The organism is Scytonema millei VB511283 (assembly GCF_000817735.3).
Classification (GTDB): Bacteria; Cyanobacteriota; Cyanobacteriia; order Cyanobacteriales; family Chroococcidiopsidaceae; genus Chroococcidiopsis; species Chroococcidiopsis millei_B.
Window position 1 is genome coordinate 1,081,333 of the sequence record NZ_JTJC03000001.1, and the last position, 44,884, is coordinate 1,126,216.

Genomic DNA, 44,884 nt, shown 5'->3' on the forward strand with positions numbered 1-44,884 from the left:
CCCAATATGAATTTCTGAGTGACATGATTCCAGAGCCTAAACTAGGTGGTCGTCCCCGTACAGTCAATATGTGGGAGATTTTCAACGCAATTTTCTATGTGTTGTGCGAAGGGGTACAATGGCGAGCACTACCGAGTGACTTTCCAGCATGGCAGACTGTATACACTTATTTCCGTAACTGGCGCATTGATGGGACATGGTTGAAGCTTCACGACAGCCTGCGAGAGTGGTTCAGAATCGAGCAGCAGCGTCATCCCAGTCCATCAGAAGCGATTATCGATAGCCAAAGTGTGAAAAGCACCGCGATGGTACATGAAGCGGTGGGCTATGATGCGGGCAAACAAATCAAAGGACGCAAGCGGTTTATGAGTGTCGATACTTTGGGGTTAGTATTGCGGGTATTGGTCACAGCCGCCAGTGTTGGAGAACGAGAGGGAGGTAAACAAGTACTCCAGAAGGTAAAACAGATGGGTAAAAAGGTGTCCCGTTTGACAACCATTTGGGTCGATGGCGGCTTTGACGGTACATCGTTCATGATGTGGGTGATGGACTTCTGCCGTTGGATTGTGCAAGTGGTGCTGCGACCAGAACAAACTAAGGGTTTCGTGTTGCTCAAAAAACGTTGGGTGGTGGAGCGCACTTTCGGCTGGCTAATGGGGTGTCGGCGATTAGTCAGAGACTATGAATTATTGCCCCAAACCTCCGAGACTTTTATCTACCTTGCCATGATCCGTATCATGGTTAGGCGGCTGGCATAAAATCTCACCCTTCAAAACTTTTCAAACATCCTCTNNNACCTCCGAGACTTTTATCTACCTTGCCATGATCCGTATCATGGTTAGGCGGCTGGCATAAAATCTCACCCTTCAAAACTTTTCAAACATCCTCTTAGAGGTGTTAAGTACCATAGATACAGATAAGTTACCAACTTCGTTAGGTCTGTTCTTAAGTGTAATCTATAAGATGCTGTTGTAGTACGGAAATCACCCAATGATTTTAGTTGAGGCAATTCTTCATGCGGTCGGGCTTTATAATTCTTCAAGAGTTAAATTTAAGCTTTATTATTTCTGCTTCTTCAGGAAGAAGGTAAAAATTGATAAACCCCTTTGAAAAAGCTTAAAAAGGGGGTTATGGGATCTATTCTTAGTGCGACCGCGCTTTTATTGTCCTCTCATTCTGGCTTTGTATTCTGCATAATAGTTGCTGAATTTCCAGAATTCGACAATTAGATGCCGCACGGAACGATAGCTTTTTTTAGCAAAATTGTAGGCTTGCTGTCTGTGGCTAACAGGTGCGCGATCGGTATTTTGATAAGAAGTTTCTCTCATGTTTTTCTCCTAAAAATAATCACAGTTTCTGACAAAATTAGCGGTAATATCTTTGCTCGATCCAAGAACGCATTTCTGCTTCAGAACCAAAACTTGTTGACTCATTTGTATTTGGATCGAATGCTTGCCACCATGTATTGCCTTGGCGATCGCGGCGTTGCTTTACTTGTAGTTCGTTGCTTTGAAATAACCAAGCAAATAAATGTTGCAAAAATCTGGTAATCTTGGCATAGTCCCTTGGCTTTGCCACAATAAATTTAGTTTGAGATTTACGGTCAGTTGTTTCATTTCCAGGGGAAATTAAGTAATCGCAATTAGCTTTCATAGTTTAAGGTAATTGAAAGTAAAAATAAGTCTTTGCTTTGCGGCACAAATCTAATCTAACAACTGTTAATTCTGATGACAAAGCAATCTATGCATAGTTGTATGAATAAAATCGATAGCTCGAAAATAAGGTAAGTTATGAATGGGTGGCACTAAGCTAAATTCTCAAATCGTTTATTATTGGAGCCATGCTTGAGCTTAACAATAGTCAGATCAAACTCTCCCAACTGCGAGCATTATTGGCAGTAGCCGAATATGGTAATTTTAGTGAAGCCGCTTTACGCTTGGACTTGTCTCAATCAGCAGTCAGCCACGCGATCGCATCATTAGAAGATGAATTAGGAATCTTATTATTCTCTCGCGGTCGGCAAGGCGCAATTCCCACCCCCGTAGGGGAACAGGTAATTGAATACGCTCGGCAAATCTTGCAGCTGTTGGAAGAGATGGTTGCCGCAGCAAAGTCAGAAAAAAGCTTGCAGAGTGGCACTGTCAGAGTTGCTTGTATACGGAGTGCAGCCACCCATATCTTACCGTCTGCGATCGCCCAGTTTCGCCGCCGCAGCCCAGGAATTGCGATCGACATCTTAGAACATTTCGACCACTTAGATGTAGAGCAAGCTATACGCGAAGGTCAGGCTGACGTTGGTTTTACCCACCTTCCCACCAGTGCAGAATTTGAGGCTTGGGAAATTTTGCGGGATGAATATGTCGCTCTACTACCACCGTCTGCTCATCTTAAGCAAAATCAGTGTACGTGGGAAGAACTATTTGCTTATCCATTAATTGTTCCTAGTACCAATAATGCGTGTTTTACCACGCTCCGCAACCACCTACTGAGCGCAGGTATTCGGATCGATAATCAGGTTGCTTACCAAGTTAACGAAGACTCTACATCTGTCAGTATGGTATTACAAGGTCTAGGCGCAACAATTATGCCACGGCTAGCAGCAGAACCAATCCCGTCAGCCTTACGGGTGTGTAGCTTACCAGTCCCCTTAGAAAGAGTCATTGGGGTCGCTGTATTAGCAAATACGCTGCTAACTCCAGCCGTGTTTTCCTTTTTAGACGTGCTACGCGGTGTCGCATCTCCTCCGGTGAAATGTGCGTAATTCAGTTATCAGTTATCAGTTATCAGTCAACCATTAACCGTCAACTACCAATGACTAATGACCGATAATACTAAAAACTTGTTGCTCTAACTTATCGCACGACTGGCGTACGAGTCTCAGTCCTTCATCTAGAGAAATTTCGCCTGTGGAGGTTTGGAATTCTTGCAGAAGTTCCGCTTCTGTAGTTTCATATTCACCGAGATCGGAGCGCATCTTCGTCAAAAAAGTTATTCCTTCACCGTCTTGAGTCGCAAATTCAAATATGGAGTCGAGATAATCCTTAACCTCCCGATTTTTCACTCCTTCGGTTACGGCTGCATAAAGCAAGTCGTTATCTAAATATTCAAATTCTGGTACGTCTAACCGATCGCCATTTAATTGAAAAGTCTTGACTCCTGCTTTCGGTCTGACGGTTAAATTCTCGCGTCTGACTCTCGCACCAGCATTACTCACTAAAGTTGCGATCGCCAATATGCGATCGGGATAGTTACTATCCGTACCGCGCAATTCGATCGTCCCAATCTTGTTAAGCCGGACGCGGTTCCATGCTGTTTTTAACAAGCTACCTCCCGCCTCAAAAAACAGGTGGCGTTCTACCCCAGCGCGATCCATTGCTGATAACCAAGCATGGTAGCGTGAAAACTGTAACTCGACTAATTCTTCCACATTGTGAACGTAAGGCTGAAGTCCTCCCACTGCTTGGAGATGGGTGTAAACTCCTTCCCAGCCGAAAATATCTCGTCCTCGGTAATGTACGGTATGCGCTGACACATTCATTCCCCGTCCTTCGTAAAACGGACAAGCGCGGGAAAGTGCGATGAGTGCAGCGTCTAAAGCTGTAGCTAGATTGAAGAGATTCAGGATTTCCGCTTGGGCTGCTGGCGTAGCGTCGTAAGATATCCCTATACGCGGATCGATCGCCCCTGGCGAGACTTCTAAATGTATGTGCGTACCCGTACACCTACCTGCGTGTAAGAAGCGATCGTAACCCACGGTACGCAGTTGAACGTGATACCATAGCTTATTACGAATTATCGGCATGACATGCAAGGGATAAGTAGACAAGGGATAGAGTCTCAAATCCAATTCTTGCCCCGCCTGAATTGCTATTTGCAGGTTACTTAAATACTCTTGAGCGAGTTGAGTTACCGAAGTGACAGGATTTGTATTAATTTCAACAATATGCTTAACCCATTCCGGTGCAAAACAATCTGGATTGCTGCCTTTTTCAGTTGCGATCGCCTGACAGCGCGATAAAAACTCATCGGCACGATGAGCAATTGCCCCAGTTTTATCGACGAGGAAAAACTCTTGTTCAAATCCGAGTCGCCGTATTGCTTCTGTCATGGCTAAAATCTCTGCAATTTAGTTTTCCACCTCTACTGCAATGATTTCACGATCGCTGATAATTTAAAGTATCTAAGAGATAGACTTTGGCTACCGAGCTAAAATATCTCTCTTACGGCGTAAATTTAACGCGCTCAATGATGTTAAGCCTAAGATATTAAGCCCAATATTCCGGCTGGCAAAGATCGATCGCTAGTGCGATTAAATTGGCAAAATCAATCTTGACAACTAACAACCAAAAACGTGTTTGTTCTCGCTGTCTTTGGCTACCCCCAAAAAAGGCAATTCGCCAAACTGTAGCAGCTAGAGGTAGCCAGGGATAAGTTTTTCTCAGCAGTCGGAACCACAGAGGACAAAATTGGTTTGGCATCGGTGTTATGAAGAAGGCAGAAGTACGGAGGCAGAGAGCAGAAGGGCATGGTATTATCACATCCAGATTCGCATAATATCGAACGTTCGTTATTCAAAAAGTCAGACAAAAGCGATCGCCTGTACGTTTAATTCCTGTCGCCACTGCGATACAGGTTTTTCCCAAGCCTCTTCCCATTTTTGAGCAATAAAGGGTTTTGCAGACATACCCATTTTCCAACCTTGAGCGATGGCTTGGAGTAGTTGGGGTAGTTCCTCTGGATGCATCAGCGTGGTACTAACTAAAGCATTAGCAATCAACATACCAGCCAAAGGCAACCGAAATTGTGCCAAGTAAAATGCTTGCAAACCAATTTCAGCAATTTCTGACGTACCAAAACCTGTAACAACGTGCCAAATATCGTGAGTCTGCTGCCAACGATATTCAATGTAGCTGGTATCGGCATCTATTTGTACTTCGGGATCGATGCGATCGAATCCTTGTTGTTTCAAACTAGAAGCGTAAGCGTAGCCAAGAGAATCTTGAGGATATCGCAACAGCGCGTCAAGATCGTGAGCTGGAGCAATGTAGCGTTCTTTTAACATTGCTGCTACTTCTGGATTTGCCTTCATTGCCTCTGCTGCTAACTCAAAAGCACGACTGTGTATCAAGCAGTGGCTTAATTCATCAACAGTATCTAAATTTTCTGGCTCGAAAAGTAGGAAGAAGAAGGCTTTCATTGCCTTGAGAAATCGAAGGTGATGCGAAATGCTTTTCCAGGTTTGAGAACTGAGGGATTGCATAGTTGTATCTCCTTGTGGAGACGTTAGCTGTAACGCCTCTACGATAGAATATGAATAATGTTCATATTTATAAAATACGAACATCGTTCATGTTTTGTCAAGTATAGATGGCAATAAATTCTCAAAAAAATGCTCGAATGCGGCGAAAACCCCAGCAGGCGCGGAGTCAAGAGCGAGTCGATCGCATATTGCATGTAGCAGAGCAGATGTTTATTGAATCAGGGTATCAGGATACAACCACAAGAGCGATCGCTTCCCGTGCTGAAATTCCTGTAGGTTCGCTGTATCAGTTCTTTCCCGACAAAGCTGCAATTTTGAAAGCATTAGCAGCAAAATACATAGAACAGGAACGACAGATATTTGCCGACTTGCATACTGAAGAGGCGATCGCATTACCATTATCTGTATATGTAGAAAGAGTTCTCGACACATACGATCGCTTTTATAGTAACAATCCTGGTTATCGAATTGTCTTCGAGCAGTTATTGAAGGCAATGCCAGAAGTTCCACTTTCGATGTATGAAGAGATGGAAATACCCCTTACCGCTGAGTTGCAAAAATTTCTAGCGCGGAGAAAACCAAGTTTAGATCCGGCGCAGTGCGAGTTAATTGCCACTATTTCTGTAGAAGTTGTTGGGACTTTGCAGTGGCTATCTTTGCATCGAAATGAGGCATTCCGTAGTAAGGTTATAGGCGAGACCAAGAAATTGATCTTGAGCTATTTAAAGTTATATTTAGATGAATAAAATAATAAATAGCTTAAGATTGTTTCCTCGTCATTTCAAATAAATGTTGAGCATTTTGTCCCAAAAAAGCATCAAATAACACTTTCTTTCCTGATGCTTCTACTGGGTAGCGTTCGGCAATTTCGTAATAAGCATAAGTCCAAGGAATTTGAATCAATTTCCCAGTCACATCATCTATGACTGTCACCATCTCTTTCACTGCATGGGTTGCAGTCTGACGCAAACCAACTTCTAAGCTACCTTCAATTTGGGCTTTCATCGGCACTCCCAAAGTAGCTAAGCCGTTAGCTGTAGTCTCTATATCTGGATATTGTAGAGCGTGCTGGCGGTTGACGTAGCCAGTGAAATGATTGACTGCATATCCATGTAATAATACCCAAGCTCCATATTGGGTAACTCGATTAACTGCTTCTACCACAGATTGTTTGGGAGGCGACCAAGGACGGGTGAATACGCCTTGGAGTCGATCTATAATCAGCTCTATGTCGATTGGTTTCGTTGGATTAGTAGGCATTGCCAACCCTACAGAGGCATCGCTGACAGATTGGTAAATGAGAGATGCGATCGCCTCTGGTAATTCTTCTACAATCAATTCACTGATGAATAGTTTGGGTAGATCGAACTGTTCCTGCTCTGGGTGTTGATAGTGGCGAGCATATAAATTCTGTGCGGGAAAAACATATTCTCCCGCTACCTTATATCCTAAAGTCTCGGCAACACTTGCTAAATACTCAATGCCTAAATTCTGCGTTCCTTCAGGTGTATCAATATTTAACCGCAGCGAACGAAAGGCAATATGGTCGTTAGCAACCGTACCACCTGCTTGTAAAATCATTTGTTCGTAAACTTGAGCGTAGCTGACTCTAGCACGGTATTGTTGCCAGAGTCGATCCCAAAGATGAAGGGCAATTTCAGTTTGCATAGCGCGATGTAAGTCGTAAGTCGTAAGTCGTAAGTTGAGATTCACTGATAACTGATAACTGATAACTGACAACTGATAACTGTCAACCGTTTCCTCACAAGTTCCTCAAATTCTATTTCTATATTAAATATCAAGTCATCTGAGTCATCTGTGAATGACGGTAGTGTGACTGGTAGATGCTACGCCTTTGCGCTGATAGAGTTCCGCACGTTCTATGGTGGTGAGTGCGGAACTTTTTTATAATTTGTCATTAGTCATTAGTCATTAGTCATTTGTTATGGTGATAGTAAGAGCCAAATTTTGGCTTTTGACTTTTGACTTTTGACTTTTAACTTTGTACATATTTGTTCAACTAACTTCATTCGGTTGAAACAAACTCACAAGATTCTCAACTTTTCTACTTAGTGTAAAAGTAGACATATTCCGGGGAGAGTCTGATATGGAAAGCTTCGATTTTGTCATTATGGGAGCTGGACTAGGAGGACTGTCAGCTGCCGCTTGTTTGACTCGACAAGGATATCGAGTAGCAGTTTTAGAGCAGCATTACTTAGCGGGAGGATGCTGTCATACATTTGATTATGGGGAATATAGATTTTGTGCGGACGTTCACTATATTTCTCAGTGTGGATCGGGTCAGGCGATCGCGCAATTTCTCAATTACATCGAGCGGGATGTCCCCTTTGTTTCCCTCAACCCTGATTGCATCGATCGCGTCATTGCTCCAGAAATTGACTTTAAAATTCCTCTAGGTTGGGAAAATTTGCGTCAGCGTTTGCTCTCAACTTTTCTAGAGCAAGCCACGCCAATTAATCGCTATTGTGACGAGATTAAGCAAGTACACCAAGAGATTCGCAGCCTAGTTCAAGAAGTCCGCTGGTACAATCGCCATCTCTCAGATTGGCTGAAGTTACCCAAGTATTGGAATTTATTTGTGAGGCGAAATTGGACGCTACAAGATCTCTACAATCATGTTGGTTTGTCACCTGCACTGCAAACGATATTAGCAGGACAGAGCGGAGACTATGCTTTGCCACCCGAGGAAATTGCGCTGTTTACTCATACTTCTTTAGTATGGGATTACTCGGAAGGAGCCTATTACCCTCAGCATCACTTCAAACACTTGGTTGATGAGATTGTTGCAGCCATTACCTCTGGTGGTAGCGTCGTGCAATTTTCAACTCCCGTAGAATATATCGAAGTTGAAGACCGTCAAGTCCAAAAAGTCATTGCTGGAGGTAGAACTTATCAGGCTACTCGTGCTTATATCAGCGACCTAGACCCCAAGTTAACTTTACAGTTAATGCGGGAAACTGTCGAAGAATTAAGTAACCGGGAGCGTCAACGCCTGACTGGTTACGAATATTCTGCTAGTGCTTTTAATATTTATTTAGGTTTAGATAGCCGCTTCGAGCCAGAAAAATATGGGATTGGCAATTGGAATATTTGGTATTATCCCAATGGCGATTTAAATCAAGCCTATCGCCAACAATTGCTGGGTGACTTACACCATCCTTGGATTTTTCTTTCTTGTCCTACGATGAAATCTCCAGCAGGTGGTATGGCTCCGCTAGGACATCACGTATTAGAAATTGCTACTGTGTGTCCCTACGAACCGTTTAAACAGTTGCACTCAACAGATCTTAAAGCTTATAAGGCGAAAAAACGGCAATTTTATCAAGAAATGATGACAAGCGTGCGAGATTTAATTCCTGATGTAAATGCTTATACTCGGATGAAGATTTCTGGAACTCCCACTACCAGCGAATACTATCTCGGACAACCACAGGGAAACATTTACGGTGCGAAGTTAATCCCCAAGCAAGTCGGTTTAAATCGTTTGGGATATACAACTGAATTGCCAAATCTTTTCTTCGTCGGTGCTAGTGCTGGATATCCCAGTGTCCCAGGTGTCATTGGCAATGGTATGGATGTGGTTGAATTAATTACAGGTCAATCGGTCTGGAATCGAGCTAACGCTTCTGAACTATTAATTAAAAGATAGTTTATCTCTCCTGGGTTGTTAGCTGTTAGCAGGGAGAATGGACACAGTGACCAGTTGTCAGTTATCAGTGACTAGTTGTCAGATACTAGTTACCAAGGTTTTTAGTTGCGATCGCCAGTTATTGTCGAACTGGTCGCTGTCCTAACCTCTAACCCCTAAACCCGATATATGAGCATCAGTAAGCAAGGAAAAATAATTGCTCTTTGGATAGTATTTCTATTCGGAACAGTTTTTCACACGCAGTTGGCTTTAATGCCGCTGCTGTATGGTGAAAATGTAGTGATGCTTAATACTCAGGGAAAAATGCCTGTATTCGAGTCATGGTTAATGTTAGGCATGTTTATCTTACCAGCGATCGCAATTGTAGTGACTGCATTTAATAATTCGAGACGATACAGACTCATACATTTTTGCATGACAGTTCTGTTCACTGTCATAAATTTTATTCACATTGTCTTCGATCTATCAGTGCAACCGATCGTTTGGCATCAAATTGTTTCGATCGTCTTGTTATTTGTGAATGGGCTATTGTTAAATATTGTTTCTTTGCAATGGTTGCGAGAGCGAGATAAAAGTCCTAAACTTCGCAAGAAAGTGACTGTTAAAGCAGTCAAAAATCCCTAGTTGTAAAATTTGAAAATCAAAGCCTAAAAAGCTACTTGTTTTTGTGAGTATAGACGATCGCAATAGAGCATCCAACCCAATCCAAATAAACTCGATAGAGAACCTGCGATCGCAGCTTTGACACCCCATCCCACGGGTCCCAGCCAATCATTAATTTCGTTTAAAATCGCCGTACTAACTTTAGCAACGACATAGGCTGTCCCCACCGCGCCAATAGTAACCATACCTAACTCAGCCAAAATTTCTAATAGATTTTTCTGTGATAGATCTTCCTCAAAATAGATTTTCCAAATTAAGGTGTACATGCCAATATCAGCAGCAGTTAAGACAAACTGTTTTGGCATTTCTGCGCCTGGAGAAGGGAGAGCTGACACAGCGCCACCACTAGCAGCATAACCCGCGATCGCTAAAACAGCTTCGATTCTCTTTTTACCTTGTAGATCCATGATTATCTCCTTGATGATTGGTAATTGGTCAGAGATCGGATTGTGTCCTCATCCCATCCTAAATTGCTTTCATTACTGTTTAATATTAGCTAGAGCGATCCGATCGCATTCCTGCTTGTATGGGGTCAAATCCTGGGGGAAAGTGAGTGGTATCGGGGTCGTAATCTGCTTCGCGTAAGTCTGCTGTTTCTAGTTTGGCGTGACGTAAATCTGTACCAATCAAAATTGCTCCGCGCAAATTGGCTCCGCTGAGATTAGCTTCGTTGAGGTTAGCATAGCTGAGGTCTACTCCTCTTAAGTTAGCGCCGCTTAAGTCGGCTCCACTTAGTTCGGCATAACTTAAGTCTGCACCCTTCAAATCGGCAGCTTTAAGGTCAACTGCGCTTAGTTCTATACTTGTAAAGTCGCGTTTTCCAGCCGCATATTGGTTTAAAAGTTCGGCTGTATTGACAATTGGGTTGGGGATGACTTCAGACATGGACTAATCTCACAGTTGTATAGTTAAAGGTTTTATTTCTATTTTAAAGGCAAAAAGAATAGTTGGTAATTTTGTAGTTCGGTATAATTTTGTCACGCAAAGACGCAGAGGCGCAAAGGGTAATTAGTGCTTTTGCAATTTGACAGGGAAATGCAAGCCAATCGATTTATATTATGTGTTGTTTAAATAGAACTTATGATGATAATTCGTGCTGAAGCTGTTGAAGATTATACTAATATTTTTAAGGCAAATAAACTTGCATTTGGGCGAGAAGATGAAGCAAGATTGGTTGATAATGTTCGTCAATTAGCTAATTTTAACCCCAAGTTATCTTTAGTAGCAATTGCAGGCGATCGCCTTGTCGGGCATATTTTATTTAGCGAAATTGCGATCGCCAGTCCTCAAGGTGAGTTTACAGCATTGGCTTTGGCTCCATTAGCGGTTCTGCCTCAGTTTCAAAATCAAGGTGTCGGTTCTCAACTGGTGAGAGCAGGATTGAAACAGTGTCAGATTTTAGGATACAAAATTGTGATAGTTCTGGGTCATCCAATCTTCTACAGTCGCTTTGGTTTTGTACCTGCGATAAATAAAGGATTGCGATCGCCTTTTTCAGTTCCAGATGAGGTATTTATGGTACTGGAACTCGTACCTGAGGCATTAACTGGAATTAGCGGTATGGTGAAGTATTCATCTCCATTCGACCATGTTTAAAACGATAGCAGCAAACGTGAAATATAGATTTTGCCTAGTTTCTAGACTTGCTTAAATTCCGTGGCTTTTGCCGATGACCCAATGACGGCGGAAAAAACGCGATAAAGTCGATTCTTCTAAGGATAAATAAATCGGACGACCGTGGGGACAGGTGCGGGGGTTACGGGTGCGCTGCCACTGGTTGAGTAGCGTTTGCATTTCTTCTAAACTCAAAGGCGTACCGTTACGGATGGCACAGCGACAAGCAGTCGCTACTTGAGCCGCTTGTAAGTCTCCACCCAAGCTTAATTCTACTAAAGCATCGGCGCAGTCATCGCGCTGTACTAGCATTGCCGGGGCGCTGCGGACTGCCCACAAGCGATCGCCAAACGGTTCGACTTCTAAGTTCAACCGTTGCAATTGAGCTATTTGAGCCAGCGACAGATGATTCAGAATTACTGGCGGTTCTAGGGGGATGAGTTGCCAGCGATCGCAGAGTTGCTCGTACAAGACTCGCTCGTGGGCGATGTGCTGTTCTACCAACCACATACCACCAGGATGTTCTACCAAAATATACATATTGTGTACCTGGGCGATCGCTTTGAGATAATGGTAATTGGTAGTTGGTAGTTGGTAGTTGGTAGTTGCTCCCTCAGCTCCCTCAGCTCCCTCAGCCTCCTCAGCTCTCTTTTCCCGACTCCCGTTTTCTGCGATCGCCCGACTCGTACCATATACGCCTTTTTCTTCCGCGACTTTAATCAGTTGAGTGACTCGTGTATGATGAGCCGAGTCAGACACGCTGTTACTATTGAGGCGCAGTATTTGTTCTATAGCGCCTGTCGTGTGTTCTTGCCAATGACTCAGATGATGTAGGTAAATTTCGGTTTTCGCTGGCTGACGGTTCCAATCGATCTGCCACGGCGCAACTCGCAAATGGAGAAAACAAACTGGATAGCGATCGCGGGGTAAAGTCCGTGCCATCGCTGAAAAGATCGTTTGTTCCAATTCTGCAAACTTCACCATTCTACCGTTCACCGCCACCCTCACCCAATCTGAACGATGACGATGACAGCGATCCGGTAAACCCAAAACCAATTGAAGAAATGAGTGGTGAGAATTCGGAATTCGGAATGCAGAATTCAGAATGAATTTTGAATTTTGAGTTGTTTCCTCAGCTCTCTTCCCCCCTGCTCCCTGCACCGAAGCGCTCCCTGCTCCCTCAAAAGGAGTCGGCACTTCAACCTTAAGATACTGCAAATCGTTCAAACTGACTTGGCGCAGCATTTGTGGTATTAAGTGCTGGGTAGTAGCTCCAGGGGAGAGGGTAAACCACTCGCGATCGTCTTGCCAGACTTGCCAGGTGACGTGAGGATGACACAGGGCAATTTGCTGAATTGTATTTTGGATCGCTCTGATTTGTTGACTGAGAGAAGGCATTCCCTGACGGCGTTCTGCCCAAGTTGCGAATAAATTGGAGACGGTGACGACTGTACCAGGAGCGATCGCCACTGTTTCTGTCTCTATCGCTTCGCCGCGATCGCAGTATTTCACGCGCCATCCCTCGCCAGCCTCGGCAGCACGGCTGAAAATTTCTAATTCAGCAAGTTGAGCCAGACTATGCAACGCCTCGCCACGAAACCCCAAACTTGTAACCTGCCACAAATCTTCACAATTGCGTATTTTGCTGGTGCTATGGGCAGTAGCACACGCTTGTAAATTCTCCAAATCCATGCCACAACCATTATCGGCAATGCGAACGCGCCACTGTTGCGGATAAAGGTAAATAACTATTCGCGTTGCTCCAGCATCCAAGGAGTTTTCTGCCAGTTCCCGCACGACAGCAGCCAGAGAATCAATGACTTCTCCAGCAGCAATGAGATGCACGACTTCAGTAGGTAAAGGTAAAATCCCAGGTGTCATAAGATCTAGTCTAATGGAGCGCTTGGTGACAGCGAGCAGTTGTCAGTTATCAGTTATCAGTGGCGATGAGAGCTAGTGGCGAGATTCTTTATCTAGTTACCAGTCACCAGTCACTACTGACTTTTTATAAACATTTTCTAGGATTTACGATTGATGGTGACGAAATGTGGTTCCATTACTGTAGATAAGTGTTGCAACAGAGATTGCAACAAATTTTACCTGCAAATACTTACAAATATTTAAACAATTGAGAGTGGTAAGCCTATGGCTGAGTGTCACTTTTTGAGTCTGCTAGTCTATCTTTCGTAGGATATTTTGAACGTTCTTTCTAGAGAAAGATCGTTTCAAGTTGTGTTTGTTGGTAAATTACAAAACAATGCAATTTGGAAGGAATTTATTATGAGTAACAATCCTTTAGGGGGTGTGATTCCGCCACAACCACCTATTGATGCTCAATCAAATGCTCACGCGCTAAAATCTCGTTTAGAATGGGGCGAACCTGCTTTCACAGTTATTGACGTGCGTAACCGCGAGGCTTTCAACGACGGTCATATCATGGGTGCTATGACAATGCCAATAGAACAATTGGTAGAGCGAGCAAAGCCTGCTTTGGCTACAACTAGAGACATATATCTATATGGCGAAACCGACGAGCAAACGGCTGAGGCAGCTCAACAACTTCGCAACGCAGGGTTCGAGCATGTGTCAGAACTCAAAGGTGGATTACCAGCATGGAAGGCGATTGGTGGTCCAACAGAAGGTATAGTCGAATCGCAAACCCCTCCTGGTGCTGATGATTATAATGTTGTTGCCCGCGTGCAAAATCATCTAGAAACTCAACAAAAAGACGTGTAATTTATTTGCTTGCCGAGCGATCGCGTTAAGCAATCTAGGGAATAAAAACACTCCCACTCCAAAATTGTTCTGGGGTGGGATATTTATCTTCAGGTTGGCAACCGTTTACCAGCGAGAACGCAGTCTCCTTAGACGATCGATCGCGTGGTACAAAATTGGCGATCGCGGCTCTTAAAATGCTCTACAGTAAAATGCATTGATGCAATTGATACTAGGAGTCGCGATCGTGCCAGCAGCAGTAGGAGTCATTGAAACTTTGGGTTTTCCAGCAGTGCTAGCCGCAGCAGATGCAATGGTGAAAGCAGGCGAAGTCACCCTCGTTTACTATGGGATTGCCGAAAAAGGAGAGTTTTTAGTCGCGGTTCGCGGTAAAGTAGCAGAGGTAAATCGATCTGTAGAAGCAGGAATTGCAGCTGCAAAAGAAGTGTTTGGCGCTCAAGTCATCGCTCACTACATCATTCCTAACCCGACAGAAAACATAGAAACGGTATTACCAATTCAATACACTCAAAAAGTGGAGCAGTTCCGAACGTTTTAAGGCGACTGGCGATGAAAGTAAGGATGCGATCGCCTGTCAGAGCTTATTGTCAAAATTAGGAATAAATATCTATTGACAAATGAGAACTGACACAAAGTGCTTTCGCTCTGTCAAAATATAGGATGAGCATTTATAGAATGTATTTCTTAAGCTCTATACTTTAAATTCTTGCCACGATCTATATTGGGGAGATAGCAGTGCCACAGGCAGTTGGATCGATTGAAACGAAAGGTTTTCCTGCTGTGCTAGCCGCAGCAGATGCGATGGTTAAAGCCGGAAGAGTAACTTTAGTTGGTTATATTCGAGTTGGTAGCGCTCGTTTCAATGTTAACGTGCGGGGTGATGTCCAAGAGGTCAAAACCGCTGTTGCCGCAGGAATTGAGGCAATAGAAAATGTATACGGAGGCACGCTTGAATCTTGGGTGATCATTCCGCGCCCGCACGAAAACGTAGAAGTTGTACTACCCATCGGCTTTACAGATGAAGTCCAGCGCTTCCGCGACTCAGTGGAACGACCGATAATTCAAAGATAGGGAGCAGGGAGCAGGGAGCAGGGGGAAGAGAGCGATCGGGAGCTGAGGGAGCGATCGGGAGCTGAGGGAGCGATCGGGAGCTGAGGGAGAAAGAAATTTAAAATCTCCACACCCCACACCCCACACCCCACACCCCACACCCCACACCCCACACCCCACACCCTTTCTTGATTGATAACTGTTCCCTACTCCCTCTTTTTGTGACTCGGATTTCAATTATTATTCCCACGTTGAATGAAGCAGGCTGTATTGGACGTACTCTGCGACAGCTAAGCATACTCGATCCTCCAGCGTGGGAGGTGTTAGTTGTCGATGCTGGTAGTGAAGATGGTACGGTTGCGATCGCTCAAGCTGCGGGAGTGCAAGTTTTATTCTGTACCGATCGAGGGCGTGCAATTCAAATGAACCAGGGGGCAAAAGCTGCCACTGGAGAAATTCTTTGTTTCATCCATGCCGATACTTGGGTTCCAGACGATCTCGTCGAGATAATCGAGCAGACTTTGGCAGATCCTGGAGTTGCAGGTGGGGGTTTTGTTTCCCTCATGGCAGGTTCCTCCAAAACTCGTTGGTTGATGTCTCTGCACAATTTTCTCAAAACTTATTACGCGCCGTTACTATTTCGTCCCCACTTATTTTTTCAGGGTTTGAGGTTACTATTTGGCGATCAGGCGATTTTCTGTCGTCGAACTGATTTTTGGCAATGTAGTGGCTTCGATCGCACTCTGACAATTATGGAAGAAGCCGATTTCTGCTTGAAATTAGTGCGGCAAGGGCGCATCCGGCAAGTCAATCGCATCGTTCAAAGTAGCGATCGCCGTGTTGCCCGTTGGGGATTCTGGAAAGCAACAGCAATATATCTATATATTGGTTTTTTGTGGGGGTTTGGTATTTCCCCCACATATTTAAAGCGACTGTATCGGGATATTCGGTAAGTGGTCATTTGTCATACCCTTCGGGAAGGGCTTCGCCCTATGTCATTTTTCATTTGTTGTTAGTTGACATCTGACAGTTGACTGCTTCACTAATAGTTAGTAGTTAATGAATTCTTACCTGTATACTGTGATCTCTTCTCTCCCTCAGCTTCCTCAGCTCCCTCAGCTCCCTCAGCTCTCTTCCTCCGTCCAGTCATAACCATTTCTACTCTAGTAGGGGCTGAGACTAAACCTCGCCGCATGGGACGTACGGGGCGGTTGTTGGCTAGCGAGAGTTCTAAGTTAGATAAGATGGTAGCCAAGACGAGTTTCATCTCAAACAGAGCAAAAGCTGCACCAATACAGCGCCGCACGCCGCCACCGAAGGGTAAGTACTCGTAAGGAGAAAATTGCCGTTCTAGGAAGCGTTCTGGCTTAAATTGCTTTGGTTCGGGGTAAAGGTCTGGGCGATGATGGGCGAGATAAATGCTACCTACTAATACCGTACCTGGTTCTAACTGTTGTCCTAAGAGAGTAACGGGCGATCGCACGACTCTAGGAAAAGTGAGCATTCCGATTGGATAGATCCGCAGGGTTTCGGAACAGACGGCGTTGAGATAGGGTAGTCGCACGATCGCGTTATGGTCTGGTGTATCGCCTAGACTATCGAGTTCTGCCAGCAACTTTTGCCGGACTTCAGGCAGTTTGTGAATCCAATATAATGCCCATGTCAAAGCTGTAGCCGTGGTTTCGTGACCTGCAACTAGCAAAGTTATCAACTCATCGCGTAATTCCTCATCTTTCATTGGTTCTCCGGCTTCATCCCGCGCCGCCATTAGTAAGCTAAGGATATCGGTACGCGCGGGATCGGGGTTGGCGCGACGTGCTTCTATTTCAGTTTGGAGGATTTGGTTGAGGTGCTGTTTTTGACGTAAAAACTTCCGCCACGGACTCCACGCACCAAGATCTCGTTGTAAGAAGGGAAAGAATAGTTGGCTGGCTTTGAGGGGCGAGTTCGTTAACTCCAGCATATCGTAGAGGAGTTTTTCAATCTGTTGATAGGATTCTCCTTCTCTCAAGCCGAAAACAGCCTGCAAAATGACGTTGAAGGAAATGGCTTGCATGGAATCACGCATGGAGAAAGGCTGATTCGGGTTCCATCGGCTGATAACTTGTTGGGTAATCTCGGTAATGATGTCACCGTATGCCTTCATTCGATCGCCATGAAAAGGAGGAACCATCAGTTGGCGATGGCGGCGGTGGCGATCGCCACTTTGCATCATGACTCCAGAATTTCCTAATAATGGAGTCAGAATTTCGTTCATTTCTCCAGGTGCATCGAACTGCTTGTAAGTATCGTTGGTTAATATTTCCTGTAACAGTTGGGGACTGTTGACGTAAACAAGGGGACGATAATTTAAACCTACCTTGAGGGTAAACCAGTCACCATAACGTTGAGCGCAAGACTCCATTAAAGCAAAGGGATTAGCAATCCACTGTATCAGTTGAACGAGCGGTGGAGTTTTTGGACCTTGGGGTAGGAACATAATTTCTGTCTCTAAATCTCTTTCTAAATCTTTTTTATTGTTACGCCAGCCTTAAGTAGTCAAAATATAGATACTGCATTACTGAAAATAATCTACCGCAAGCAGATGTAGAGTCAACCGCGATCGCCTTAAACTTTCCTAGCGTTTTCTCGTTGGCGATCGCTATGGTGGATATTTATATTCTCGATTTGTTTGTCATTGGGGTACTACTGCTAGCAGTCACCCTTGGTTCGGGTTGGATTTCCCGCTTACCTTTTTCTTTTGCCCTCATTTACTTAGTTGTAGGAATTATTCTCGGTCCCTACGGCTTCAAACTCATTCAAGTACAACCAAATACAGAGTTTTTGCAACGGCTGACCGAATTTGTCGTGATTGTCTCGGTGTTCAGTTGCGGCTTAAAAATGAACCGTCCCTTACAATTGCGAGCATGGCAAATTACAGCCAGATTGATCGGGTTGCTCATGCCCATTTCAATTGTAGCGCTGGCAGCAGTAGGACATTGGTTATTGGGGATGAATTGGGGTGCAGCCGTGTTACTGGGTGCAATTCTCGCCCCTACCGATCCCGTATTAGCTTCAGAAGTACAGCTAGCAGACATTGACGATGAGGATGAATTACGTTTTGGTCTGACTTCCGAAGGAGGTTTGAATGACGCACTGGCATTTCCCTTTGTCTATTTTGGCTTGCATTTATTCAAAGACCCCAATTTAGATAACTGGTTTAAACAATGGGTAGCCGTAGATTTAATTTGGGCGATCGCATCTGGCATTGTGATGGGAATTGCCGTAGCTAAAGCTATTACTTGGCTCGATCGCAAGCTACAAAAACGTCGTCCTGCTGATGTTTTGATGGAGGATTTTGTTGCTCTAGGAACGATCTTGATTACCTATTCCTTGACAGAAATTGTTAATGGTTATGGATTTATTGCTGTATTTGTAGCGGGGTTAGTCGTCCAGCGAAATTACGCAGACGATCCAGAAAAACGCGAATCCGAACTAGAATTCGTCGAACGAATTGAAAAGTTAATGGAAGTCGGAACAATTCTGTTACTGGGGTCGCTGTTGAGAATGCAACCCTTGTGGCAATATCTCGGAAATTCACTGATTGTGGCAGGTTTATTACTCTTTGTCATCCGTCCCGTAGGAGCATGGATTAGCACGATTGCAACAAATCCTCCGGTAGAATGCGATCGCCGTCGCTTGCATCCTGCCAGTCGGTGGTTATTTGGTTGGTTTGGTATTCGCGGTGTTGGTTCTTTGTACTATCTCTTCTACGCTTTTGGTGAAGGTTTAAAAGACAGTGCGGCAGAACAAATTGCCTGGATTACTTTCACGACAATCGTTATTTCTGTCGTTTTACATGGAATTAGTGCCACACCTTTAATGAATTGGTACGAGCGTAGAATCAGAGGGAAAAGCAGACGAGCAAAACACGCAACTCTACCCGAACAAAGCGAGTAAATACTGCGTAGAGACGGATCGCGGTCCGTCTCTACATCCGTGCTATTTTGCAATTTTTTCCAGTAAACCTTTTGTCTTATCTTTGAGACTAGTTTTCCCTTCTTGGGCTTGAGCATCAATATTTTTGATATTAGCTTTCAGGTTAGGATCGAAATTTCGATTAGAGTTAGTAGTCCTTGCTTGTTTTGCCTCTTCCATTCTTCCCGTGGCTTCGCTATATTCATATGCCCGCTCGATCTTTTCTTCTGGAGTAGGTTTATACTCTGGAGGGATGAGTTTTGTCTCTTCTAAAGTGGCTGCATAAACTGGCGAATAGTTCGCGATCGCCATGCCAAAAAAGCCAAGTAAACTCACGAGAAATAACAGTAAAAGCTTTTGCAAAAGTGCTTGTTTTAGATTGGATAAAATCCCACGCATAACAGTCTCTCAAAAATTTTGACGATGAGAGCAGCTTACATTTTTTGCTATATCTATTCCTTCTATCAAAGGAAGCATAATATTACCATTTCCCATTCAATGTAGGTAGGGGCGCACAGCTGCGCGCCCCTACTTCATTCACAACCATTGCTGCTGAATGTGAATATTACGACTTGCCATAGTTTGTTCAAATAAATCTGTGGGTAAGGCTTGTTCTACAGTCGAAACGCCGGGGTGCTTGAGCTTACCTGATAATAAAAGTTGGGCAATACTACCAGTACCGCAGCCAGCAGCGATCGCGGTGTTATCGTGAATCAACGTCGAACAATAACTCGCCTGCTGTCCGTCTTTTAACCCAGTGACTTCGGAACGAATTGCCACTCCAATTCCGCTAAAACGATTGGTCACATCAGTCATAAAGTGGCTGACATGGGATAAAAATTCGATCGCGCTGCGCCGTTGCATCCAGGATTTGGGGAAGACATGGGCAGCAATCCAAGTGAGATGATTGTAAAAATCGGGAACGGAACCAAATTTGGTAATTACGGTTTTGACGGGGAAGGCTTCCGGTAAGGTAAAAGCTTCTGGCATATCAAACCAGTAAACGCCAGATTTACCATAAGGTGCGGGAAAATCTACGACTTCGCGATCGCTATATGGCTTAATTTCCACCCACTGACCGTCAATCCAAGCGGTGAAAGGCTTCTGCAACCCCAAAAATGTCGTTCGCATCACCGTTACGCCAGCACCTCCAGAACCTGCTACTAAGTAACTGAGGTGGATGCGTTCTGGCTGGTCTAATTTTTCTACTCCCTGACGTACCATGCTGTTTGAGATTCCAGGGAAAACGCCTGTATTGACGATTGCTGTCACCCCAGCAGCTGAAGCCGCTGGAGATAAATCTAAAGCTTTGCGGGTAAAAGACCGATGATCGCTGACATCGAGATAATCTATACCCGTTTCGATACAAGTTTTCAGAACGCTAGCGTCACGGAAATGAAACGGTCCGGCACAATGGATGACGAGATTGGAAGAAGCGATCGCTTCTCTTAATTTGGCTTTGTCTGCTATATCTAATGCTAGCGATCGAACCTGAGAACCCAGCTGCTTGCTGACTGAGGTTGCTGTATCGGGGTTACGGCTAGTGATGGTAATTTCTGCTGATGTATAACTGGCAATGTCTTGGGCTACACTGCTGCCGATTCTTCCCCTGCCACCAAGAATTAAAACTCGATCTGTCATCAATCCAGAGTTATTACACCTTTTCTATTTGAACAGATTTTATGCCCGCTCTGCCTCGGTAGTAGGTATGAGTTTGGTTTTACCTCTATCACTGTCTGCCAAACCAGTTTTTTATCTTTGTCAAAAAACCAGAACGGCGGCGAGGACGGATACGCGGTGAATTTTGAGGATCTACAGATGGTAGTCGGTTAGCAGCAACAGAAACAGCATGTTTTGTTGGCACAATTTCAGAACCATATTTACGGGCATAAACTTGCGTAAATTCAGCCCCTAAAAAGAAAACTTGGGCAGAATAATAAATCCACACTAAAAGAACGGCAAGGGAACTAGCTGCACCAAAAGTCGAACTGACGGCTGCACTACCGAGGTACATACTCAATAATGTTCTGCCAATTGTGAATAAGAAAGCCGTTGTTGCCGCACCAACTAAAACATCTTTCCAAGCTATTTTGACATCGGGCAAGATAACGTAAATCATCGCAAATAATAATGTCATCAAGCTAAAAGAAACGACAAAGTTGAGGATAGATAATCCAGTGGCTAAACCGGGTATCCAACTATTCATAAAGCTGCTAAATGCTGCTAGTGCCGTACTCAACAATAGGGATAATAACAATAAAACGCCAATCCCTAAAACCATGCTAAATGAGATCAGGCGGCGGCGAATTAATACCCAGATTCCTTGTCCTGGTTTTGGTGCAACTTCCCAAATTGTATTGAGTGCGTCTTGCATTTCACCAAATAAACCTGTCGCACCTAACAGAAGTGTAGCAATACCGACAAAAGTTCCAGCAATACCCGTTCTAGTTTGGTTGACATTAGCCAGTGCAGTTTGTACGACTTTTGCCCCCGCTTCTCCTACTAAATCTTGAATCTGGGTGACAATTTCTCCTCTAGCAGCTTCTTCCCCGAATACTGCACCTGCCACGGCGATCGCGATCATCAGCAGTGGTGCGATCGAAAATATCGTGTAATATGCTAAGGCTGCTGCTAGCCGCGATGCTTTATCCTGGTTCCACTCCTGAAATGTCTCTTTTAATAATTCTCCAACAGATCGCAAGTGCATTGTTTGTCTCTTGTTGGTAGTTGGTCAATTATGCCTACACTTGAACTAAACCAGTTGAGATCTCTCAACTCCCTAGTAATTCGTAGGCTGAAGAAAATCGCTTTTGTCGCAGTCAAAAAGCAAAATGGTATGGATTTATTGTAAGCTAGCTAGCCTGAGTTTTTATATCACAAATTTTTCCTATACCCAATCAAGTAGGTATTTTTATTTAAATATTTTTTTATGAATACAATTTAATTTCGGAGTGATTTATTATACAGTAATTGGAGTTTGAGATTCAGTATTGTCAGCTTGAAGAGGAAAAACTAAAAACTTTTCGCGATCGCTCAAACATTTTTGCGAAACCATGTCCGGTAAATTGGGTAAGATAAGTGCTGTTTTTCTGAGAAAGGTACTCGTCCACTTTCTAATCCAATAGTGCTGCATTTGATTGATAATCTCTGCATCGTTGCCCGTAAAAATGAATTCAGCATTCTCATTCATCTGAAAGTATGCCAAACACTCAATCTGTTTGGGACGAGTAGAATCCCAATATTTTATTGTCGATTTTCTTCCCATATAAGTACTTGTAAATTTACTTAAATGGTTGAGAGCATTCAATAATTCTAAAACTATAATTTTTTCTTTTTGTTTGATCGACACGCTCTGAGTGCCATCGCATACTTGAGAAACTGTCTGTGAAATTGGCTGCGCGATCGCGCGAACGAGAGGAAATTCTTTAGCTAATTGCTGAAATATAGTAATTGTTTGTTCGACATCTTTTTTGAGTACAGTTTTTAATTGTAGGTTAGCGATCGTTTTAATTGCCGCTAGTCCCATACTAGTCAAAACTAACAAGGTAACTTGCGAACTCACTTTATATGTATAAACGTAATTTGTGTGAATCGGAAATTCAAAAACATCAAATGCATCGGGATTTTTGATGATGTTACGGATAAAATTATGATTGAGAAATTCTTTGACTTGCCATTGTACAGTTTGCTCTTTCAAGCATAGGTAAGATTTTGGTTGCTCTTGAATGAGAATAATTCCTAATCCCACTACTCCTGGCAAGTTGAGAAAATTCTTAATAGTTGTCTCAATCATGGGGCAATAATCCTTGTCATATTAGCTGAAATCATCCTCTATTATTGATTCTTCAGTTTGAGTTTACAGGCAAGATTTGATAAGGTTATACATAAATAAAAATAGCTTATTTTGTCAGTAGACTATGAATAGAAAAACCATAACCGATTAGTTTAAGGAGAAATTCCTTTCTTCTCAAGGTAGATTTTACTGAAAATACCTCTGAGGGTAGAGGCGGTGTCACTTATGTCGGTAAATCCACGGAAAATATGATTAATTTTATCAAAAAATAATAGGGTACGCGATCGGCGCACCCTAGCAATGTTGATTAGGTTTCAAACAATCGGACAAATTTTACCTTCATCGCCTCAAGATAAATATTTGCGTGAAGTAATATTCACCTTTTGAATTTCTAGAAACACCAACACCAGTTAGGTTGTAACTACCTACGATGTTCCGTTGGTGTCCAGAACTATTTAACCAGCCTTGAACGGCATTAGCAGCAGGATCGGCATAACCTTGATTATAAGCAACATTTTCTGCCGCTCCTCTATAGGGAATGACTTTGGCAATCTCTTGCACTCTCTGCTGAAAACCATTATGGCTGAAAGGAACTGCACCACTCGCCATATTTTGACTGTGAATTCGGGCTTGATTGCTAATGGTATTGTCCCAAGTTAGAGGAGCTAAATTACGTCCTTGACGATACTGATTAATTCGGTTGAAAACAGCCCGTTCTATGGAGGAAGTATCAGCCTGAGCTAGGATAGTCGTATTAGGTTTCGGCTTTGCAAGTATGTTTTTCTTAGCGATCTCCCGGTGAGAAGTAGGGGTTTTAGCGTTAGCCGCAATTGTTGTTCCAGCGGTGAAAATGACTGAACACAAGGCTAGTTTGAACAAAACAGAATGCTTCATGCAATGAGTTCCAATGAAAGAATAAGCAAGTGAAACTGAAAATTTTCAGGATGAATCGCTGCTAAAAGAATTAGCAGGCAAGTTTATTTTCGAGACTGAACTGTTGCTAAAAGAATTAGCAAATGTACAGTTTAATCTAATGCGGTCACTCTTGAAACTTTTTGCAGAAAGATTTAAAATTGACTGCAAAAATATAGTCTATAAATCTATTCAACTTTATCTCTAATTAGCTAACAAGCGAATTATTACTGAAGCTATATATCGAAGTAATTTTACTGAAATCTCAGCTACAGCGATTTTGTTTAAGTCATAAACCGATTGCTGTATTTGTTGATAGTTAATGGGTTAGCTGTTAACACTCGGTATATAGCAATTCTCCTTCCGATGAGATACGTTCGTAGGGACGCACATCTGTGTATTGATGTCAACTTAAAGAGCGATCGCCCAAATCTGTTGAGTGCGATCGTCAATTTGACTACGGCAGAAAGATCTCCCCAACCCATGCCAGTCGCACGGCAGTCGCTACAACGGGGGAACCCCCCGCAACGCGCTGCCTCCTCAACGGGGGGCGACGAAGTCCGCGATAGTGCCACCCCCGCACGCGACTGGCTCCCCTTAAAAAAAGGGGCGATAGAAAATCGTCTGCAACATAGCTTGAGTGAAATAGGGTAATGTCACGAAAAATTGACATTTGGATAGAGGTAGGCGATCGCAATCGACATTATGTCATAAATTCATGACATAACGATCCCCAAAAACTGATACCTACGTGGGATCGATTGAAATCGGTCTTTTCACAACGATCTTGCTAAGAGTTTTTCTGCTACAAATAGTTAACAAAGCGATCCCCGCGATCCCAAAAAAATAATGTCTGCCGCAAGGCAAGAATTGTAATTAGGGAAAAGGGAGAAGGCAGCTTCTCTTGCACTAAATTCCGAATTCTGAATTCCAATTCCGAAATTCCGAATTCCGAATTCGTACTTCATATCGGAGGTCAAATTTATGGCGAAAGAACGCCCACCTCTAGACGACATGACACTGCGGCAGTTGCGTCGAGTTGCTAGCGAATATAGCATCTCTCGCTACAGTCGAATGCGTAAGTCGCAACTATTGGCAGCAATACAACAAGCCGAGCGTACTAAACTCTCTAGCACTCAACCGCGTAATCTGGAGGCACAAGAAACAGTGGAAGCAGCTAAATTTGAACTGGGACAAGAAGACCGGACTGGTGGTTCCTTAGCTGACGTGGATGAGGGTTTGGCGGATTTACCCGGAGGCTATGGCGAAAGCCGAATTGTGCTGATGCCACGCGATCCGCAATGGTCGTACACGTACTGGGATATTCCCAACGACCACAAAGAAGAACTGCGTCGCCAAGGCGGACAACAGCTAGCGCTGCGCCTCTACGACGTGACAGATATTAACATTGAATTTCAAAGCCCCCACAGCATTCAAGAATACCCCTGTGACGAACTAGCGCGGGAATGGTATTTACCGATCCCAGTGAGCGATCGCGATTATGTGGTAGATATCGGTTATCGCTGCGTTGACGGTCGTTTTCTGGTTCTAGCTCGTTCCGCTACCGTCCACGTTCCCCCCGTTTATCCTAGCGATTGGATTGAAGACCACTTCGTTACCGTCAGCATAGATGAAGATCTGCGCGGTAAGACTGTATTTGAACTGGTTCCCCCTGCTAAGCGCATGTCAATGGCAGCTGGTGGTGCAGCCGCTACTGGCAATCCAATCTACGATGAAATCTTTGGTATGGCTCAAGGTGCAGAAGCGCAGCGAGTTGCGGGTTCTCTATTCGGCTCTATGCAGCAGGTTCCAGAACAAGCGATCAGTTCTTACGTCTTCCCCTCTGGCGTAGGAATGTGGGCAGTACCTACCGTATCTGGTTTAACCATGTCTGGCGTAGGCATGTCTGGCGTAGGCTTCTCCGCTTCCGCCGTCCCCATGCGTCCGCGCCAGTTCTGGTTAGTTGCCGATGCTGAGTTAATCGTCTACGGTGCAACCGAACCAGATGCAACAGTAACCATCGGCGGTCGTCCAATCAAACTCAATCCCGATGGGACATTCCGCTTCCAGATGTCATTCCAAGATGGGTTAATCGACTACCCAATTATGGCAGTTGCAGCCGATGGCGAACAAACTCGTTCGATTCACATGAAGTTCAACCGCGAGACACCTTCGCGCAATACCAATACTAAGGAAGAAGCCGTCCTCGAATGGTTGCCCTAGTTTAGATCCCCCCAACCCCTCTTAAAAAGGGGGGCATACAGATCCGCAAAAAAACCTCGATCGCGATCGGGGTTTTTTGTTTCAATGTATTATTTTTTAGTTAAATTGAGCCGCAATCTCGTCAGTCTTAGCTGCCATAATAAAGTCGTTTTTGTGCAACCCAGAAATGGCATGTGTCCACCAACTGACTTTGACTTTACCCCACTCAGTTAATAGTGCGGGGTGATGTCCTTCCGCCTCAGCGATTTCACCCACGCGATTTGTAAAATTCAAAGCAGTTTGGAAATCGGGAAATTTGTAAGTACGGGTTAAATGTGGTATTCCTTCTACTTCCACAATTTGCCAATCGGGAATTTGCGGTTTGAGTTGTGCCTCTTCCTCTGGCGTGACTCGCGGTGCATCCTTCTTGCAAGCAGTACATTTTTGTTGTGTGAGAGTTTCCATAGCACTATCTACGTTGGTATCTCTAGTTTAATTTTATCGAGTGGGAGTAGATATGTAGACTGAAACCCATTACCAATTACCCACTACCATGACCCTGCTTCCGTTCTTTCAATTTCAATAAAATCTCAGCGTGAATCTCGCGAGTGATGGGATAGAAATAGGCTAGAATCAAGCCACCAATCAGGAATATTACAGGCAAAACACTAGCAGCAAGGCGAATGGCAAATAATGCTGATTCTGGTTGTGCTGGTAATTCTTGTCCCGCCGCAGCCTCTCTGAAACCCGATGCTTGTAAGGCATTCCCAACTAAAAACAAACCAAAAGCTAAACCAAATTTTTGCAACAACACCATAAAACCGTAAAAAATTCCTTCGCGGCGCAGTCCGGTATTGAGTTCGTCTAATTCAATTACATCCGGCATCATCGACCAGGGAATTAAATAAGCTGTAGATACTCCCATGCCTGTCATGACTGCTAAAGCAAACATCAAACCTAATTGACCAGGTTGTAAGAAATATAGTCCGATCGCTGCTATTACCCATAAAATCATTCCCATAAAATACACGGCTTTTTTGCCAATTTTTTTACTTAAATAGCTCCATACCAGCAACATGACAATTGCAGTGCCTTGTACGGCAATTAAAACTGTAGGAACTTGCGCTTCTTTTAGTTGCAGGTAGTTGACAACAAAGTAGGGAATAATACTAGCTTCTACCTGCACGGCTAACCAGGAACAAAGGTAAATTCCAATCACAGATAAAAAAGGTTTGTTGGTAAAAACAATTTTGAATTGTTCTTTAATTGGTAGAGCTGGGGGTTCTTCAACTGCCGTGCGTCTGGCTTCAAATGCCAAAACGCGATCGCGCGTTCCGTAAACGCACCAATAGAGTGATAAAGTTGCAATTACTGCACAAATTGCCGCTAGAATGAAGTATTGCTGTTGGCGATCGCTAATTGTAGAAAAAACAATTTGTGCCAAAATCAGCGAGAAAATACTGCCACCAATGGAAAAAATAAAGCGAAAACTATTCAGGCTCGTCCGCTCGTCATAATCTTGAGTTAGTTCTGGAGTCATTGCCGTATAAGGCAAATTGACCACAGTATAAAAAACTTGAGACACTACCCCAATGACTACGTAATACCAAAACAAGCTCCACATTTGGCTGGTAGGCTCGGTACTAAAGCGCGGTACAGTCCACTGTAAGAAGAAGAAAATTCCAAAGGGAATGGCTCCATAAAATAACCACGGTAAACGGCGACCCCAACGGCGAGATTTGGTTTTATCGGTCAGCACTCCGACAATTGGGTCGTTGACTGCATCCCAGATCTTACCAATCAGCAAAATGCTGCCTGCTAAACCTGCGGGAATGCCAGCCACATTTGTAAAAAAAACCAGCAGAAAAAATCCGCCAATCCCAGCAGCAATTGCTGGTCCCAAATCCCCTGCACCATAGGCAAGTTTGGTTTTTAAGTCTAACTTGTCACTTAAAGATGTTGCTTCAGAATCACCATTAGGGGAGGAATTATGCATAAACAAGATGGTAAAAGTTTAGAATAAATGACTCTGCCATCTAGTATTAGCGCTAAACCGTACCCGTTATGTCAGATCTTTATGTTTCTTGGTCGGACTACCACCGCACAATTGAGAAGTTGGCAGTCCAGGTTTACCAATCGCAGTGGCAATTCAATCAAATTGTCTGTCTCGCCCGGGGAGGCTTGCGGGTTGGCGATATTATTTCCCGCATCTACGAACAGCCGCTAGCGATTTTAGCGACTTCATCTTATGTGGGTGCAGGTAAGCAAGAAAGAGGTAGTCTAGTTGTCTCTCGTTACTTAACCATGACAACAGATAAATTAGGTTCTCGCATCCTCTTAGTTGACGATTTGGTTGACTCTGGCGCAACGTTACAGCAGACTATCCCTTGGTTGCAAGAGCAGTTTGCTACGGAAGTTGAAGAAATTCGTACCGCTGTTTTGTGGTACAAAGGCTGTTCTGCGTTTGTCCCAGATTATTACGTCGATTATCTACCCGATAGTCCCTGGATTCACCAACCGTTTGAGCCATATGAAAAGATGAATATTGCGGAACTAGCTGCATCGCATCAGGAGGCGGGAGTCGGGTAGAGGCGGATGTTGCCCACAAGTTAAGAATTTGGCGTACAGGAACAGAGAGAATATTGTAATTGCTTGCGAGCAGATAATGTGCGAAACCGCCAGATAAACGCAATAGATGCGATCGCCAGCCCAATTGATTGCCCAATCCACAATCCTACACCACCTAAGCCAAATTGGAACCCTAGCAGACAACCGCTCGTTAAACCAGCTCCCCAGTAAGCTAAAAAGCCTAGTAACATTGGAACGCGAGTATCTTGCAATCCTTGCAGCGCGCCATTAGCAGTTCTTTGCACTCCATCGACAATTTCTCCTAAAGCTGCGACAAACAGCATCGGGACAGCAATTGATAAAACGTTTGCATTTGCTGGGTCGCGCAGATCGATAAATAATCCTACTATCTGTTGAGGAAAGAGTAACACGGCGATCGCCATGAATGCCATTGAGCCAGCACCCAAAACCATACTGACGTATCCGGCTCGTTTAGCTGCTTTTAAGTTTTGCTGTCCGAGCCATTGACCGACTCGCACTGTTGTCGCGTATGACATCCCCAAGGGAACCATGTAAAAAACGACCGTAGTTTGTAAAACGATTTGGTGTGCTGCCAAAATCTCAGTTCCTAAAGTACCCATGAGGAACGTGACAATATTAAACAGCCCATATTCTATAGCTGTCGCTATCCCAATCGGCGCACCCAGCCAGAGCAATTCCCAAATAATACGCGGTTTAATTTGATGTAATGCCTGAAAAATGCCGTAATTTCTCAGTTGTTTGTGCCAAATTATGTAAACAGCTAAAGACAAAAACCTACCCCAAAAACTGAGAGCGCTAGTTAGTGCCAAACCCACCAGTCCCAGGCGCGGAAAACCAAACATACCCAGACCCAAGATATAATTACCTGCGATATCAAACAACGTCCAGGCGATCGCAATAACCATGACTGGACGTGCTTGCGATACGCCAGCTACGACACTTCTGAGTACGGTAAACCCCAAAGCTGGAAATATTCCCCACAGTGCAACATCCAGATATTCATTTGCAAGAGAAGCCGTTCTGGAGGTTTGTCCGAGCTGAAGCATCAGTGCGTCCAAATGTCCGACAATTGGCATCAGAGCAATTGCTAGAACCACAGATATCCACAATCCCTGGCGCGTTACCTGCGTGACTCGCGATTTATCACCTGCGCCATGCGCTGCGGCTAGGAGGGGGCTGACTCCCACCACTATGCTAGTTGCGGTATTTAACAGCGTCATAAACGTGATGGAGGCTAATCCACCTGCGGCTAGAGTTTCTTGTCCCAACCTACCCATGACTACCGTATCGGCAAAACCCGTAACAGATTGGGCAAGTTGGGCGCTGACTAAAGGAACGGCAAGTTTGAGAAATTTCTGAATTTCAGCCCGAATGTTGGAGCGATCGCTGTGAGAAGACATGGTGCAATATCTGAGACTGTATGGAAGGAAGTCGGTAGGGGCGCACGGCTGTGCGCCCGTACAAGGGAGCCGATGAATAAGGTTGTACAGAAGAAACTTGTCGAATTAATTTTGGGTAGGATCGGGCATGAAAAGAATTGAGCCGATTGTGAATATAATGCTGGCTGAGAAATGTAAAACGGCAGACACAGTAATACCTTTAAAAATTTCTAATATGGCATCAAATACAAACATTAACGAGCCAATGAGAAATAACCAACTAGCAACTGAGGAGCGATCGAGCTGATTGAGAATATTGGCGATCGCCATACTTTTTATCGACTCTACTAAATCGATTGCTTGACAATTATCCCCATTTACATACTTTTTTAGCAGCATCTCAATCTCCTAAAATTTCACTGAAACTCGGGCAGTTAATTTTGGCGTTACATACTGTAACTTTGCCGTTACAATTACAGAATAGGGAAACTCAAAGCTTCGATCTATTTGAATCTTGCGCGACTATCAAAATCTTGCGGTCAGTTTTGCAGAAGGCTAAAGCACAGATGGCGAAAGCATCACACACACATATACGCGATCCCAAATTACCGATCGCGTCGAGCCAAAATTTAGGTTGGGAATCGATTGTTGTTGAAGAATTTCAGCAACCCCCTGGAGGCATAGAACATTTCGCCTTGCCAGAACACGCGATCGCCGTATGTCTGGCGACGAAACCCAATCGCTTACATCAAATCATGGGCGATCGCCGTTACGTAGGACTCTATACTAAAGGCGATATTTCCATCACCCCCGCTCATCTCCCTTCTTCGTATAAATCAGAAGGCGAAGATCGCTACCTGCACATTCAGATTTCACCTCAATTCTTACAACAAGTAGCCAAAGAAGCGATCGAAATCGATCCAGCTCGCGTGGAAATTCTACCAGAATTTCGGGTACGCAACCCCCAAATTGAGCAGATATCAATGATGTTGCGATCGGCACTCCATCAAAACGATGCTTGGGTGAATCGCCTCTACATCGAATCTTTAGCCAATCTGCTAACAGTGCATTTACTCCGCGACTATGCTACAACTCAACCGCGTGTAGCACTTTATGAAGGAGGATTAGGCGATCGTAGATTACTGCAAGTTGCAGAATATATCAACGCTCATCTAGATCGAGAGATTAAACTAGCAGATTTAGCTCACCTTCTGGGAATGAGTCAGTTTCATTTCAGCCGCCTATTCAAACAATCCCTCGGCACTTCTCCCCATCAATACCTACTCCAGCAAAGAGTAGAACGAGCAAAACAGTTATTAAAACAAACAAACCTATCGGTAGTCGAAATCGCTCTACAATCCGGCTTCAGCAGCCACAGCCATCTCAGCCAACAATTTCGTCAACTCACAGGCATGACACCCAAAGCTTACCGAGCCGGATGAGCAAAGTCAAAAGTTAAAAGTTAAAAGTCAAACTAAGGAGTCAGGAGAAAAGGAAGCAAATCTAGCCACTAGCCACTAGCCACTAGCCACTCACTCTAAACACCAAACAACCACAACCAAAGTGGTAAAGTCAACAACAGACTTGCAGAACCAAGTGCTAAAGCCGTCACAGCCAAATCGCGATCGAGATCGTAAGCTTCGGCAATTACCAGAGTAGCAAACGCTGGAGGCATAGCCATTTGTAAAACGATCGCCAGTTGAGGCGCGCCTGTAAAACCACATAGAGTCAAGACGCTACCCACAACTAAAGGAACGATCAGCATTTTGATTGTCAAACTAACTGCGGCTTTAGGTAAATTGCGCCAAGACTTGAGATGTTGCAAGCGCATCCCGATAAGAACTAACGATAGAGCAACTACACTCCAACCCAAACTCGATAAAATTGATTCTGCTACAGCAGGTAAGGGAACTTGACGAAATAACAAGCCAAACCCCATACTCCACAAAGCAGGATTAACTAGTATTGCTTGGATAAGTGAAGTGCGATCGCTTTTCCCCTTACCAAAACGCGCCGCTAACACTACCCCTAAACCATAAGATCCCAAAGTCGATCCTAAAAGATCGTAAAACAGCGTCCAGCCAAAATACTGCGTCCCCACCACCGCTAAAGCAACGGGAAATCCTATATAACCCGTGTTGCCTACCATTGCTGCTAGAAGAAAACTGCCTTGGGTTGGTAGTTGGTAGTTGGTAGTTGGCAATGGGTAGTTGGTAGTTGCTCTCTTCTCTCCCCCAGCTTCCCCAGCTCCCTCAGCTCTCTTCCCCTGCTCGCTGCTCCCTGCTCCCTGCTCCCTATTCCCGCATAATCGAATCCACCCCCAAGCTAAACCCGCTCCGAGTAAAATAGCTATCCAAGCGCATATAGGTGCGATCCAAATAGCACCCGATAAGTCAGCTTGGCGCAAGAAGGCAATAATACTAATCGGGACTCCAATCCAAAACAGAAATTGTCCTAAAGTATGGGGAGAGAGCTGAGGTATTCTGCTGCTGGCGAAAAATCCTAATGAAACCAAGCCAATCAGTTGAGCGTATAGTATCAAAAGCTGCATTACAAAAAGAAAATTATTCTTCTGAAAGAATTAGTAGGGAATGGGGAATAATGGACTAGTGCAGTTTAACGAATGATACTTAGCCGTTAATCGGTCTTAGGTTTACAATTGCCAGTTGTAAACTTAAAGCTGGCGAGGCGAACTGTAAGGAGTGAGTTGTGGATAACGCTGACTTATCGAGAAAGCGACAAAAACATTCAAATTCTGCAAATCGTCGATCGCCCGATGATATTCCAGAGGCTTTGCGAGATGCAACCCCTTCTAATTCTGGCACTCCATCTAATCGTGCTTCTAGTGGGAAGCCGATTTATTTAATTGGTGGTTTGCTAGCTGTAGGTGCGATCGCAGTAGGAGCTGGTTTATGGTACTTCACCTCTATCCCATCACAAAACATCACTCAACCTATACCTACTGTTTCTCCTAGTCCGACTGTTTCTAGCCCTGCAACACCACAAACACCAGTAGCCGACAATCCTTCTCCCGCTAATTCAGACAACCTTTTAGGACATTTACCGTATCAAGAAGCACCCGAATCAGAACTCGCGCCAATTCTACCAGGAAGTTCCATGAGGTTACGTCAAGCCGCCGCTCAAGAGTTTCAAGCGATGGTACAAGCGGCTAGAGCTTCAGGAGTCAATTTAGTCCCGATTTCCGGTTTTCGTTCTACCAAAGATCAGCAGCATATCTATTTTGATATTCAGGCAGAACGGGGTCAATCTGTAACTAAACGTGCCGAAGTCAGCGCCCCTCCTGGCTACAGCGAACATCATACAGGTTACGCCGTAGATATTGGTGATGGCAATACACCAGCAACGAATTTAAATACTAATTTTGAGAAGACGAAAGCCTTTAAATGGTTAGAGGCAAATGCAGCGAGATTTCACTTTGAAATGTCTTTTCCCAAGAATAACTCGCAAGGGGTAAATTACGAACCTTGGCACTGGAGATTTGTTGGCGATCGCGATAGTTTAGAAACATTTTATAAAGCCAAAAATCTCAGTCGCAAGACACCTTAATTGTTTTTGCGCTGTTATATTACTTAGTTGATATATAAAGCAATATTGCCGAAAGGTTATTAGCTCATAATGATGCACGCAGTTACCTATAGACCACCAGAATTTGGAGATCAACAACAAATTAGTGCTTGCATGTGGGCTTCTGCGGATTTATGGGAACTCACAGACGGAACATCAGAAAGTGTTACCGAATGGAAACAAATTTGTGACCCAGGAGAATTAAGAGACAGAATCTTGAGTAGCGAGAGAATGTTGGTTGCTACCTGGAATGGAATAGTTGTTGGTTTTATTGCATTTCGGAGAGGAAATCATCTATCGCTGTTGTTCGTCCGAAGAGAATTTGCTAGGCAAGGAATCGGTAGGGAGCTGCTTGCTCGTAACAGCAACGATCTTGATACAATCACTGTTAATTCATCTGATGCAGCAGTAGGCTTTTATCGGAAAGTCGGGTTTATCCAAAGTGGCGATCGCTTTTTCAAAAATGGGGTATGGGCAACACCCATGAAGTGGACTAAAATTGCAGTGAGTTGAAAGCACTGACTCATCCTTTAACATTACAATTTGTTAGTGCCGAAAACAAAACTCAAAAAATTATTGTTGAAGTCAAAAGTTTTATAGAACTTATAGGATAGTTGCTATGCTGATTTAGATATAGGGGCAGCTAACGAGTAGCTGGGAGGCGATCGCTCTTGAGCGCTTGTGTCAAGGGTGATGTCGCTCTTTAAACTGCAACCTTAGCTAAAAAGTTATATTCAAAATATCGAGTTTTGCTAAAAACCATCATGCACCAGATTAACTTAAAAGAAGCCGAGACTCGACTAGCTGAGCTAATTGAAGAAGCGGCAGGCGGGGAAGAAGTCGTTATCATCCGCAGCGATGGGAAATCTTTCAAAATTGTGCCGCTTGGTACGATAGAAGCAATCCCTAAATTCGGCAGTGCAAAGGGGATAGTAAAAATGTCAGATGATTTTGATGCGCCGTTAGCTAAGTAGCAATAAATTAAGCTAATCTTCCGTTAGCAACCGTTCTAGTAGGCTTGGTGCGACCCAAAAACCAACTTCTTGCAACTGTTCAAAAGTTCTCCCTAAATCCAGTAACCCACTTCTAGCAGCATCTTTTATAGTACCCAACAGTCCGACAATCTTTAATCCACGTTCCACTGCAATTTGCCTTGCTGCCTTGTCATCTAAAATTACTAAATCAGCTTCCAATCGCTCGGCAAGTAGAATTGCTGCTCGTTCACCAGGGTCGAGTGTCGTTAGTTCAATACTCTGAAGAATTTTAATTGATTGTATTTGCAGCCATTTGGGAGGTTGAGCAATCCAGTTTTTCACCATAGGCGGCGATGCAGATGCACTCAGTTCGCTAGCAACAACTTGAGGAATAGTGACAACACGATACAGAGTTTGCAGTATTTCAATTTGGTTAATCAGTAACAAATAGCAAATTGGAGAAGTATCAGAGACAACAATCATTGCACTCTGAATTTTTTGAGAGTTTGAAGATCCTTTTCTAATTCAGCTTCGTCATAATTCAGATAAACACCCATCCGCTTTAAAAAGGCATGAGTTTCAAGACGAGATGGTAGTTGTAGGATTTGACGCACTTCAGCAGTGTTAACTTTACCACAGCGGTAAGCATCAGCAATAATGACCTCTAGAAGCCGACGCGAGAGACTACCCCATGTTTGGTCTAGTCGTTGGGCAATTTCATCAGGAATGTCAACCGTAATTTGCATACTATTTTTTGCTGGAAACCGTACTCTCAAATCTATGGTAAGCGATCGCGCCTTTTTATTAAGCGACAATTGTTATAAGCTGTTACACAATTTTGACTTTTAACTTTTAACTTTTGACTTGCTTACAGCTTTCCTCGCTGTAACCCCAATAGTTGAATAATAAATTGCCCACGATCGCAGATCTTCGGCAAATTGACAATACCGATCGATGTCTTGTTGCGTTGTTTTACCCGTAGCAATATATTTATCCGCTAATCGCTCGGCAGACATTTTCATAACTGTAGCAATTCCCGAACCACCTGGAGCTAAAGGAGTATCATTCTCTACAGATAAATCTTGCAAATTCAACTGTTGAAATATTGCAGGCAATCTAATTCCAAAAGCATAATCCATACCCCTACTAGCAAACATTTGGGCGATCGCCTCATTCACCCGATTCATTGACTGACAAGCTGCTTCATTTCCCGCGATCGCTCTAGCAGCAGAAAAATCTGGTTCTTCGATCGCAATCCATCCCCCAGGTTTGAGCAAATCTAACATTTTTGCGAGAGCAACTTGAAATTCTGGAACATGAATCAACACGTAGCGAGTATGAATTAAATCGAAAGATTGACTTTCTAGCGCTAGATGACGAATATCGGATTCTATAACTTCTATATTCGCTCGTTTGAGCTTGGCAACAAAACGAGTATTTAAATCGACAGCCACAACCTTACCATCGTCTCCAACAATTTCTGCCATCCATCGGGCGATCGATCCTGCTCCTGCACCAACTTCAAGACAGCGCCAATTTGCAGCAATACCTGTTGCTTGAATTCGCTGACGGCTGGCTGGATCGAAGACTCGTTCGATTGCTTGGAGTCTTGCCAATTCTTTCAGCTCGGTTTCTGTCAATTCATCTTCTTCGGATTCAACTTGAGTCAAAGGCTGAGAATTAGCAAAGATGTATGTAGAATCTGACATTTTCACCTCTGTAACTCTGATTAATTTTCGATCGCACGACCAATAGAAAAACCTCGGCGTGTAGGTCTACTTTGTGCTAACTGTACCTGAAAACTGACGCGATCGCTCGTCCCATCACTTCTAGCCTCCACAGTCTAGTTCCCAGGACGCAGCTCCCAGAAGAAAGCATCAGATGTCTGCGTTGCTAATTTCTGACCGTTAAGCCACCATTCTACAGGTTTATCTGACTTGGCAGCGAGTTTAAATTCAAGCTTTTGCTGGCTGTCACTCGCCCCATGACTAGGGTAGAGGAGAAACAAAGCACCGTTGGTAGGAGAGACAATTTTCAGTCCGCTCGTAACTCCAGGCGATCGCCCTTGGGTTGCCAACCATTCATCATACTCTCTAGGTAAGTTAAGACGATATAGTGGCTCTTTTGCTGTAGGAGAAGTTACCAGTTGATAGAAAGTATCGGGGTAGCGATCGTAATCGTCTAAATCTTCTGGATAAAAATATTCCTGTACCACCGTTGGACAAGCAGGCGTAGGTTTCAATCCCGACAAAGCACAGACCGGACGTAAAACCAAACCAGATGGAGCAGGAAAAGCCGCAGGCTCTCGATCTTCGTGCAAGTGCAACATAATCCGATTCCACAAAGGAGCCGCACCCATCACCCCAGATACCTGACGCATCGGTTCGCCGTCAAAATTACCTACCCAAGTTGCCACAGTATAATCACTCGTAAATCCTACCGTCCAGGTATCGCGAAAATTAGAAGAAGTCCCCGTTTTCACCGCAGCCGGAAATGGTAAATTCAGCACCGAGTCCACACCAAAAGACTTAGCCCGGGCATGGCGATCGCTTAATATGTCAGTTATCAGTGACCAGTTATCAGTGACCAGTGAAGAAAGGGAGTAGGGTGTAGGGGAGTCAGTGCGATGCGGGAGGTCGGTGCGTTGCGGGGGTGTCCCCCGTTGTAGCAACTGGCGTTGTGGGGTGTGGGGTGCGCGAACCAATTTTGAATTTTGAATTTTGAATTTTGAATTGTCCTCCTTGTCCCCCTCTGCCCAAATTCCGAATTCCGAATTCCGAATTCCGAATTCCAAATTCCCCTGCCTTGCCATAGTTGCATAAGCGCGAGCTAATTCCCACAGACTGACTTCACCGCTACCGAGAGTTAAGCCGAGTCCGTAATATTCTGGAGACTGGTTTAAATGCTCGAAACCAAGTTGATGCAAGCGTTGTAAGAAATTTTCTACACCAACTCGCTCTAAGACTCGCACGGCGGGAACGTTAAGAGAATTCGCTAAGGCAACGCGGACGCGCACGGGTCCTTGAAAGGTTTCGCTGTAATCTGTAGGGCTGTAAAGCCGCGCCCCAGGAATAGCATAGTGGGTAGGTACGTCTGCTAATACGGTATTTGGACGAATTAAGCGCTGTTCTAAGGCTAGTTGGTACAAAAAGGGTTTTAGAGTCGATCCAGGCTGTCGAAGTGCTTGCACGCCGTCGTTACGCCCCAATTCGGCATCGGCAAAGTAATCGGGAGAGCCAACATACGCTAAAACTGCACCAGAATGATTGTCAATAACTAAAGCAGCAGCGTGGTGGACGTTGTGTGATGCAAGATTGCGCACGATTTGCTGGACTTGTGCTTCTACAAACTGCTGCAAGGGACGATCTATAGTCGTCCGAATTTGGGATGGATGTTGTTTGGGAAGTTGACTAGCTGCCCAAAATAGAAAATGGGGTGCGGCAATAATTCCTTGCCGTCGCGACTGGAGCGTAATTGCTTCTGTATTGGCTTTTTCTGCCTCAGCACGGGTAATATGTTTATCTTGAACCATGCGATCGAGGACGTATGCCTGTCGCCGTTTCAACTTTTCCCAACCATCGTAAGGATTGAGGTACACCGGATTGTTGGGGATGGCTGCTAGCAGACTTGCTTGTGCTAGATTCAGTTCGGATGCAGGCATTCCCAGATATATTCGCGCAGCTGCTTCTATACCGTAAATATTGCCACCCATCGGCAAGCGGTTGACGTAAGCTTGCAAAATCTCATCTTTGCTCATGCCTGCGGCTAGCCGCCAAGACAGCCAAACTTCTCGAACTTTCCCCCAGAGGTTGCGCGGTGAGGATTCTAGCATCCGTGCTAGTTGCATAGTAATTGTCGATGCGCCGCTGACAATTCTTCTAGCTTGAATAGAAGTGACGATCGCCCGTCCAATTGCCTTTAAATCCAACGCTCCGTGATGATAGAATTGACCGTCTTCTGCTGCTAAAATTGCTTGAATAAACTGGGGCGAAACTGCATTTAACGGTATGGCTACAGTACGATCGCGATCGCGAGTCAGTAAAGTTCCCAAAGGCAACCCGTGGCGATCGCTAAATTCAATTGCCTGCCCATCCTGTACGATATTTTTGGCATAAATCGGAGCGAGATAAGGCAAGCCACGGATAACTAGACATAGTAGTATCAAAACAAAAATTCCCTTCCTCCAGGGGAGGCGGGAGTTAGAAGGGAGCAGGGAGCAGGGAGCAGGGAGCAGGGGAGACAAGGGAGACAAGAGGTGAAGAGAGCTGAGGGAGCGATCGGGAACTGAGGGAGAGATGGTAATGACCAACTACCAACTACCAACCACCAACCACCAACTACCACTGATAACTAGTCATTAGCCACTAGTCACTAGTCACTGAATTATTCCCGCCGTATTTAATTAATAGCGCGATCGCAATACTCACAGCTAGTACCAACACCATACTTAACGCCGAACCAAATCCCCAGTTCTGGGTTGTGCCTAAAAACTGATTGTAAATTAACCTGGCGATCGTCATACTGGATGCACCACCGAGTAACTCTGGAGCAATGAAATCTCCAATTGCCGTAATGAAAACTAACAGCGAACCTGCGGCAATTCCTGGTAAAGTTTGGGGGACAGTTACCTTCCAAAAGGTTTCAGCGGGATTTGCTCCTAAATCCGCGGCTGCTTCTAGCAATCTGCGGTCTAATCTTTCAAGGGAGGCGTAGAGAATCAAGACCATATAAGGCAGTAAATTGTAACTCAAGCCAATCAAAACTGCCGTACTGCTATTGTGAATCTGGAGGCTGGGTAAACCAACACTGTTGAGCAAAGAGTTCAGCACGCCTGTAGGACGCAAAATCGTAATCCAGGCATAGGAACGCAGTAACGAAGATGTCCACAGGGGTAAGACAAAACCCAATAAAAGTAGAGTCCGCCAGCGTTGGGGAGCCAACAAAGCAATCCAGTAGGCGACGGGAAATCCTAGTAACAAGCAAATAATAGTACTAAAGCTAGCTAAAAATAGCGATCGCCCCATCACTCCCATATACAGGGGTTGAAATACCTGAATATAGTTATCTATACCACTAGGATTGACAATATTTCCCGGGCGAAACCCCGGCACTAAACTCAACTCAAAAATAATCAGTGTTGGTAGTACCAATAACAATATCAACCAAATTCCAGCCGGGGTTAGAAATATTGTTGGTTCTAGCCAATTCCACCAACGAGGATGTTTCGGTGGTAGCGGTGGTTCGTCGGCATCCTGACTTGACGTTGCATCGAGTTGAAGCGGTGACTTTTTTGCAGGCACAGTTTGTAGAAGGGAGTAGGGAGTAGGGAGTAGGGGTTAGAAATGAGATCTAACAACTACCAATTACCAACCAATCATTCATACTTCATCCTTTTTCCTTTCTCCTTTTTCCTTCATACTTTCCTAACTTCCGATCCCCTAGCTACTCGTTAGTTGCGTCCAGTAGCGATCGTAAACTGCATCAAAATCTCCCAAGGGGGAAATACGTTCGCATTTATTTAAGACCGATTCTGGAGGAAACAAATTCGGATCTTGGCGCAACTGAGTTGGTAACTGTTCTAATGCAACTTGATTGGGAATGGCTACAGTTTGTCGCTGGCAAATTTCTGCTGCTACCGTAGGTTCCAAGTTGTAATTGAGCCAAGCATATGCAGCATCGAGATTGGGTGCGGTTTTGGGAATGGCGATCGTATCCGTCCACAAAGACGTGCCACTGGCGGGAATGATATATCTGAGATTGGGGTTTTCTTGAGAAATTTTAATTCCATCAGTGGAATATGCCATCGCTAACACTAAATCCCCAGCGAGGATTTGACTGCGCCAAGCATCGGTATCAAATGCAGCAATACTGGGTTTGAGTTCTCGTAACTTCTCGTAAGCCTGCTTAACTTGCGGCTCATCTTTAGAGTTGTAGGAATAACCCAACATTCGCAAAGTTGCGCCCATGACTTCCCGCACGTCATCAATTAAAGTCATGCGTCCCGACAATTGCCGACTATTTTTCCACAAATATTCCCAATCTGTAGGTGGTTCCTTCAACTGCTGGGTATTGTAAACAAATCCAGTTGTTCCCCAACTCATGGGAATACTGTGACGATTTTGCGGATCGTAAGTCGGATTTTGAAATTGGGGGGCAAGTCGGTCTAAACCTTGGAGGCGCGAACGGTCGAGTTCGTGGAGCATTCCCCTTTCTATCATTCGCCTTACCATATAATCGCTAGGATAGATGACGCTGTAATTTCCTCCTCCTCCTGCTTGCAACTTTGCCAGCATTGCTTCGTTTGATTCGTAGATGTCTGCAACGACTGGTACTTTGAACTGAGAGGTAAAGTTTTTAATCAGCTCGTCATCCGTATACTGCGACCAGGTATAGACAAATAACTTGTCTGTTGGACTTGCTGGTGGTGCTGTCCGTTGGACTCCTCCCTGTCTCCAGCCACAACGGGTGAGGGCAAGTCCAGAAATTGCGGCTACTGAGGTGTGAATAAATCTGCGTCTCGATCGCGAAAATCTTTGTACTGGCTGATGGTTTGTGTTCATTCGCTTCCACTGGCTTTTAAAGCTATACAGTCACGAGTCGCCCAACGAACGTAGATCGGTATATCAGTGTCTGATAAGGTGTTGCCTGCATTTGGTTGTAAGACTTTAATGCGATCGCCCGAGTCTAATTCTACTAAGTAGTGAACGTGGGTTCCCAGGTACATAACGTGTAGGAGTTTACCAGCAAAACAATTCGTACGAATAGTAGGACGTTCCAAGCTCAACTCAATTTTTTCTGGGCGCACGCTGATCGTAACTGGTGCAGACGTTGCGGTTGGTTCTGTATAGTCGTATCTTTGCACGACAATTTTTAATCCCTTGTTGCTATCAACCTGGAGAGTCGAGCGATCGCTATGCGCGATTTTCCCGGCTAATAAGTTAGTATCACCGATAAAATCAGCTACAAATGCCGTACTCGGATGTTCGTAGATTTCCTTGGGAGAACCAATTTGTTCGACCTTGCCACGATGCATCACGGCAATGCGGTCTGATAAAGACAGGGCTTCTTTTTGGTCGTGGGTGACAAAGATAAATGTCACGCCCAAATTTTGATGCAGATTGGATAATTCTACCTGCATTTCCTGACGTAGTTTCAAGTCGAGTGCGGCTAAAGGCTCATCTAACAACACGACTGCCGGACGATTGACTAATGCCCTTGCCAAAGCAACTCGCTGCTGCTGTCCGCCTGAGAGTTGTACGGGAAAGCGCGATCGCATCGTCTCCATTTTGACTAACCTCAGTGCGGCTTCCACGCGACTATTCAGTTCCACCCGCGAGAGTTTTTGCAACCGCAACCCAAAAGCAATGTTCTCCCACACATTTAAGTGGTTAAACAAAGCATAGCTTTGAAACACAGTGTTGACGGGGCGGCGATAGGGCGGAACGCGATTCATCTGTTCACCCTGAATCAATATCTTTCCCGCGTCCGCTCGTTCAAATCCAGCAATTAAACGTAACGTTGTTGTTTTGCCACAACCAGAGGGACCGAGAATACTGAAAAATTCTCCTCGTCGAATATTCAGGTCGATCCCGTTTACAGCCAATTCTTGATGAAAAAACTTATAGACGTTTTGCAGCTCAACATCTAGCAGCGATGCACCGACTTTTCCCCCTGTATACCGTGTTGCAGTTCGAGCCGTCATCCGTATTGTCCCAGGTAATATATTTTATCTTCCAGTCTGCACGGTATTTTGTCGAACTGCCAATAAATTTACTTGTTCCTGCTATTAGCTGAGCGAACGCTCACTCCAATTGATTAAAATTGATGGGTAAATGCTGCTTTATCTGAGCGCGATCGCCTCAGTTGTGGGTAACTTAGATTTTAAATGCTACCGCGCCAATATCGTCAATCCCACCCCATGAAAATCATTTACCCCGCCTATGGCAGTAAAACGAAAACCACCCGCACTGTCGGGCGTAGTTTCCAAGCCGTAGTGTTAATGCTAGGGATTACTCTTGCCTTGTTTGGTGGGATTGGCAGTCGGCTGGCATATTTACAGCTGATTGAAGGGACTCGCAATCGTCAGTTGGCAGACAATAACCGCATTCGCTTGATTCCCAAACAGCCAGAACGGGGTAGTATCTTCGATCGCAAAGGCAGAATTTTAGCAACTAGTCGTCTGTCTCATTCCGTTTACATTTGGCCTATGGCTCCCAAAAAACCGGAATGGGACAGTACTAAACAACGGCTTGCCCAAATTTTACAAATGCCAGCCGCCGAAATTCAACAACGCATGGATAAAGCCGGGGTAAATTCTCCTAGCCTAATTCGCATGGCACGAGATATTAACCCCGCTCAAATTACGGCTTTGGCAGAATACAAAAATCAATTAAAAGATGTAGAAGTTTACATCGAACCGATTCGCAGTTATCCCAACGGTCAAATCGCCGCCCACATTCTCGGTTATACAGGCGAGATGAATGACGATACATTAGCTGAGAAACGTAAAGAAGGCTATCGCCTCGGAGATGTCATCGGACAAATGGGAGTAGAAGCAGCCTTTGAGAAGCAACTGCGGGGTGAATGGGGCGGACAACAGGTAGAAGTTGATGGGAAAGGCAGGGTTTTACGATATTTAGGCGAGAAGAAGGCAAGGTCGGGTCAGAACATTCATTTAACGATCGATCTAGAGTTACAAAAAGCCGCCGAAAAAACTTTGGGCGATCGCCAAGGGGCAATTGTCGCCCTCGACCCCCGTACTGGCGGGGTTTTGGCAATGGTGAGTCGTCCTACCTTCGACCCCAACGTATTTTCTAAACGCATCACCCCCGCCGTATGGCGCAGCCTGCAAAAGAAAGACCACCCCTTTGTCAACCGTGCCTTAAGAGGCTTTCCCCCTGCCAGTACGTACAAAATCATCACCGCTACAGCTGGCTTGGAGTCGGGGAAATTTTCGCCTAAAACGCGATTGCAGACTTACGGTTGCATGAACATCGGTGGTACGAGATTCTGCGATTGGAATCTTGCCGGATTTGGCGTACTCGATTTTCCTGGGGCGTTGGCTTGGAGTAGCGATACATTTTTCTATCAAATCGGTCGGGGAATTGGCGGACCGACTCTGATTGAATGGACGCGAAAGTTTGGCTTTGGGCGCAAAACGGGAATCGAACTCGCACCGGAAGAGGCTAAAGGTTTAGTTGCGGATGATAAATGGAAGCGAGCCAACTATGACTTACCTTGGAAGGTAGGGGACACGGTAAACATGTCCATCGGTCAAGGATTTTTGCAAGTTTCTCCCTTGCAAGTTGCTGTGATGTTCGCCGTTCCTGCTAGTGGTGGCTACCGGATCAAACCGCACTTACTGCGAGATAACGAGGAAGCGAAGAAATGGCGGGAGTCTTTAAATATCAAACCAAGCACCGTGCAAACCGTCCGTCAGGGATTGCGACAAGTCGTAGCTAGCGGGACGGGTAGGGCATTGAATTCTCCTACCATTCCCCCCGCTGCTGGTAAAAGCGGTACGGCGGAGACTTATAAGAAGAAATCTCACACTTGGTTTGGCGGTTACGCCCCATACAATAAACCAGAAATTGTGGTCGTAGCGTTTGCCGAACACTCTGGTGGTGGCGGTGGAAAGCTTTGCGCCCCAATGGTGTTGAAGGTTATGGAAGCTTATTTTCACGGACAGAAAGCAAAGGGAGAAGTTGTAAGTCGGTAGGGGCGAGTTTGGAAACCCACCCGTAGGGGAGTCGGCGGTCGGAATGAATTACTCAGGGTTTGTACGTTTACGTACAGACAAGTTTGGCTTTTTTGGTTATGCGCTTTGGATGTTTCTGCTAATCGCGAGAGATTCGAGAGTTAGCTTTCAGCCATTTAGATAAAGCTTTCTTAAGTATCGAAACGATTTATGCTAAAAATCTCAATACACAAGTTAAAATTCTTTTTGAAATGAACGCAGTGTTACTGTGAATGTTGAATATATGAGTTCCACTCAGGCGTTGGATAAGTCATAGTTGCGATCGCTCTTTAACAAAGTTTCACAATAGTTTCAGTATTTTCTCTAAACTTGACAGAGAAAAAATGAAATATGTTGATTTTATGTGACGAAAAGCACTTTTTTGCTGTTTGAACCGAACCTTGAGATGCAAATGTAAGTACTTACTGTTTTGTTAAAAACTTCAAACCCGCATTTACTAAACAACTTTTATGACCGCAACGACTAATAACAATTTGACCTCGATTGAGGAATTTCCATCTGCTGTTGAAGTTGCTAAGATTTGGCAGCAAAAGGGGACTCAATTAGCCAATTTAGGTAAATATACAGAAGCATTGAATTACCTAAATCGAGCTATAACAATTCATGAAGACAATCCTACTGCTTTAGAGGATGTTTGAAAAGTTTTGAAGGGTGAGATTTTATGCCAGCCGCCTAACCATGATACGGATCATGGCAAGGTAGATAAAAGTCTCGGAGGTTTG

Annotated in this window: 47 protein-coding genes; 20 read left to right on the plus strand and 27 right to left on the minus strand. The window is 44.5% G+C overall.

Going from position 1 to position 44,884, the window contains the following annotated elements; translation table 11 throughout:
* The coding region (locus QH73_RS04855) for an IS5 family transposase (protein WP_132866748.1) at positions 1-758 on the plus strand (758 nt) is incomplete at its 5' end.
* Between the two features lie 402 nt (positions 759-1,160).
* On the opposite strand, the gene QH73_RS04860 is transcribed toward QH73_RS04855, so the two are convergent.
* Positions 1,161-1,328 (minus strand): hypothetical protein, encoded by a 168-nt coding sequence (locus tag QH73_RS04860; protein ID WP_165587618.1) that lies wholly within the window; start codon positions 1,326-1,328, stop codon positions 1,161-1,163.
* A gap of 37 nt (positions 1,329-1,365) precedes the next feature.
* On the minus strand, positions 1,366-1,653 hold the full coding sequence (locus QH73_RS04865) for a hypothetical protein (protein ID WP_063777334.1): 288 nt from the start codon (positions 1,651-1,653) through the stop codon (positions 1,366-1,368).
* A gap of 187 nt (positions 1,654-1,840) precedes the next feature.
* Between QH73_RS04865 and QH73_RS04870 the strand changes: the two genes are divergently transcribed.
* Positions 1,841-2,761, plus strand: coding sequence for a LysR family transcriptional regulator (locus QH73_RS04870; protein WP_039715452.1), 921 nt, complete (start codon positions 1,841-1,843; stop codon positions 2,759-2,761).
* A gap of 54 nt (positions 2,762-2,815) precedes the next feature.
* Here QH73_RS04870 and QH73_RS04875 read toward each other — a convergent pair whose 3' ends face one another.
* The 3 genes from QH73_RS04875 to QH73_RS04885 all read right to left on the minus strand — a co-directional run bounded on the left by QH73_RS04875 (position 2,816) and on the right by QH73_RS04885 (position 5,260).
* Entirely contained in the window at positions 2,816-4,108 is a 1,293-nt protein-coding gene (locus QH73_RS04875) for a glutamate-cysteine ligase family protein (protein ID WP_132866647.1), read from the minus strand.
* Positions 4,109-4,265: 157 nt separating this feature from the next.
* On the minus strand, positions 4,266-4,478 hold the full coding sequence (locus tag QH73_RS04880; RefSeq protein ID WP_039715453.1) for a hypothetical protein: 213 nt from the start codon (positions 4,476-4,478) through the stop codon (positions 4,266-4,268).
* Positions 4,479-4,579: 101 nt separating this feature from the next.
* The gene (locus QH73_RS04885) at positions 4,580-5,260 is read right to left on the minus strand and encodes a Coq4 family protein (RefSeq protein WP_039715454.1); all 681 of its coding nucleotides are present in this window, start codon (positions 5,258-5,260) and stop codon (positions 4,580-4,582) included.
* Between the two features lie 107 nt (positions 5,261-5,367).
* Here QH73_RS04885 and QH73_RS04890 point away from each other — a divergent pair, with 107 nt between their 5' ends.
* Entirely contained in the window at positions 5,368-6,006 is a 639-nt protein-coding gene (locus tag QH73_RS04890; protein WP_039715455.1) for a TetR/AcrR family transcriptional regulator, read from the plus strand.
* A gap of 13 nt (positions 6,007-6,019) precedes the next feature.
* Here QH73_RS04890 and QH73_RS04895 read toward each other — a convergent pair whose 3' ends face one another.
* A complete protein-coding gene (locus QH73_RS04895) occupies positions 6,020-6,928 on the minus strand; it encodes a DUF1338 domain-containing protein (protein WP_039715456.1) in 909 nt (302 codons plus the stop codon).
* A gap of 439 nt (positions 6,929-7,367) precedes the next feature.
* Here QH73_RS04895 and QH73_RS04900 point away from each other — a divergent pair, with 439 nt between their 5' ends.
* Entirely contained in the window at positions 7,368-8,930 is a 1,563-nt protein-coding gene (locus QH73_RS04900) for a phytoene desaturase family protein (RefSeq protein WP_039715457.1), read from the plus strand.
* 168 nt (positions 8,931-9,098) lie between these two features.
* Positions 9,099-9,554, plus strand: coding sequence for a hypothetical protein (locus QH73_RS04905; RefSeq protein WP_039715458.1), 456 nt, complete (start codon positions 9,099-9,101; stop codon positions 9,552-9,554).
* A gap of 23 nt (positions 9,555-9,577) precedes the next feature.
* Here QH73_RS04905 and QH73_RS04910 read toward each other — a convergent pair whose 3' ends face one another.
* Positions 9,578-10,000, minus strand: a complete 423-nt coding sequence (locus tag QH73_RS04910) for a hypothetical protein (RefSeq protein WP_039715459.1) — start codon at positions 9,998-10,000, stop codon at positions 9,578-9,580.
* Between the two features lie 85 nt (positions 10,001-10,085).
* The gene (locus QH73_RS04915) at positions 10,086-10,478 is read right to left on the minus strand and encodes an Alr5209 family pentapeptide repeat protein (protein ID WP_039715460.1); all 393 of its coding nucleotides are present in this window, start codon (positions 10,476-10,478) and stop codon (positions 10,086-10,088) included.
* A 195-nt stretch (positions 10,479-10,673) separates the two neighbouring features.
* Between QH73_RS04915 and QH73_RS04920 the strand changes: the two genes are divergently transcribed.
* Entirely contained in the window at positions 10,674-11,189 is a 516-nt protein-coding gene (locus QH73_RS04920; protein WP_052290023.1) for a GNAT family N-acetyltransferase, read from the plus strand.
* Between the two features lie 51 nt (positions 11,190-11,240).
* Here the strand turns inward: QH73_RS04920 and mutL are convergent, their stop codons facing one another.
* A complete protein-coding gene (gene mutL, locus QH73_RS04925; protein ID WP_039715462.1) occupies positions 11,241-13,088 on the minus strand; it encodes a DNA mismatch repair endonuclease MutL in 1,848 nt (615 codons plus the stop codon).
* A gap of 399 nt (positions 13,089-13,487) precedes the next feature.
* On the opposite strand from mutL, the gene QH73_RS04930 reads away from it, so the two are divergent.
* From QH73_RS04930 to QH73_RS04945, 4 genes are all read left to right on the plus strand, one after another.
* A complete protein-coding gene (locus QH73_RS04930; RefSeq protein ID WP_039717415.1) occupies positions 13,488-13,943 on the plus strand; it encodes a rhodanese-like domain-containing protein in 456 nt (151 codons plus the stop codon).
* Positions 13,944-14,169: 226 nt separating this feature from the next.
* A complete protein-coding gene (locus QH73_RS04935; RefSeq protein ID WP_039717416.1) occupies positions 14,170-14,481 on the plus strand; it encodes a carbon dioxide-concentrating mechanism protein CcmK in 312 nt (103 codons plus the stop codon).
* A 191-nt stretch (positions 14,482-14,672) separates the two neighbouring features.
* Entirely contained in the window at positions 14,673-15,014 is a 342-nt protein-coding gene (locus tag QH73_RS04940) for a carbon dioxide-concentrating mechanism protein CcmK (protein ID WP_374189015.1), read from the plus strand.
* Positions 15,015-15,214: 200 nt separating this feature from the next.
* Positions 15,215-15,946: a TIGR04283 family arsenosugar biosynthesis glycosyltransferase gene (locus tag QH73_RS04945; RefSeq protein WP_039715464.1), complete on the plus strand. Its 732-nt coding sequence runs from the start codon at positions 15,215-15,217 to the stop codon at positions 15,944-15,946.
* A gap of 89 nt (positions 15,947-16,035) precedes the next feature.
* Here QH73_RS04945 and QH73_RS04950 read toward each other — a convergent pair whose 3' ends face one another.
* Complete coding sequence (locus QH73_RS04950; RefSeq protein WP_052290024.1) at positions 16,036-17,472, minus strand: cytochrome P450; 1,437 nt, start codon at positions 17,470-17,472, stop codon at positions 16,036-16,038.
* Between the two features lie 164 nt (positions 17,473-17,636).
* On the opposite strand from QH73_RS04950, the gene QH73_RS04955 reads away from it, so the two are divergent.
* Positions 17,637-18,932, plus strand: coding sequence for a cation:proton antiporter (locus tag QH73_RS04955; protein ID WP_039715465.1), 1,296 nt, complete (start codon positions 17,637-17,639; stop codon positions 18,930-18,932).
* Between the two features lie 42 nt (positions 18,933-18,974).
* On the opposite strand, the gene QH73_RS04960 is transcribed toward QH73_RS04955, so the two are convergent.
* From QH73_RS04960 to QH73_RS04980, 5 genes are all read right to left on the minus strand, one after another.
* The gene (locus QH73_RS04960) at positions 18,975-19,349 is read right to left on the minus strand and encodes a hypothetical protein (RefSeq protein ID WP_039715466.1); all 375 of its coding nucleotides are present in this window, start codon (positions 19,347-19,349) and stop codon (positions 18,975-18,977) included.
* A gap of 138 nt (positions 19,350-19,487) precedes the next feature.
* The gene (locus QH73_RS04965; protein ID WP_039715467.1) at positions 19,488-20,591 is read right to left on the minus strand and encodes a saccharopine dehydrogenase family protein; all 1,104 of its coding nucleotides are present in this window, start codon (positions 20,589-20,591) and stop codon (positions 19,488-19,490) included.
* Positions 20,592-20,679: 88 nt separating this feature from the next.
* A complete protein-coding gene (locus tag QH73_RS04970) occupies positions 20,680-21,657 on the minus strand; it encodes a YihY/virulence factor BrkB family protein (RefSeq protein WP_039715468.1) in 978 nt (325 codons plus the stop codon).
* 252 nt (positions 21,658-21,909) lie between these two features.
* Positions 21,910-22,743 (minus strand): hypothetical protein, encoded by an 834-nt coding sequence (locus QH73_RS04975; protein WP_039715469.1) that lies wholly within the window; start codon positions 22,741-22,743, stop codon positions 21,910-21,912.
* A 339-nt stretch (positions 22,744-23,082) separates the two neighbouring features.
* Positions 23,083-23,637: a CAP domain-containing protein gene (locus QH73_RS04980; protein WP_039715470.1), complete on the minus strand. Its 555-nt coding sequence runs from the start codon at positions 23,635-23,637 to the stop codon at positions 23,083-23,085.
* 384 nt (positions 23,638-24,021) lie between these two features.
* On the opposite strand from QH73_RS04980, the gene QH73_RS04985 reads away from it, so the two are divergent.
* Together QH73_RS04985 and QH73_RS04990 are read left to right on the plus strand one after the other, a co-directional pair.
* Complete coding sequence (locus QH73_RS04985; RefSeq protein ID WP_132866649.1) at positions 24,022-24,309, plus strand: hypothetical protein; 288 nt, start codon at positions 24,022-24,024, stop codon at positions 24,307-24,309.
* 330 nt (positions 24,310-24,639) lie between these two features.
* Positions 24,640-25,878: a DUF4912 domain-containing protein gene (locus QH73_RS04990; RefSeq protein WP_039715471.1), complete on the plus strand. Its 1,239-nt coding sequence runs from the start codon at positions 24,640-24,642 to the stop codon at positions 25,876-25,878.
* A 96-nt stretch (positions 25,879-25,974) separates the two neighbouring features.
* Here QH73_RS04990 and QH73_RS04995 read toward each other — a convergent pair whose 3' ends face one another.
* Together QH73_RS04995 and QH73_RS05000 are read right to left on the minus strand one after the other, a co-directional pair.
* A complete protein-coding gene (locus QH73_RS04995; protein ID WP_039715472.1) occupies positions 25,975-26,322 on the minus strand; it encodes a 4a-hydroxytetrahydrobiopterin dehydratase in 348 nt (115 codons plus the stop codon).
* A 76-nt stretch (positions 26,323-26,398) separates the two neighbouring features.
* Positions 26,399-27,853, minus strand: a complete 1,455-nt coding sequence (locus tag QH73_RS05000) for an MFS transporter (protein WP_039715473.1) — start codon at positions 27,851-27,853, stop codon at positions 26,399-26,401.
* Between the two features lie 68 nt (positions 27,854-27,921).
* Here QH73_RS05000 and QH73_RS05005 point away from each other — a divergent pair, with 68 nt between their 5' ends.
* On the plus strand, positions 27,922-28,446 hold the full coding sequence (locus QH73_RS05005; RefSeq protein WP_039715474.1) for a phosphoribosyltransferase: 525 nt from the start codon (positions 27,922-27,924) through the stop codon (positions 28,444-28,446).
* A gap of 20 nt (positions 28,447-28,466) precedes the next feature.
* Here QH73_RS05005 and QH73_RS05010 read toward each other — a convergent pair whose 3' ends face one another.
* The gene (locus tag QH73_RS05010) at positions 28,467-29,867 is read right to left on the minus strand and encodes an MATE family efflux transporter (protein ID WP_039715475.1); all 1,401 of its coding nucleotides are present in this window, start codon (positions 29,865-29,867) and stop codon (positions 28,467-28,469) included.
* A 105-nt stretch (positions 29,868-29,972) separates the two neighbouring features.
* Positions 29,973-30,245, minus strand: a complete 273-nt coding sequence (locus QH73_RS05015; protein ID WP_132866651.1) for a hypothetical protein — start codon at positions 30,243-30,245, stop codon at positions 29,973-29,975.
* A 167-nt stretch (positions 30,246-30,412) separates the two neighbouring features.
* On the opposite strand from QH73_RS05015, the gene QH73_RS05020 reads away from it, so the two are divergent.
* A complete protein-coding gene (locus tag QH73_RS05020; RefSeq protein ID WP_052290257.1) occupies positions 30,413-31,288 on the plus strand; it encodes a helix-turn-helix domain-containing protein in 876 nt (291 codons plus the stop codon).
* 95 nt (positions 31,289-31,383) lie between these two features.
* Here QH73_RS05020 and QH73_RS05025 read toward each other — a convergent pair whose 3' ends face one another.
* On the minus strand, positions 31,384-32,397 hold the full coding sequence (locus QH73_RS05025) for an AEC family transporter (RefSeq protein ID WP_039715477.1): 1,014 nt from the start codon (positions 32,395-32,397) through the stop codon (positions 31,384-31,386).
* 158 nt (positions 32,398-32,555) lie between these two features.
* On the opposite strand from QH73_RS05025, the gene QH73_RS05030 reads away from it, so the two are divergent.
* From QH73_RS05030 to QH73_RS05040, 3 genes are all read left to right on the plus strand, one after another.
* Complete coding sequence (locus QH73_RS05030) at positions 32,556-33,413, plus strand: M15 family metallopeptidase (RefSeq protein WP_039715478.1); 858 nt, start codon at positions 32,556-32,558, stop codon at positions 33,411-33,413.
* A gap of 69 nt (positions 33,414-33,482) precedes the next feature.
* Positions 33,483-33,944, plus strand: coding sequence for a GNAT family N-acetyltransferase (locus QH73_RS05035; protein WP_236146882.1), 462 nt, complete (start codon positions 33,483-33,485; stop codon positions 33,942-33,944).
* 236 nt (positions 33,945-34,180) lie between these two features.
* A complete protein-coding gene (locus QH73_RS05040) occupies positions 34,181-34,405 on the plus strand; it encodes a type II toxin-antitoxin system Phd/YefM family antitoxin (protein WP_236146883.1) in 225 nt (74 codons plus the stop codon).
* Positions 34,406-34,417: 12 nt separating this feature from the next.
* On the opposite strand, the gene QH73_RS05045 is transcribed toward QH73_RS05040, so the two are convergent.
* The 7 genes from QH73_RS05045 to QH73_RS05075 all read right to left on the minus strand — a co-directional run bounded on the left by QH73_RS05045 (position 34,418) and on the right by QH73_RS05075 (position 42,107).
* A complete protein-coding gene (locus tag QH73_RS05045; RefSeq protein ID WP_039715480.1) occupies positions 34,418-34,888 on the minus strand; it encodes a PIN domain-containing protein in 471 nt (156 codons plus the stop codon).
* Positions 34,885-35,151: a UPF0175 family protein gene (locus tag QH73_RS05050; protein WP_039715481.1), complete on the minus strand. Its 267-nt coding sequence runs from the start codon at positions 35,149-35,151 to the stop codon at positions 34,885-34,887. The genes QH73_RS05045 and QH73_RS05050 overlap by 4 nt, the downstream gene beginning before the upstream one ends.
* A gap of 99 nt (positions 35,152-35,250) precedes the next feature.
* Positions 35,251-36,114 carry a class I SAM-dependent methyltransferase gene (locus QH73_RS05055; protein WP_132866653.1) on the minus strand — a complete coding sequence of 288 codons (864 nt, stop codon included), beginning with the start codon at positions 36,112-36,114 and terminating at the stop codon, positions 35,251-35,253.
* A 134-nt stretch (positions 36,115-36,248) separates the two neighbouring features.
* Complete coding sequence (locus QH73_RS05060) at positions 36,249-38,570, minus strand: penicillin-binding protein 1C (RefSeq protein WP_309476450.1); 2,322 nt, start codon at positions 38,568-38,570, stop codon at positions 36,249-36,251.
* 199 nt (positions 38,571-38,769) lie between these two features.
* Positions 38,770-39,705 (minus strand): ABC transporter permease, encoded by a 936-nt coding sequence (locus QH73_RS05065; RefSeq protein ID WP_132866655.1) that lies wholly within the window; start codon positions 39,703-39,705, stop codon positions 38,770-38,772.
* A gap of 138 nt (positions 39,706-39,843) precedes the next feature.
* Positions 39,844-40,965 (minus strand): polyamine ABC transporter substrate-binding protein, encoded by a 1,122-nt coding sequence (locus QH73_RS05070; protein WP_052290025.1) that lies wholly within the window; start codon positions 40,963-40,965, stop codon positions 39,844-39,846.
* Positions 40,962-42,107, minus strand: a complete 1,146-nt coding sequence (locus QH73_RS05075; protein ID WP_039715483.1) for an ABC transporter ATP-binding protein — start codon at positions 42,105-42,107, stop codon at positions 40,962-40,964. Before QH73_RS05075 ends, QH73_RS05070 begins: the two co-directional genes overlap by 4 nt.
* A gap of 216 nt (positions 42,108-42,323) precedes the next feature.
* On the opposite strand from QH73_RS05075, the gene mrdA reads away from it, so the two are divergent.
* Both mrdA and QH73_RS05085 read left to right on the plus strand, forming a co-directional pair.
* Positions 42,324-44,123, plus strand: coding sequence for a penicillin-binding protein 2 (mrdA, locus tag QH73_RS05080; protein WP_039715484.1), 1,800 nt, complete (start codon positions 42,324-42,326; stop codon positions 44,121-44,123).
* 488 nt (positions 44,124-44,611) lie between these two features.
* Positions 44,612-44,800, plus strand: coding sequence for a tetratricopeptide repeat protein (locus QH73_RS05085; RefSeq protein ID WP_039717422.1), 189 nt, complete (start codon positions 44,612-44,614; stop codon positions 44,798-44,800).
* The last annotated feature ends 84 nt before the right edge of the window (positions 44,801-44,884 follow it).

Coding starts and splice junctions, on each gene's coding strand:
- QH73_RS04980 (WP_039715470.1), bottom strand. CDS start 23,637: ATGAAGCATTCTGTTTTGTTCAAACTAGCCTTGTGTTCAGTCATTTTC.
- QH73_RS05055 (WP_132866653.1), bottom strand. CDS start 36,114: ATGTCAGATTCTACATACATCTTTGCTAATTCTCAGCCTTTGACTCAA.
- QH73_RS04995 (WP_039715472.1), bottom strand. CDS start 26,322: ATGGAAACTCTCACACAACAAAAATGTACTGCTTGCAAGAAGGATGCA.
- QH73_RS04950 (WP_052290024.1), bottom strand. CDS start 17,472: ATGTTCCTACCCCAAGGTCCAAAAACTCCACCGCTCGTTCAACTGATA.
- QH73_RS04895 (WP_039715456.1), bottom strand. CDS start 6,928: ATGCAAACTGAAATTGCCCTTCATCTTTGGGATCGACTCTGGCAACAA.
- QH73_RS05015 (WP_132866651.1), bottom strand. CDS start 30,245: ATGCTGCTAAAAAAGTATGTAAATGGGGATAATTGTCAAGCAATCGAT.
- QH73_RS05070 (WP_052290025.1), bottom strand. CDS start 40,965: ATGAACACAAACCATCAGCCAGTACAAAGATTTTCGCGATCGAGACGC.
- QH73_RS05075 (WP_039715483.1), bottom strand. CDS start 42,107: ATGACGGCTCGAACTGCAACACGGTATACAGGGGGAAAAGTCGGTGCA.
- mrdA (WP_039715484.1), top strand. CDS start 42,324: ATGAAAATCATTTACCCCGCCTATGGCAGTAAAACGAAAACCACCCGC.
- QH73_RS04885 (WP_039715454.1), bottom strand. CDS start 5,260: ATGCAATCCCTCAGTTCTCAAACCTGGAAAAGCATTTCGCATCACCTT.
- QH73_RS05050 (WP_039715481.1), bottom strand. CDS start 35,151: ATGCAAATTACGGTTGACATTCCTGATGAAATTGCCCAACGACTAGAC.
- QH73_RS04955 (WP_039715465.1), top strand. CDS start 17,637: ATGGTGGATATTTATATTCTCGATTTGTTTGTCATTGGGGTACTACTG.
- QH73_RS04930 (WP_039717415.1), top strand. CDS start 13,488: ATGAGTAACAATCCTTTAGGGGGTGTGATTCCGCCACAACCACCTATT.
- QH73_RS05005 (WP_039715474.1), top strand. CDS start 27,922: ATGTCAGATCTTTATGTTTCTTGGTCGGACTACCACCGCACAATTGAG.
- QH73_RS04975 (WP_039715469.1), bottom strand. CDS start 22,743: ATGATTGAGACAACTATTAAGAATTTTCTCAACTTGCCAGGAGTAGTG.
- QH73_RS04875 (WP_132866647.1), bottom strand. CDS start 4,108: ATGACAGAAGCAATACGGCGACTCGGATTTGAACAAGAGTTTTTCCTC.
- QH73_RS04870 (WP_039715452.1), top strand. CDS start 1,841: ATGCTTGAGCTTAACAATAGTCAGATCAAACTCTCCCAACTGCGAGCA.
- QH73_RS04965 (WP_039715467.1), bottom strand. CDS start 20,591: ATGACAGATCGAGTTTTAATTCTTGGTGGCAGGGGAAGAATCGGCAGC.
- mutL (WP_039715462.1), bottom strand. CDS start 13,088: ATGACACCTGGGATTTTACCTTTACCTACTGAAGTCGTGCATCTCATT.
- QH73_RS05020 (WP_052290257.1), top strand. CDS start 30,413: ATGGCGAAAGCATCACACACACATATACGCGATCCCAAATTACCGATC.
- QH73_RS04920 (WP_052290023.1), top strand. CDS start 10,674: ATGATGATAATTCGTGCTGAAGCTGTTGAAGATTATACTAATATTTTT.
- QH73_RS04985 (WP_132866649.1), top strand. CDS start 24,022: ATGAGATACGTTCGTAGGGACGCACATCTGTGTATTGATGTCAACTTA.
- QH73_RS04900 (WP_039715457.1), top strand. CDS start 7,368: ATGGAAAGCTTCGATTTTGTCATTATGGGAGCTGGACTAGGAGGACTG.
- QH73_RS04970 (WP_039715468.1), bottom strand. CDS start 21,657: ATGCACTTGCGATCTGTTGGAGAATTATTAAAAGAGACATTTCAGGAG.
- QH73_RS04960 (WP_039715466.1), bottom strand. CDS start 19,349: ATGCGTGGGATTTTATCCAATCTAAAACAAGCACTTTTGCAAAAGCTT.
- QH73_RS05085 (WP_039717422.1), top strand. CDS start 44,612: ATGACCGCAACGACTAATAACAATTTGACCTCGATTGAGGAATTTCCA.
- QH73_RS04905 (WP_039715458.1), top strand. CDS start 9,099: ATGAGCATCAGTAAGCAAGGAAAAATAATTGCTCTTTGGATAGTATTT.
- QH73_RS05025 (WP_039715477.1), bottom strand. CDS start 32,397: ATGCAGCTTTTGATACTATACGCTCAACTGATTGGCTTGGTTTCATTA.
- QH73_RS05035 (WP_236146882.1), top strand. CDS start 33,483: ATGATGCACGCAGTTACCTATAGACCACCAGAATTTGGAGATCAACAA.
- QH73_RS04890 (WP_039715455.1), top strand. CDS start 5,368: ATGGCAATAAATTCTCAAAAAAATGCTCGAATGCGGCGAAAACCCCAG.
- QH73_RS04880 (WP_039715453.1), bottom strand. CDS start 4,478: ATGCCAAACCAATTTTGTCCTCTGTGGTTCCGACTGCTGAGAAAAACT.
- QH73_RS05000 (WP_039715473.1), bottom strand. CDS start 27,853: ATGCATAATTCCTCCCCTAATGGTGATTCTGAAGCAACATCTTTAAGT.
- QH73_RS04915 (WP_039715460.1), bottom strand. CDS start 10,478: ATGTCTGAAGTCATCCCCAACCCAATTGTCAATACAGCCGAACTTTTA.
- QH73_RS04910 (WP_039715459.1), bottom strand. CDS start 10,000: ATGGATCTACAAGGTAAAAAGAGAATCGAAGCTGTTTTAGCGATCGCG.
- QH73_RS04990 (WP_039715471.1), top strand. CDS start 24,640: ATGGCGAAAGAACGCCCACCTCTAGACGACATGACACTGCGGCAGTTG.
- QH73_RS05010 (WP_039715475.1), bottom strand. CDS start 29,867: ATGTCTTCTCACAGCGATCGCTCCAACATTCGGGCTGAAATTCAGAAA.
- QH73_RS04860 (WP_165587618.1), bottom strand. CDS start 1,328: ATGAGAGAAACTTCTTATCAAAATACCGATCGCGCACCTGTTAGCCAC.
- QH73_RS04865 (WP_063777334.1), bottom strand. CDS start 1,653: ATGAAAGCTAATTGCGATTACTTAATTTCCCCTGGAAATGAAACAACT.
- QH73_RS05045 (WP_039715480.1), bottom strand. CDS start 34,888: ATGATTGTTGTCTCTGATACTTCTCCAATTTGCTATTTGTTACTGATT.